The organism is Cellvibrio japonicus Ueda107 (assembly GCF_000019225.1).
GTDB lineage: Bacteria > Pseudomonadota > Gammaproteobacteria > Pseudomonadales > Cellvibrionaceae > Cellvibrio > Cellvibrio japonicus.
On sequence record NC_010995.1, the window covers coordinates 1,062,501 to 1,120,171 of the forward strand.

At 52.9% G+C, this 57,671-nt stretch carries 46 protein-coding genes, 2 rRNA genes and 1 other RNA gene (2 of these 49 cut by a window edge); 24 read left to right on the forward strand and 25 right to left on the reverse strand.

Annotated elements, in window-relative coordinates:
* The 4 genes from CJA_RS04445 to rimI all read left to right on the forward strand — a co-directional run.
* Positions 1–2,430: ribosomal RNA gene (locus tag CJA_RS04445) — 23S ribosomal RNA — on the forward strand; it begins 460 nt to the left of the window's first position.
* A 168-nt stretch (positions 2,431–2,598) separates the two neighbouring features.
* Positions 2,599–2,714 (forward strand): 5S ribosomal RNA (rrf, locus tag CJA_RS04450).
* A 183-nt stretch (positions 2,715–2,897) separates the two neighbouring features.
* Entirely contained in the window at positions 2,898–3,683 is a 786-nt protein-coding gene (locus CJA_RS04455; RefSeq protein WP_012486553.1) for a hypothetical protein, read from the forward strand.
* Positions 3,684–3,693: 10 nt separating this feature from the next.
* Positions 3,694–4,176 (forward strand): ribosomal protein S18-alanine N-acetyltransferase, encoded by a 483-nt coding sequence (gene rimI, locus CJA_RS04460; RefSeq protein ID WP_012486554.1) that lies wholly within the window; start codon positions 3,694–3,696, stop codon positions 4,174–4,176.
* A 2-nt stretch (positions 4,177–4,178) separates the two neighbouring features.
* Here rimI and CJA_RS04465 read toward each other — a convergent pair whose 3' ends face one another.
* Both CJA_RS04465 and CJA_RS04470 read right to left on the reverse strand, forming a co-directional pair.
* Entirely contained in the window at positions 4,179–4,742 is a 564-nt protein-coding gene (locus CJA_RS04465; protein WP_012486555.1) for a response regulator transcription factor, read from the reverse strand.
* Positions 4,735–6,039 carry an ATP-binding protein gene (locus CJA_RS04470; RefSeq protein WP_041551994.1) on the reverse strand — a complete coding sequence of 435 codons (1,305 nt, stop codon included), beginning with the start codon at positions 6,037–6,039 and terminating at the stop codon, positions 4,735–4,737. The genes CJA_RS04465 and CJA_RS04470 overlap by 8 nt, the downstream gene beginning before the upstream one ends.
* A gap of 220 nt (positions 6,040–6,259) precedes the next feature.
* Here CJA_RS04470 and CJA_RS04475 point away from each other — a divergent pair, with 220 nt between their 5' ends.
* The 4 genes from CJA_RS04475 (at position 6,260) to CJA_RS04490 (ending at position 10,293) form a co-directional block, all read left to right on the forward strand.
* The gene (locus tag CJA_RS04475; protein ID WP_049765503.1) at positions 6,260–7,648 is read left to right on the forward strand and encodes an MATE family efflux transporter; all 1,389 of its coding nucleotides are present in this window, start codon (positions 6,260–6,262) and stop codon (positions 7,646–7,648) included.
* Positions 7,649–7,721: 73 nt separating this feature from the next.
* On the forward strand, positions 7,722–9,299 hold the full coding sequence (locus tag CJA_RS04480) for a peptide chain release factor 3 (RefSeq protein WP_012486558.1): 1,578 nt from the start codon (positions 7,722–7,724) through the stop codon (positions 9,297–9,299).
* A 3-nt stretch (positions 9,300–9,302) separates the two neighbouring features.
* Entirely contained in the window at positions 9,303–9,644 is a 342-nt protein-coding gene (locus CJA_RS04485; protein ID WP_012486559.1) for a hypothetical protein, read from the forward strand.
* An 88-nt stretch (positions 9,645–9,732) separates the two neighbouring features.
* Positions 9,733–10,293, forward strand: a complete 561-nt coding sequence (locus tag CJA_RS04490; RefSeq protein WP_012486560.1) for a hypothetical protein — start codon at positions 9,733–9,735, stop codon at positions 10,291–10,293.
* A gap of 56 nt (positions 10,294–10,349) precedes the next feature.
* Here the strand turns inward: CJA_RS04490 and CJA_RS04495 are convergent, their stop codons facing one another.
* Entirely contained in the window at positions 10,350–11,543 is a 1,194-nt protein-coding gene (locus CJA_RS04495) for a TonB family protein (RefSeq protein WP_012486561.1), read from the reverse strand.
* 212 nt (positions 11,544–11,755) lie between these two features.
* Between CJA_RS04495 and CJA_RS04500 the strand changes: the two genes are divergently transcribed.
* The gene (locus tag CJA_RS04500) at positions 11,756–12,457 is read left to right on the forward strand and encodes a cyclic nucleotide-binding domain-containing protein (RefSeq protein ID WP_012486562.1); all 702 of its coding nucleotides are present in this window, start codon (positions 11,756–11,758) and stop codon (positions 12,455–12,457) included.
* A 77-nt stretch (positions 12,458–12,534) separates the two neighbouring features.
* Complete coding sequence (locus CJA_RS04505; RefSeq protein ID WP_012486563.1) at positions 12,535–13,218, forward strand: flagellar brake protein; 684 nt, start codon at positions 12,535–12,537, stop codon at positions 13,216–13,218.
* 98 nt (positions 13,219–13,316) lie between these two features.
* Here CJA_RS04505 and CJA_RS04510 read toward each other — a convergent pair whose 3' ends face one another.
* Together CJA_RS04510 and CJA_RS04515 are read right to left on the reverse strand one after the other, a co-directional pair.
* Entirely contained in the window at positions 13,317–14,159 is an 843-nt protein-coding gene (locus tag CJA_RS04510) for a hypothetical protein (RefSeq protein WP_012486564.1), read from the reverse strand.
* A gap of 85 nt (positions 14,160–14,244) precedes the next feature.
* Positions 14,245–14,526 carry a hypothetical protein gene (locus CJA_RS04515; protein WP_041551082.1) on the reverse strand — a complete coding sequence of 94 codons (282 nt, stop codon included), beginning with the start codon at positions 14,524–14,526 and terminating at the stop codon, positions 14,245–14,247.
* A 1,023-nt stretch (positions 14,527–15,549) separates the two neighbouring features.
* Between CJA_RS04515 and CJA_RS04520 the strand changes: the two genes are divergently transcribed.
* Positions 15,550–15,987 (forward strand): ExbD/TolR family protein, encoded by a 438-nt coding sequence (locus CJA_RS04520; RefSeq protein ID WP_012486567.1) that lies wholly within the window; start codon positions 15,550–15,552, stop codon positions 15,985–15,987.
* Positions 15,988–16,048: 61 nt separating this feature from the next.
* On the opposite strand, the gene CJA_RS04525 is transcribed toward CJA_RS04520, so the two are convergent.
* The 8 genes from CJA_RS04525 to CJA_RS04560 all read right to left on the reverse strand — a co-directional run bounded on the left by CJA_RS04525 (position 16,049) and on the right by CJA_RS04560 (position 24,415).
* A complete protein-coding gene (locus CJA_RS04525) occupies positions 16,049–16,573 on the reverse strand; it encodes an aminoacyl-tRNA deacylase (protein ID WP_012486568.1) in 525 nt (174 codons plus the stop codon).
* A gap of 246 nt (positions 16,574–16,819) precedes the next feature.
* Positions 16,820–18,103 carry an aspartate aminotransferase type Ic gene (locus CJA_RS04530; protein ID WP_012486569.1) on the reverse strand — a complete coding sequence of 428 codons (1,284 nt, stop codon included), beginning with the start codon at positions 18,101–18,103 and terminating at the stop codon, positions 16,820–16,822.
* Positions 18,104–18,168: 65 nt separating this feature from the next.
* Positions 18,169–20,103 carry a M48 family metallopeptidase gene (locus CJA_RS04535; RefSeq protein WP_012486570.1) on the reverse strand — a complete coding sequence of 645 codons (1,935 nt, stop codon included), beginning with the start codon at positions 20,101–20,103 and terminating at the stop codon, positions 18,169–18,171.
* 35 nt (positions 20,104–20,138) lie between these two features.
* On the reverse strand, positions 20,139–20,732 hold the full coding sequence (locus CJA_RS04540; protein WP_012486571.1) for a LemA family protein: 594 nt from the start codon (positions 20,730–20,732) through the stop codon (positions 20,139–20,141).
* A gap of 121 nt (positions 20,733–20,853) precedes the next feature.
* A complete protein-coding gene (locus tag CJA_RS04545) occupies positions 20,854–21,468 on the reverse strand; it encodes a BON domain-containing protein (protein WP_012486572.1) in 615 nt (204 codons plus the stop codon).
* Complete coding sequence (locus CJA_RS04550) at positions 21,468–22,052, reverse strand: SIS domain-containing protein (protein WP_012486573.1); 585 nt, start codon at positions 22,050–22,052, stop codon at positions 21,468–21,470. Before CJA_RS04550 ends, CJA_RS04545 begins: the two co-directional genes overlap by 1 nt.
* Positions 22,053–22,163: 111 nt before the next feature.
* Positions 22,164–22,544, reverse strand: a complete 381-nt coding sequence (locus CJA_RS04555; RefSeq protein WP_012486574.1) for a YraN family protein — start codon at positions 22,542–22,544, stop codon at positions 22,164–22,166.
* 2 nt (positions 22,545–22,546) lie between these two features.
* The gene (locus tag CJA_RS04560; RefSeq protein WP_238526821.1) at positions 22,547–24,415 is read right to left on the reverse strand and encodes a penicillin-binding protein activator; all 1,869 of its coding nucleotides are present in this window, start codon (positions 24,413–24,415) and stop codon (positions 22,547–22,549) included.
* Positions 24,416–24,562: 147 nt separating this feature from the next.
* Between CJA_RS04560 and rsmI the strand changes: the two genes are divergently transcribed.
* Positions 24,563–25,435, forward strand: coding sequence for a 16S rRNA (cytidine(1402)-2'-O)-methyltransferase (rsmI, locus tag CJA_RS04565; protein ID WP_041551084.1), 873 nt, complete (start codon positions 24,563–24,565; stop codon positions 25,433–25,435).
* Between the two features lie 51 nt (positions 25,436–25,486).
* On the opposite strand, the gene CJA_RS04570 is transcribed toward rsmI, so the two are convergent.
* Entirely contained in the window at positions 25,487–27,868 is a 2,382-nt protein-coding gene (locus CJA_RS04570; protein ID WP_012486577.1) for a TonB-dependent receptor, read from the reverse strand.
* 261 nt (positions 27,869–28,129) lie between these two features.
* On the opposite strand from CJA_RS04570, the gene rnpB reads away from it, so the two are divergent.
* Positions 28,130–28,499: RNase P RNA component class A (gene rnpB / locus CJA_RS18900), an RNA gene on the forward strand.
* 61 nt (positions 28,500–28,560) lie between these two features.
* On the opposite strand, the gene CJA_RS04575 is transcribed toward rnpB, so the two are convergent.
* Both CJA_RS04575 and CJA_RS04580 read right to left on the reverse strand, forming a co-directional pair.
* Positions 28,561–29,388 (reverse strand): DUF2145 domain-containing protein, encoded by an 828-nt coding sequence (locus CJA_RS04575; RefSeq protein ID WP_012486579.1) that lies wholly within the window; start codon positions 29,386–29,388, stop codon positions 28,561–28,563.
* 82 nt (positions 29,389–29,470) lie between these two features.
* Entirely contained in the window at positions 29,471–29,812 is a 342-nt protein-coding gene (locus CJA_RS04580; RefSeq protein WP_012486580.1) for a hypothetical protein, read from the reverse strand.
* A 162-nt stretch (positions 29,813–29,974) separates the two neighbouring features.
* On the opposite strand from CJA_RS04580, the gene CJA_RS04585 reads away from it, so the two are divergent.
* From CJA_RS04585 to CJA_RS04605, 5 genes are all read left to right on the forward strand, one after another.
* Entirely contained in the window at positions 29,975–30,706 is a 732-nt protein-coding gene (locus CJA_RS04585; RefSeq protein ID WP_012486582.1) for a helix-turn-helix domain-containing protein, read from the forward strand.
* Positions 30,707–30,842: 136 nt separating this feature from the next.
* Positions 30,843–31,259 (forward strand): SMU1112c/YaeR family gloxylase I-like metalloprotein, encoded by a 417-nt coding sequence (gene gloA2 / locus CJA_RS04590; protein ID WP_012486583.1) that lies wholly within the window; start codon positions 30,843–30,845, stop codon positions 31,257–31,259.
* A gap of 40 nt (positions 31,260–31,299) precedes the next feature.
* Positions 31,300–32,226, forward strand: a complete 927-nt coding sequence (locus tag CJA_RS04595; protein WP_012486584.1) for a polysaccharide deacetylase family protein — start codon at positions 31,300–31,302, stop codon at positions 32,224–32,226.
* A gap of 20 nt (positions 32,227–32,246) precedes the next feature.
* Positions 32,247–33,758: a BAR domain-like protein A BdpA gene (gene bdpA, locus CJA_RS04600; protein WP_041551086.1), complete on the forward strand. Its 1,512-nt coding sequence runs from the start codon at positions 32,247–32,249 to the stop codon at positions 33,756–33,758.
* A 201-nt stretch (positions 33,759–33,959) separates the two neighbouring features.
* Entirely contained in the window at positions 33,960–34,937 is a 978-nt protein-coding gene (locus CJA_RS04605) for an acyltransferase family protein (protein ID WP_012486586.1), read from the forward strand.
* Positions 34,938–35,006: 69 nt separating this feature from the next.
* Here CJA_RS04605 and CJA_RS04610 read toward each other — a convergent pair whose 3' ends face one another.
* On the reverse strand, positions 35,007–35,864 hold the full coding sequence (locus CJA_RS04610; protein WP_012486587.1) for an ABC transporter ATP-binding protein: 858 nt from the start codon (positions 35,862–35,864) through the stop codon (positions 35,007–35,009).
* Positions 35,865–36,294: 430 nt separating this feature from the next.
* On the opposite strand from CJA_RS04610, the gene CJA_RS04620 reads away from it, so the two are divergent.
* From CJA_RS04620 to CJA_RS04645, 6 genes are all read left to right on the forward strand, one after another.
* Entirely contained in the window at positions 36,295–37,446 is a 1,152-nt protein-coding gene (locus CJA_RS04620) for a tetratricopeptide repeat protein (protein ID WP_012486589.1), read from the forward strand.
* A gap of 250 nt (positions 37,447–37,696) precedes the next feature.
* Positions 37,697–38,515 carry a 3-keto-disaccharide hydrolase gene (locus CJA_RS04625; protein WP_012486590.1) on the forward strand — a complete coding sequence of 273 codons (819 nt, stop codon included), beginning with the start codon at positions 37,697–37,699 and terminating at the stop codon, positions 38,513–38,515.
* Positions 38,516–38,566: 51 nt separating this feature from the next.
* Entirely contained in the window at positions 38,567–39,082 is a 516-nt protein-coding gene (locus tag CJA_RS04630) for a glutathione peroxidase (RefSeq protein WP_012486591.1), read from the forward strand.
* Positions 39,083–39,086: 4 nt separating this feature from the next.
* Entirely contained in the window at positions 39,087–40,160 is a 1,074-nt protein-coding gene (locus CJA_RS04635) for a retropepsin-like aspartic protease family protein (RefSeq protein ID WP_148208800.1), read from the forward strand.
* Between the two features lie 123 nt (positions 40,161–40,283).
* Positions 40,284–41,015, forward strand: coding sequence for a phosphatase PAP2 family protein (locus CJA_RS04640; protein ID WP_148208801.1), 732 nt, complete (start codon positions 40,284–40,286; stop codon positions 41,013–41,015).
* Entirely contained in the window at positions 41,002–42,660 is a 1,659-nt protein-coding gene (locus CJA_RS04645) for a phosphoethanolamine transferase (RefSeq protein ID WP_012486594.1), read from the forward strand. The genes CJA_RS04640 and CJA_RS04645 overlap by 14 nt, the downstream gene beginning before the upstream one ends.
* Here CJA_RS04645 and CJA_RS04650 read toward each other — a convergent pair.
* The 8 genes from CJA_RS04650 to CJA_RS04680 all read right to left on the reverse strand — a co-directional run.
* Positions 42,621–42,884 (reverse strand): hypothetical protein, encoded by a 264-nt coding sequence (locus CJA_RS04650; protein WP_041551090.1) that lies wholly within the window; start codon positions 42,882–42,884, stop codon positions 42,621–42,623. The two genes, CJA_RS04645 and CJA_RS04650, sit on opposite strands and share 40 nt — an antisense overlap.
* A gap of 628 nt (positions 42,885–43,512) precedes the next feature.
* The gene (locus CJA_RS04655; RefSeq protein ID WP_012486595.1) at positions 43,513–45,006 is read right to left on the reverse strand and encodes a Ca2+-dependent phosphoinositide-specific phospholipase C; all 1,494 of its coding nucleotides are present in this window, start codon (positions 45,004–45,006) and stop codon (positions 43,513–43,515) included.
* 52 nt (positions 45,007–45,058) lie between these two features.
* Entirely contained in the window at positions 45,059–53,491 is an 8,433-nt protein-coding gene (locus tag CJA_RS04660) for an RHS repeat-associated core domain-containing protein (protein WP_012486596.1), read from the reverse strand.
* An 82-nt stretch (positions 53,492–53,573) separates the two neighbouring features.
* Entirely contained in the window at positions 53,574–54,437 is an 864-nt protein-coding gene (locus CJA_RS04665) for a hypothetical protein (protein ID WP_012486597.1), read from the reverse strand.
* 217 nt (positions 54,438–54,654) lie between these two features.
* On the reverse strand, positions 54,655–54,810 hold the full coding sequence (locus tag CJA_RS19440) for a hypothetical protein (RefSeq protein WP_158304050.1): 156 nt from the start codon (positions 54,808–54,810) through the stop codon (positions 54,655–54,657).
* Positions 54,811–54,855: 45 nt separating this feature from the next.
* The gene (locus CJA_RS04670; protein WP_012486600.1) at positions 54,856–55,755 is read right to left on the reverse strand and encodes an aspartyl/asparaginyl beta-hydroxylase domain-containing protein; all 900 of its coding nucleotides are present in this window, start codon (positions 55,753–55,755) and stop codon (positions 54,856–54,858) included.
* Between the two features lie 91 nt (positions 55,756–55,846).
* Complete coding sequence (locus CJA_RS04675) at positions 55,847–56,785, reverse strand: response regulator transcription factor (protein WP_012486601.1); 939 nt, start codon at positions 56,783–56,785, stop codon at positions 55,847–55,849.
* Positions 56,782–57,671: the 3' end of a hybrid sensor histidine kinase/response regulator gene (locus CJA_RS04680; RefSeq protein ID WP_012486602.1), read on the reverse strand. Its footprint extends 2,542 nt past the window's final position; 890 of the gene's 3,432 nt are visible here — the last part of the coding sequence; its start codon lies beyond the right edge, outside the window — the gene reads right to left on this strand; the stop codon is at positions 56,782–56,784. Before CJA_RS04680 ends, CJA_RS04675 begins: the two co-directional genes overlap by 4 nt.

The window sequence follows — 57,671 nt, forward strand, 5'->3', positions numbered from 1 at the left end:
AAAGGCGAAAAGAACCCCTGTGAGGGGAGTGAAATAGATCCTGAAACCGTGTGCGTACAAGCAGTCGGAGCCCCTTCGTGGGGTGACGGCGTACCTTTTGTATAATGGGTCAGCGACTTATTGTTAGTGGCAAGGTTAACCGAGTAGGGGAGCCGTAGCGAAAGCGAGTCTTAATAGGGCGTTCAGTCGCTAGCAATAGACCCGAAACCCGGCGATCTAGCCATGGGCAGGTTGAAGGTGAGGTAACACTTACTGGAGGACCGAACCCACGTCTGTTGAAAAAGACGGGGATGACCTGTGGTTAGGGGTGAAAGGCTAATCAAGCCGGGAGATATCTGGTTCTCCCCGAAAGCTATTTAGGTAGCGCGTCATGTCTCACCCTCGGGGGTAGAGCACTGTTTGGGCTAGGGGGTCATCCCGACTTACCAAACCCATGCAAACTACGAATACCGAGGAGTGCAATCATGGCAGACAGACAGCGGGTGCTAACGTCCGTTGTCAAGAGGGCAACAACCCAGACCGCCAGCTAAGGTCCCCAATGTTAGTTAAGTGGTAAACGATGTGGGAAGGCTCAGACAGCTAGGAGGTTGGCTTAGAAGCAGCCATCCTTTAAAGAAAGCGTAATAGCTCACTAGTCGAGTCGGCCTGCGCGGAAGATGTAACGGGGCTAAAACTAGCAACCGAAGCTGCGGCTGCATCCTTTGGATGTGGGGTAGGGGAGCGTTCTGTAAGCCGTTGAAGGTGTGTTGAGAAGCATGCTGGAGGTATCAGAAGTGCGAATGCTGACATGAGTAACGATAAAGGGGGTGAAAAACCCCCTCGCCGGAAGACCAAGGGTTCCTGTCCAACGCTAATCGGGACAGGGTTAGTCGGCCCCTAAGGCGAGGCGGAAACGCGTAGTCGATGGGAAACAGGTTAATATTCCTGTACCTCTTTTTACTGCGATGGGGGGACGGAGAAGGCTAGGCCAGCACGGCGTTGGTAGTCCGTGTTTAAGGTGGTAGGCTGAGATCTTAGGCAAATCCGGGATCTTAAGGCCGAGAACTGATGACGAGTTCTCTTCGGAGAACGAAGTGGTTGATGCCCTGCTTCCAAGAAAAGCCTCTAAGCTTCAGGTAAAAAGAGACCGTACTCGAAACCGACACAGGTGGTCAGGTAGAGAATACCAAGGCGCTTGAGAGAACTCGGGTGAAGGAACTAGGCAAAATGGCACCGTAACTTCGGGAGAAGGTGCGCCGGTTGGGGTGTAGGAGTTTGCCTCCGAAGCTCTGGCCGGTCGAAGATACCAGGCCGCTGCAACTGTTTATTAAAAACACAGCACTCTGCAAACACGTAAGTGGACGTATAGGGTGTGACGCCTGCCCGGTGCCGGAAGGTTAATTGATGGGGTTAGCGCAAGCGAAGCTCTTGATCGAAGCCCCGGTAAACGGCGGCCGTAACTATAACGGTCCTAAGGTAGCGAAATTCCTTGTCGGGTAAGTTCCGACCTGCACGAATGGCGTAATGATGGCGGCGCTGTCTCCACCCGAGACTCAGTGAAATTGAAATCGCGGTTAAGATGCCGTGTTCCCGCGGCTAGACGGAAAGACCCCGTGAACCTTTACTGTAGCTTTGCACTGAACTTTGAACCTATCTGTGTAGGATAGGTGGGAGGCTTTGAAGTGAAGACGCTAGTCTTCATGGAGCCGTCCTTGAAATACCACCCTGGTATGTTTGAGGTTCTAACGTCGACCCGTGATCCGGGTTGCGGACAGTGTATGGTGGGCAGTTTGACTGGGGCGGTCTCCTCCCAAAGAGTAACGGAGGAGCACGAAGGTGTGCTAATCATGGTCGGAAATCATGAGGTTAGTGTAAAGGCAAAAGCACGCTTGACTGCGAGACAGACATGTCGAGCAGGTACGAAAGTAGGTCTTAGTGATCCGGTGGTTCTGTATGGAAGGGCCATCGCTCAACGGATAAAAGGTACTCCGGGGATAACAGGCTGATACCGCCCAAGAGTTCACATCGACGGCGGTGTTTGGCACCTCGATGTCGGCTCATCACATCCTGGGGCTGAAGCCGGTCCCAAGGGTATGGCTGTTCGCCATTTAAAGTGGTACGCGAGCTGGGTTTAGAACGTCGTGAGACAGTTCGGTCCCTATCTGCCGTGGGCGTTGGAGATTTGAGAAGAGTTGTTCCTAGTACGAGAGGACCGGAATGAACGCACCTCTGGTGTTCGGGTTGTCGTGCCAACGGCACTGCCCGGTAGCTATGTGCGGACGGGATAACCGCTGAAAGCATCTAAGCGGGAAGCCTCCTTCAAGATGAGATCTCCCTGGGGCCTTGAGCCCCCTGAAGAGCCGTTGAAGACTACGACGTTGATAGGTTGGGTGTGGAAGCGCTGCGAGGCGTTGAGCTAACCAATACTAATTGCTCGTGCGGCTTGACCATATAACAGAATCGATTGTTGGTTCGTCGGTGAGTAAACAACACTCACTGCATCACCGGACTTCATGTAGATACACAATACATCCCAGCACACTTTACCAATCACCACCCTTTATGAGTCAACCTGGCAGCCGAGTAGCGGCGTAGGACCAGAATGCTCAAACCGAATTGCTTGACGACCATAGCGAGTTGGAACCACCTGATCCCATCCCGAACTCAGAAGTGAAACGACTTAGCGCCGATGGTAGTGTGGGGTCTCCCCATGTGAGAGTAGGTCATCGTCAAGCGCCTAATACTGAAACCCCCTGTGGCAGCCGCCCAGGGGGTTTTTATTTTGGGCTCTTTATTTCCTGGGCCCCATAGTAATTAGCGCTGGCTCACGCTTTGTCCCCTCTTTCGTTTATAATCCGTTCAATTTTTTGTGATCCTGGTAAAATTACAATATCTTTTGGCCATTACTGATTATTCCAATGAACGAGCTTCAGCGACAGGCATATCTTTCTTCTCTAGGTATTGAGAACTATATGCCGCGCTGGTGTTTGCCCAAGGCTCCACCTCCTGTTGCATGTGACTGGTCAGACGTTAATGTTAATCACATCGTCAGTGAAGGCTTTTTGTCATCAGATTCTGCTGTAGAGAGCGAAGTGGGAAGAGACGGTAGTGCTTTCTTCAGTAAAGAGCCTGCTGCTTTGCCTTCAGTATCACCTGTGAAGATATCCAGTTTATTGGAGGATGTGGCTGCCCCGAAGAAGCCTGTTGTCTCTTCCACGCCTGTCCAGCCTGAGCGATCTAAAGAGCCTGTTGTTCAGCCTTTTTCATTAAGTTTGTGGCGTCCTACCCCTGGTTTTTTAGTCATAGATACCCGTGATGCGTCCTTGGCATTACCAACGGAACTGTTATTAAGCAACCTTTTGCGTGTTTATTTGGGGCCAGATTGGAGTGGCGGCTTGAGTGAAGAGGTCTTGCGTTGGCCTATGGTGGAAAACCGTTTTGTATCGCAAACTCTGGATGATGCCCGTGTAGAACTACAAACCTGGTTAGCGGTGGAACATGAATTGAGACCGATTACCCGCTTGTGGTTGATGGGAGAGAATGCCGTGCGCTATTTTGCTGCGGAGAATATAAATATTGATGAGTTTCGTTTTCGCTCACTACCTTTAGCGTTAGGTGGATTGGCAGGGGTTTATTTGCCCGGCTTAAACCAATTGTTGCAGCAGCCTCTTTTAAAGGCATCGCTCTGGGCTGCGATTCGTTAGTCTTGGTGTTATGAGTATAAAATTCCCTCTTTCTATTACTACCTATTCAGGTATGGATTTAAGTTTACGCCTTCTTACTGAAGTGGATATCCCGGCTGTAATGCAGCTTGAGCGCAGTGCTCATTCCCATCCCTGGCGACAATCGAGTTTTGAAGATTGCCTGACTGGTCGACAAAAGTGTTGGTTAGCGGAGTACAAGGAAAACCTCGTAGGGTTAGTGGTGATTACTCATGGAGGTGGAGACGCGGAGTTATTAAATATTTCGGTATCTCCGGCATTTCAACGTAAAGGTATTGGGCGCTGTTTGCTACATCATGCGCTGGATTGTGTCAGAGATAAAGCTGATATGTTATTTCTGGAGGTGCGTGTTTCCAACCACAAGGCTATCGATTTGTATGCGAAAGAGGGTTTTTTTGAAGTCGGCCAACGCAAAAATTATTATCCGACATTAAACGGCCACGAAGATGCCTTATTAATGGCAATGCAGTTGTAGTCCTAGTGTTTGACGGGACGCTTTTGTAATTTGCGTTGCAGGGTGCGTCTGTGCATGCCTAATGCTCGAGCAGTAGCAGAGATATTGCCTTGATGATCCTGTAGTATTTTTTGAATATGCTCCCATTCCAAGCGCTCTACGGACAAAGGTGTGTATCCAGTGATATCTTGTATCACTTGTGGGTTTGATTGTTTGAATGCCGCCAGGATTTCATCGGCATCTGCCGGCTTGCATAAATAATTGGTGGCTCCGGACTTAATGGCCTCTACCGCTGTAGAAATGCTGGAGTACCCGGTGAGTATGACAATTTCCATATGAGGTTGGCAGAGCTTTAGTTCGCGGATCAGCTGTAATCCTGAATCGCTACCCAGCTTAAGGTCCACAATCGCTTGATGATAGTGGTATTGCCGCGCTAGTTGTAATGCCGTGTGTGCATCCTGGGCGGTACCTGTGGTGTATCCCCGTTTTGTTAGCACACGATCCAGCACTTGTATGAATGCCTGGTCATCATCAACAACCAGAAAGTCGATAACATTTTGCTGGCTTGTGGTAGATAGGTTAGTCATGGTGTTTATCCTGCACGGCAGTGGCTTCTGAACTTAATGGCAGTATTACCTGGGTGACAGTTCCTGTGGGCGCGCGCTTGTGCAAACTTACTTTGCCACCATAGCGGTTGATGGTTGCCTGGGTGATATAAAATCCTATACCAAGGCCCTGAGTACTGTGAATAAATGACTTGCCCAGTTGTTGGGATAAGTCTTCACTAATCCCTGCTCCTTCATCTTCAATGCGCCATTCCAGCTGTACTTTATTCCAGCGAATATAAATGTTGATATTGTTTGGGTTGGCATTGGCTGCATTGTTTAACAGGTTGATGAGGGCTTGGGCCACACTGGGATGAAAGGCTTGGTACACAGAAGGTAGGTCTTGTTCAATCTCCAGGGTAAATGTGGCATCCGGACGCATGATTTGCCAGCGTTGGATAACGCCTTCACAGAAGGATTGCAGCGCGACTTGTTGAAATTGGCCATCCTTGCTTTGTTCTGCGGTATGTACCAGATTCCGTAATGTGGCAGCACACTGGGTTACTTGTTGTTGCAGGAGTTGCAGGTCATCTTGTAATGCCGTGTGATCGGGATAGTCGCGACGCATCTCATTTAGCAGCAGTTTCATGGTAGAGAGTGGTGTCCCTAATTCATGGGCGGTTCCTGCCGCAAGTGTTGCCACTGCCATGACCTGCTCATCCCGCAGTTCGTCTTCTCGCATCCGATTAAGTTGTATCTCCTGTGCACGTAAATCCCTGGCCATTTTCACCACAAAAATTGTGATGAGACCGGCACTGATAAAAAAATTCAACCACATTCCCAGTACATGTAAATTCCAGGTGCTACCTGAATGATGGTGATCAGGGGAAACTATAGGTAAGGGAATGTGGAAGAAAAGTAGTAGTGAATAACTAATTAGTGAGATACCGGCGATGATAAGTGTATAGCGTCCACTCAGGGTGGCAGCAGAGACGCAAATCGGGACCAGGAAGTAGGAAATAAACGGATTGTTGGCCCCGCCGCTCAAATAGAACACAAGGCTAAGGCAGAGCAAATCGATCAGGAGTTGGATAAAAAATTCCAGCGAGGTGACTGGTAACGGATTGTTCAGGCGGAAATAGGTCAGCAGATTCACCAGGCACATAAATACCAGCAAGATGGTGATCTGCGGCAGAGGTAGCTCCACGCTGCTATCCCAGGCGCAAAGGGCCACCGCTGCGATGAGACAACAGAGGATCAGGGTGCGGATGATCACCCAATAGGCTAATTGCTGGGATTGCGCTGCGAGGGTAAAGGAGTGCTTAAGCATAATTGTCATGGGTTTGATAGTCGCTCGATTATAGCCAAGTTGACCTGGTTCCATGGTGACATGGATACATCCGGCGCCGCGTCATATTGTCGCACGCTTGTTGGTGGTCATAATTTACCTGCATGGGTAACTTTGCGGGTATTTGTATAAAAAGTTAGCAGGCAGACTGGTGTATACTGCGCGCCTTTTTGGTGATTCCACATTTCTTTTCTGCGAAATTCAAGCGGTTATGACTCACGCCTTACCGGCCACCCTGATTGAGGGCAAGGTATCTACCCAGCTCAAAAGCCTGGCCCTGCCGTTGGTGTGGGGGTTGATGGCAACCATGTCGCTCAATGCGGTAGAGGCTCTGTTTATTGCCCATTTGGGGCGAGAAGAGCTGGCTGCATACAGTTTTACCTTCCCGGTGATTTTGGTGCTCACCAGTTTGGCAATTGGCCTGGGGGCGGGTACTTCTTCGGCGGTATCCCGAGCCATCGGTGAGGGGGACCCGGATAAAGCGCGTCGCCTGGCGACCGATGCGATGAGTCTAACCTTGTTGATATCCGTGAGTGTTTGCCTGTTGGGATGGTTGACACTGGAACCCTTGTTCCGTTTGTTGGGGGCGAGTGATGTATTGATTCCCCACATACGTGCCTATATGTCGATCTGGTATTTCAGCGCTCCCTGCTTGATGGTTCCTATGGTCTGCCTTTCCGCACTGCGTGCCATGGGGATGAGCCAGGTACAGGGTTACCTGATGGGGGGCGCTGCGCTCCTGAACGTCATTCTTGATCCGCTGTTAATTTTTGGGCTTTACGGCTTTCCTGCTTTGGGACTGCAAGGAGCGGCCTTGGCAACTCTGATTACTCGCGCACTGATGTTGGTTACCGCGCTTTATATTCTTCATGTACGTGTACAAATGCTGGTTAATCCATTCGCTGGCTGGATAAAGCTGCGCAACTCGTGGGCTGCCATCGTAGAGGTAGGGTTTCCAGCCATGGTGGCTAACGTCATTATTCCCTTTGCCAGCGCCATAGTGCTTGCCATGGTTGCTGCCTATGGGACTGATGCTGTTGCAGCCTTGGGAATTGTCATGCGTATCGAGCCGCTTGCTCTGATTGTGTTTTATGCCTTGTCCGGTGTTGTTGGCCCTTTCTTTGGGCAGAACCTGGGGGCGGGAAAAGTTGAGCGCCTTGAAGAGGCTTTGAAGGTCTTGACGCTTTTTTGTCTGGGATTTGGCTTGGTGGTGGCATTTGTTTTGGCGCTGTTTGGTCAGCATATTGCCGGTTTTTTTGGTGGACATGCCGAGGTGGTGGCTATTACGGTGACTTATCTATGTATCGTTCCTATAAGTTATGGTGCTTATGGGGTGATCATGGCCGTTAATGCGGCTTTTAATGGCATGGGGCGCCCCTGGCCCCCAATGCTGTTATCCGCTGGACGTGTGCTCTATATCTACCTGCCACTGGCATGGTGTGGCCAATATTTCTGGGGTATCCACGGATTATTTATTGCTACAGCTGCTGCCAATCTGATCCTCGGGGCCTGGGCCTGGTGCTGGCTTAAGCGGTATATCCATAAGGGCTTACTACCATCTACTATGGCTGGCGTCGATATCAGTTTACGTGAACATTAGCCAGGATACCCTCCCTGTTTTTTGCAGCTTCTTGCTTACCCTATGCTTATTGATCGTTTGGATTTAAATCATTATGAGTACTCTGCATAACGAGCTGGCAAAGCGTCGTACCTTTGCCATCATCTCTCACCCTGATGCGGGTAAAACAACCATGACTGAAAAGCTGTTACTCTGGGGTAACGCTATTCAAATTGCCGGCTCAGTAAAAGGTAAGCGCGGCCCTCACGCCAAGTCTGACTGGATGACCATGGAGCAGGAGCGCGGTATTTCAGTCACCTCGTCAGTGATGCAATTTCCCTATAAAGATCGGGTTGTTAATTTGCTGGATACTCCTGGTCACGAAGACTTTTCGGAGGATACCTATCGCACGTTAACGGCAGTGGACTCTGTATTAATGATGATTGATGGGGCGAAGGGGGTTGAAGATCGCACCATTAAGTTGATGGAGGTGTGTCGCCTGCGTGACACACCGATCTTGTCTTTTATCAATAAAATGGATCGCGAGAGCCGGGATCCTGTTGAGTTGCTGGATGAAATTGAAAATGTGCTTAAGATAGTTGCCGCTCCGATTAACTGGCCGTTAGGAAGCGGTAAAGAGTTTTTGGGCGTTTATAACTTTTATACTGATACTATCCACGTTTACCAACAGGGTATGGGGCACACGATTCCCGATGATATCCAGATCAAGGGGCTGGAAAGTGATGAGGCAACGCAATTGATGGGCGTTTATGCCAGTGAATACCGGGAGCAGATCGAGTTCGTGCGTGGTGCAACCCATCAATTTGAATTGGATGAGTATCTTGCCGGACGTATGACGCCGGTATTTTTTGGAACGGCACTGGGTAATTTTGGTGTGCGTGAGATGCTGGATGGTTTTGTGGAATGGGCTCCAACACCGCGTCCCCGGGCTACCCATGAACGCATGGTTGAGCCGGCAGAGGAGCAATTTAGTGGCTTCATCTTTAAGATCCAGGCCAATATGGACCCCAAGCACCGCGATCGTATTGCATTTATGAGGGTCTGTTCCGGTCGCTATGAGCAGGGTATGAAAATGAAGCATGTCCGCCTTGGTAAAGATATCAAAATTGCGGATGCGGTAACCTTTATGGCGGGAGACAGGTCTGCTGTTGAAGAGGCGATTGCGGGCGATATTATCGGTTTACATAATCATGGGACTATCCAGATAGGCGATGCCTTTACCCAAGGAGAAAATCTCAAGTTTACCGGGATTCCCCATTTCGCCCCCGAGTTATTTCGCCGTATTCGTTTGAAGGACCCCCTTAAAATGAAACAACTCCAAAAGGGCTTGCAGCAACTGTCGGAGGAGGGATCAACCCAGGTATTTTTTCCTCTGAATAACAATGACATCGTTGTTGGTGCTGTGGGTGTGCTGCAGTTCGAAGTAGTTGCTTATCGCCTGAAAGATGAATACAAGGTTGAAGCCATCTATGAAAACGTCAGTGTTACCACCGCGCGTTGGTGTGAGTGTGACGACTCTAAAAAGCTGGAGGAGTTTAAGCGTAAATGCGCTGAAAACCTGGCCGTGGACGGTGGTGGTCATTTGACCTATCTGGCACCCTCCAGGGTTAACCTTTCCCTTACCCAGGAACGCCACCCTGATGTGGTGTTTCGCGCAACCCGAGAACACTAAGCTATGTGGCTGGTGTTTGTCTTTACACTGGCAATTTTTTTATTGGTGGTATGGGTACTTTTAACTGTTAAAACACCCCGCTACCAGATGCAGAAAACTGACGTTATCAGACTGTTGCAGGCTGTACTCGTGGGGCAGGCGAGTGAGAATGATTGGGCAATCTTTCTCGCGTCGCCTTTTCGTCACCACCCGGGATTAGCGATGATTCAGGGGCGCTGCCTGGAAATTGATGAGAAGGAATATATTGGGCATTCCCCCAGTGGTTATCTCTTTACACAACATGGACTTTGGCTGCTTAGGCAGGTTCTGGAAGATGTGCAGAACTTACCGACAGATGGGGATTAGTGCGTAAAAAGATGGCTAAGCTATAATCAATTTCCGGCAATTTCCATCAGTATGAAGCCGGTCACCCATCATCTGCGAGAAACTAACTGTGTCGCTATCATCCGAAAATAAGGACTTGGTCTGGGAACTGGATACCTTTCAGCAACGACAACGCGCAGTTGACTATGTACTGGGGTTTGAGAACAAGCTGTGTGTCTATTCGGGGACTGTCGGGCAGCTTTACACGAATTACAATATCTTTTTCCCCAAAGAAGAGGATCGAAAACTCGTTATCCTCCCTAATCCATACATGCCCCACGATACCTTTAATGGCATCCCTGCTGAGGCGGTAGTCCCTACCGGTATGGAAATATTGCCCGGAACGGTGAAGGGAAAGACATGCCTGATGCTGCGAATCCCATTTCGCAGTGGTACGGTGAGGCATCGCACGGTACCTTTACAGATGGGCTTGGGGATTATTCGTCAACAGCGGCCACCGGAGCGACCTTTTCTGCCCGTCCTTATGAAAGGTGATCTTCGTGAGCTGGATGCTTCAACCCCCTGCTTACATTTGCATGCATTGCAACTTCACCGACTGGAAGAACTTTCCAGGCTGGAGCTGGGTGGAATTCGCAAGGTGATTGAGCAGCGTCTCCACGCTTTGCGCTGACACGGTGCCGGCCCATAAAAAAAGCCACCATTAGGTGGCTTTTTTTATGGGGGAAATTACTGCTTGGGTAGGGTAAAGCGGATTGGAACTGTAAACTCGAAACGAGCCCCCGGTAAGGCAGCGGGAATTTCCGGGAAGGGCGCCGAACGTTTGATGGCTTCGCGAGCTTCACGGTTTAGCAATTCGTGTCTGCTCTCATCCAGGCTATTCATGCTCAGGATATTACCCTGGCGATCAATAACAACCGCTATGCGCACGCTGCCTTCCTGACCACGCTCCAGGGCTCTGCTGGGATAGCGTGTTTTACTGAATACTTTCTTGAGTATATCGGATACGTAGAATTGTCTGGCCAATAGGCTTTGTGCGGTTAGGGCTGGCCCCTCATCCTCATCGTCCTCATCATCACTGGCAATGGGGGCTGGTGCAGGTTTTGCTGCCGCTACGGCGGGGGCACTTGATGCTGCAGCCGTAGTAACTTGTGTGACGGGGGCTGGTGGTACCGCTGGAAGCTCAATTGTGGGTTTTTCAATGACTGCTGCAGCTAATGCAGGAACTTCGGGTTTTTCAATAGCTGCGACTTCACGTGGTGCACTGGATGCAGCCTTGCTGGAGGAAGATTTAACCTCGGCTACAACTGGGGTTGCCCAATTGTGAATTTCAGCAATACGGGCACTATTGGGCTTGATGGTGTCAAACCGACTACGGAGGGCTCCATCAATGTTACCTACTTTTAGCAGGCTGTCACGGAAGTCAGAAGACAGCGGAACTCGTCCAATCCAGGTCGTTAACAGGACGGAGAAAAACTGGTTGTCTGCAATATTTCCGAGCAGTACCCCGTTGACGGAAATATTGACACCTTTACCTGGGATAGAGTCGAACACGACATGGTCATTGGTCATGAAGCGGCCTTTAAACAGGCCGTCGAACTTAACCATATTATCGGCTTGTGCGGTTAACACATCGGCACGATTATTGATTGCCATCCCCTCAATCCACAGACGACTGAAACGGCGAGTGGTCAATCCCTCGGGAGCAACTATCTTTAGCTCCATGCGCATGGGTTGGTTATTGTTGAGTAAGGAGTCTGCATTGTTGCTCAGTGATTCAGAATAAAGAGCTCCAATAAATACCTCCTGGCCAAGTTCCTGATGAACCGCTATACCGTTAAGCATCGGGGCCGAATGTGCCGCTGTACATAGGAAGAGAATGGATGCAATCAGGAGACAGTTAAACTTATGGATACCACTCATAGGCTAGCTACTCTCATTTTGTAGTTTATTGTCATTTTCGCGATGAAGAAGCTCTGTATCGCAGTCTTGTGTAAACTCAGTGAGTATAATATAGAAAAAGTCGCCCTACGCGTACCCCATGGGAGGGAGGGCAATTGTCATTATTCACACTAACACAAAATGACGGCAAAACATTTGTCTATATCAAAGAAGCATAAATAAACGGGGAATCGATGGATATTAAGTCAATACATAAAGTACCAAGGGAGACTTTGGAGCATTTGTTGGCAGGTATCCCTTTTTTCAAGACGATTAGGCAGGTAGATCCAAGCCAGTTTGAATTGCTGTTACAGGCTTCACGAGTAGCGGTATATGGCCCGGGGGAGGTCGTCTTGCAAAAAGGGGAGGTGGATGCCTGGCTGTACTTTTTGTTGAAAGGTCGCCTGGCGGTGTATGTGGATCAGCCAGGTAAGGGGGATTTGGTTAACTATGTGACTCCCGGTGAGGTGTTCGGCGATCTCGCCCAGCTGGTAGGTGCCACACGTACGGCAACAGTCATTGCTGACGAAAATACACGGGAATCTATGGTACTGGCTTTGGATTTCACTGTCTTTGGTCCGCTAAAGTCAGTGAAGCCTGTCACGTTACAAACCAAACTGGCGTACTATCGCAATATGGCCCATAACCTCCGTTGGAAGCTGGAAGTATACCGCTCCCAGCATTTACAACATCCGTTGGCGAACAAACACCGTCAAATCAAGTTATACCAAGGTGTTAAGGATACGATGGATGAACTCTTATCTCTCTATGAACAGTCACGAGCCTTAGCTCAGCTGTTGGTACAGTGGAATCTGGAGTTCGGCGCTTTGACAGAAGAGCAGATGCAGGCAGACCAAACCTTATCGATCCATACGAATAGTTCCCAGAGTATCTAGCAGGCGGAAATACAGCTGGTCTCCACATGCCTGCTACACTTGCACCATAATCATCAATAACAGATCTGGTAGCGGTAATGAGGTTCGAAGAATTAAAGCTGACCTATGGTTACCCCTTACAGTTACAGACCACGAATCTGGCTGGTCAGCCAGAGCGTTACTCTTGTCGGTTAATTGGTTGCCTGCCCGGCCGAAGCATTTTGGTGTCTGTTCCCAAATCGGCGGGGCGGGTTATCCGCTTTCGCAATGGTCAAAAAATTGTATTGCGCTTCATGATCGACAATGGAATTGGGGTATTTATAAGTCAGGTTGAGGTTCAAACGGCTGACCCCTATCCCATTTTACATATCAGTTACCCTGAAAATGTCAGTTTCAAAGGTATTCGCAGTGCGGTACGTGTATCTGTAGATTTGATTGCAGATGTGTTTTGCAGGGCTATCCCTGATGTTTTACCTCTGACGGTTCGTATTGCGGATATGAGCATTACCGGGGCGCGAATAGATGCGGTTCATCATGAGGGGGATGCCTGGGGGATAGGGACGCTTCTTGAATTGACGGCGTTGGTTAATATCAATGGTATCGAGCGTACGCTAGAGTTGAGCGGCATTATTCGTTCACTCGTGGAGCCTCCGGATGATGAGAGGCATCATGTCGGCTATGGGGTTGAGTTTGTCGATCTTGGTGAAGAGCAGCGTTTGACATTGTACGCTTATGTTTTTGGCCAAATTGTGCTGCAGGATGCGTCCAGTATTGGGGTATGATGCTCCCTGAGAATACAGTCAGCCGAGGGTTTTATTGATGTGGCAGGCAACAAAAAAGGCACCGTAAGGTGCCTTTTTTGTTTGTACACCTGCTCTAATTAAGCAGCAACTGGAGCAGCGGCAGCCTTTGGCTTGCGACCGCGTTTCGCTGGTGCAGTACCCGCTGGCTTCTTGGCAACTACTTTTTTCGCCGCTGGTTTGGCAGTTACTTTCTTAGCCGCTGCTGGTTTAGCCACTACTTTCTTGGCCGCAGCTGGTTTTTTGGCAACTACTTTCTTGACGGCAGTAGTAGCTTTCTTGGCCGTAGCCTTGGCTTTAGCTGCTACTTTCTTGGCAATCAACTTGGCTTTAGCCGCTGCTTTTTTCTCTGCTGCTTTTTTCTTGGCAGCTTCTTTCTTGGCTGCAACACGAGCTTTCAGCGCCGCTTTTTTGGCAGCCAATTTAGCTCTGGCAGCTGCTTTCTTGGCAGCTAACTTAGCTTTGATAGCCGCTTTTTTAGCTGCTGCTTTTTGTTTTACAGCCGCTTTTTTGGCAGCCGCTTTCAGACGCTTGGCGATACCGGCCTGGGCTCTGGCAACTGCTTTCTCGTGAGCAACAGCTTGTTTGTTAGCAGCTTTAATGGCAGCCAGTTCTTTCTTGGCAGTCGCTACAGCGGCTTTGGCAGCGTCAGCCGCTTTCTTGGCATCGGCAACAGTGGCTTTGGCACCAGCGACTTGTTTGGCAGCAGCTGGAGTTTTCTTTTTGGCAACAGCAGCCAACTTACTTTGGGCCGCTTTCAGGGCAGCAGCAGCTTTTGAAGCCTCTTTGGTCAAGCCAACGACAGCTTTAGCAGCATCAGCTGCTTGGGCGTCACGAGCTTTAACCAGTTGCGTTTTCAGTTGAGCTAATTGCTGTTCCAAACTTGCAACAGAGTTAACAGCGGTTTGTTTACGTGCAGCCATGGTGTGCTTCCTTTATAGTTGTCGAAAAGGTCGATTAATGGATTAAAAGTCCAACGTGTATAAATTAAAACTTTATTAAAAAAATTCAAGTTTTTTGCATCAATTTGTCAATAAAAACGGCAATTTTTTTGTTTTTTTTGTCAAAAACAGAGAAATTTTGTCCTGTCAGGGTAATTTCACGTAAATGAATCCCCATTTTTTGTTTGCACGCTCTCATCGCAGAGGTGTCTTCAAGGGTGATAATGTGATGAAAAATGTGAGCTGTTGATGGGGTAAAAACCTTTGAGTTCTCCATCATGTGATCCCATTTCCATTTTTGGAGTTTGCCAAAAATCGTGGCAGTTCGTTTTTTTAATGATTTGCGCATGTCTATTCCGTTGGTTTACCAGGAATCAGCGTTGCTGGTTTTGCTTGGCTCGAATCCTCAATGAACAACACTTGAAGTGCCGAAAGTGAATTCTCTGTGGGTTGTTTTATACAAGCTGGCGTAGGGATTAGGTGATTCACATGAAATCGGTTTGTCAGGGTTGAACGGTTTTTTACGTTGTATCGGTGATTGCTGCGCTATTTTTCATGACGTAAATGTTTCATTGGTCTGGGTTGGGCGTATTTCTACCTTTTGTATAGTGTGTATAGCGTATTGGTACTACTGGGTGTGTTCGCCAGTATGTTTGTGAAGACCAAGATGGGTGATTGGTAAGAAATGCGTACATTAAGAGTGATGAATATCGATTTGTGAACCTACCGTTGGATTTGTACTGATAAAAATTTGGCAAGTTATTGATGGGAGATGAGCTGGAGCTGTGCGCGTTGAAGTCAGATGATCTTTGGCTCGCAGGATGATTGATGTAGCCATCTGATTTCCTGGTGTATGTCAGGACGTGGCCCGTATCAGAACCCTGCTGTGCAGGAAATGCTATGTATGATGGCGAAAGGTTGTAGTGGTAAATAAACACCTGATCACTTGGTAATGTTTGACTTTCCAAAATAGGCATGGGGGAGAGAAACGTGCTTGTTTGTAATTCTTTCCGGTAAAGCGGAACTTGTGACAGTGGGTATCCCGAATCCGGACCTCTCTTTCTATGAGGCAGATTAAGGAGGCAGGAAACTTGTATTGTTCGGTTGCTGTCAGAAGGTTGGCACTGTTCCAAGGGGGAGGAAGTGAGGGAAAAATCAGTCAAATACCTGATACAGGGGGCTCAATTTGTTGATTTGCGGCCTTGCTCTGGTTGAAAAGTGGTCATTTGCAGCCCCGGTATGGCGCTACAAGATGTAAAATCTCCGTATCCGCTACCCAAAGAAATAGTGTTTATGGCTGTAAAACTGTTAGAATCGCAGCCCTTGTATTACCCTTAAGACAATCGCTGAATAACAAGAGGAGTACCCTAGGGTGAGCCGTAGAAAGAAACACCAATCCGGTGATGAAGGTAGCGAAATTGACTTGACCCCCATGCTTGACGTGGTGTTTATCATGTTGATTTTCTTCATTGTGACTGCTTCTTTTGTGAAAGAGACGGGCATTAACCCCAATGTCCCCGAACCGAATGATAATCCACCGCCACCAGATGCCCCTCAGAACATTCTGATTCGTATCTCCGGGGATAATCAGATCTGGTTGCTTGAGAAAGAGGGCGAGCGTCGGGTGGATACACGTGCTGTTCGCTCCAATATTGAGCGTATGCGTGCGGAGTTGCCCAAGGCTTCAGTGATTATTCAGGTTGATTCCAAGACTAATACGGGTACCTATGTGGCTGTGGCAGATGCTGCACGTGAAGCGTTTGGCAATAACCCTAACCCGCCTGTGGTTTTGGTGCCGCCTAAAAAATAGCGCCTCCTTCCATAAAAAAACCGCCCCAGAGGCGGTTTTTTTATGCCTGTGTAAAGGCAGATTAAAGCTCGTACTCCTGGCGGATATATTTTTTGGGCAGCTTACTTTGACGGGCGCGGTCGGCACTGAAGTGATCATGCAGTTTGTCCTGCATTAGTTGCGCAAAATCGATTTGGCGCAGGCGTATCAAGTGGCGATGATCTCCTGCCTCTATATATACCTCTTCTACCTGTAGTAAATCCTCATCCCAAATGACATCCAGGCCATAAGCCTCGCCAAGGGCTGGTACGGCACCTTCCTCACAATCTTTAAAGATGGCTGTCAATTCTTCCTCATCTACCAGTTCCAGGTGGCGATCGAGAATTTCATTCAGGGTTTTGCGTAGTATTTTGTTGCGGGTGGGTAGAACACAGAGTGTGTAATGGAAATCCTCATCGCGCAGCAGGACTGCCTTAGCGAGGCATAGATCATTAATTTGGGCGACTCGTGCTGTGTTGTATGAACCCTCACAATATTCATGTTCGAGCAGCGTGAAATCGACCTGTTTTGCTTTTAGGTAGTTTTCTAAGGTTGCAGCAACACCCATACAAATATCTCCTGTGGCAAAAGCGCAGAGAAAGGGTTAACAGTGTTTGCCTATATCCGTTAGAGGTTGATCTCAAAAGTGTTATGTACCTCAGGTACATTTGGATTATAGGAAGCTTTCGAACAGGTAAACCTAGCGTTTTGGAATTAGTTATTAATTATTAGAACAAGCATTCATTACGATTATTGCGTCTGCGACGCATAAAAAAAGCCACCCTTGGGTGGCTTTTTACATGACCTATACGGATCAGGCTTGTTGGGTAATAGCGTTGCGAACGGATGCCAGTTTCACGCAGGTGACAAACACTTCCATGGCGCCGATGACTTCGGGCACTGTAGGTACGGAAGGTGCGATACGAATGTTGCGGTCTTCCGGGTCTTTGCCATAAGGGTAGGTGGCGCCGGCAGGGGTTAGTTTGACGCCGGCCTCTGCTGCAAGGCGAACCGTTTCTTTCGCACATCCGCGGCGTGTGTCGAATGAGACAAAATAGCCTCCGACCGGTTTCTCCCATGCGCCCAGATCGGTGCCGTCAAAAGCCTTGCTCAGTGCTGATAGTACGGCTTCAAAGCGCGGATTGAGCAGCGCTGCATGCTTGGTCATATGCGCTGTCAGTGCTTCTTTGCTGGGAAGGAAGCGGGTGTGGCGGATTTGGTTGACTTTATCCGGGCCAATGGTGCAGGTGTTAAGGAATTTTTTAATACCTGCCAGGTTGGCGGCGCTGGCGGCAACAAAGGCAACACCGGAACCCGCGTGAGTAATTTTGGAGGTAGAGGCAAACTGCACTACAGAGTCTTCTGTTCCATGGCGGCGGGTGGCTTCCAGGATATTGGCAAGTTTGGGGGCATTATCAATCAAGTCGTGGACTGAGTAGGCGTTATCCCAGAAAACACGGAAGTTAGCACTGGCAAGCAAACCCAGTTTGGCGATGCGCTCAACCGTTTCATCACTGTATACAACACCGGTGGGGTTGGAATATTTGGGAACACACCACATGCCTTTGATCGATGTGTCCGACTTCACCAGGGCTTCAACAGCATCCATATCCGGTCCGGTAGATGTCATGGGAACAGTGATCATTTTAATGCCCAGTTGCTCGCACACTGTGTAGTGGCGATCGTAACCGGGAACCGGGCAAATAAACTTGACTTCACCTTCATGCTTCCAGGCGCTGGCAGCATCCTTCAGACCGAATTGATAGGCGGCAAGCATGACCTGAAACATCAGGGTGAGGCTTGAGTTGCCTCCAACCAGAACATTGCCGGCATCGACGTCCATGATATTGGCGCCCAGCTGCTTGGCTTCGGGCAGACCATCGAGTCCACCGTAGTTGCGGGTATCAGTGCCATCGGCAGCGGTGTAGTTACCGGCGAGTATGCCGTCGAGTGCATCGGACAGGCTGAGTTGTTCGGCGGAAGGTTTACCGCGGGTTAAATCCAGGTTGAGCTTTTGGGCGAGAATGGCTTGGTATTGTGTTGCGAGTTGGCTTTCCCATTCGCGCAGTTGTTCAAGGGATGCGTTATCCAGTTGCAAGGTGAGTACCTCATCTGTGGTTGGCGGGATAAAGTGCGCGGCATTATACCTGTTTGGCACTGTGATTACATGGGGCCAGTGGTTTGTATAAAGGGTGGAACAGGGCAGTCGAGGCTATCGGCAATGGCGCGAAACAATTCTGCCTCGTCGACACTAACACGCTGATCGTGTAATACGCATTCTCCCATCGCTTTTAGCAGGCGGGGTTTTTGCAGGGGCCTTACCAGGTTTAATTGTTCCAGGGCGGTATCCAATGCAGCCAGTTGTACACTGGATTTGGGCAGCAGGGGCATAGGCGCCATGTCCAGATGGGTTACCGCCTGTGTAAAGGCGGCTTGTGCCTGTAATTGCTCCGGCGCTCCGGCATATGCCAGCATGGATAATAGCAGTTGGCATTCCTTATTCAGATCCTGCAGGTCGCGTTGGCGTTGCGGCGAATGTTCGGTTGTGTTGTGTAACACAATGCGGTAGAGCGACCATTCCAGCAGGCTGATTTTGTTATCTGCCTGAATGAGTATTTGCAGTCCTTGCAAAAAATCGTCGCGTTGGGTTTGGGTAAGTTGTTTGAGGGTTGGCAGGCAAAGCTCCAATAACGGCAGGCGCAATGCCGGAGACAGATCCTTTACCTTATCGGCGATGGGCTTCAGTGTATTTAAATGCTCTTCGCTCCATAGCCGGCGAAGCAATTGCCATTGCTGGTCGCGCATGCTGTGATGGCGATCCATGATTAACCCCAGCACCAAACCTCGCGCGGAAAAGCTGTCTGCTGTTGCTTCTTTTATATATTGCGGAATTTGGGTGAGCTGCTGGCGTGCGTAGGCGATGTGTTCCTGGGTCGGTTGTGCAATTTGCTGGATTTGTGCATCTACTGCAGCCAGCATGGCTGTTTGTTGCGCATTGGGGGTGTTAATAAATCCGGTATAACCTGCTGTTTGGCTTGCTGTTGGCTTCAGCGGAGTAACTGCCGTAATAAATTTTCCATCCCAGCGGGGCTGGATGCGGCGAATGCGTGTTTCCAGGGGCGGGTGTGTCGCCATCAGGTTGGTAAAGGATTTGATCCCCTGGCTGAAATACATATGGCTAAACTCAGCGGCATTTTCACGCGTCAATTGCGACCCTCGAATGGCGCCGCCAATTTTTTTTAATGCACCGGCAATACCATCGGGATTGCGGGTGAATTGGACAGCTGAAGCATCAGCGAGGAATTCACGTTGGCGGCTTACAGCGGCTTTGATCAGGTTGCCAAAAAAGATTCCGGTGTAACCGATAATAAAGAGGCCGAGCCCCAGCACCACAATACCGTTACCGGAGTCTTTACTGCTCCTGACCCGGCGGCGACTGCCATGGCGCAGTAGAAATTCGCCAACCAACCCTATGAGTAAAATACCGTGCAGCGTGGCGATGAGGCGCATGTTCAGGCGCATATCACCATGGAAAATATGGCTGAACTCGTGGGCGATTACCCCCTGGAGTTCATCGCGGGTGAGTTGGCGTATACAGCCGCGCGTGATCCCGATCACGGCATCCTGGGGGTGGAAGCCGGCAGCAAAAGCGTTGATGGCATCCTCTTCCATGACGTAAACCGGTGGTACTGCCGTGCCAGAGGCGATCGCCATCTCCTCAACCACATTGAGGATTTTTCGCTCGTCCGGGTCTTGTGTAAGGCCGGAAATCAAGCGCCCCCCCATGGCAGCCGCCACTGCTCGCCCGCCACCGCGCAGTTGTGAATACTTAAATAGGCCACCGAGGATAACGACAAGCGTAATGCCGATCGCAATGGTAAGAATGGTTTGGACGGACAGGCTGTTCCACAGGTTAAGCAACAGGCTATCGCTGTAGCGCTGTTCAACAAGCAGCGGGTTGTTTCCCGCAAAGTAATAAAAGAAGAAGGCAAGAAAGACGCAGGTAATGACAATCAATGATATGACGGCCGATACCAGCAACAACACCAAGCGCAGGGTGTTGCGCTTGGCGAGATCCTGTTGTTCAAAAAAATCCATACGCCATTCCTGTTATCTGTGCTGGCGTATGTAGCTTAAAACTGCACTTTGGGTGCGGCCTGGATTTCGGCACTGTCAGCGAACTCCAGCAAGCTGGCATCTTGAGCATGGCCAAAGGTTGCGGCAAAGACGACGGGGGGAAAGGTTTGCTTATAGGTATTGTAAGCCGTTACGGCATCATTAAAGGCCTGGCGGGCGAACGCAACTTTGTTTTCCGTACTGGTCAGCTCTTCGGATACCTGCATCATATTTTGTGATGCCTTGAGGTCTGGGTAGGCTTCCATCACGACATTCAGGCGTCCCAATGCGCTGCCCAGAAGGCTTTCAGCTCCGGCAAGTTCGTGAATAGCGGCGGGATTGCCCGGGTTAGCTGAGGCAGCCTTGAGCCCATTTAATGCCTGGTTGCGTGCGTTGATAACGGCTTCCAGCGTTTCGCGCTCATGCTTGATATAGCCCTTGGCCGTTTCGACCAGATTGGGAATCAGGTCGTAGCGGCGTTTCAGTTGTACTTCAATTTGGGAAAAGGCATTTTCGAAACGGTTTTTCAGCGTTACCAATTTGTTGTAGATGCCGATGATATAAAACACCAGAACGGCAATGACGGCGATGGTAATGAGGGTGCTGATCATTGTTATATCCTTTGTGGTTATCGAAAAATGGCTGGATCCGGAAAGCATCACCTGTGCGGTGCAATGAGTTGAATAGGTTTGATACTAGCTACCAGGGAGATGAAAAACAACTGTAAGCCGCCTAGTCGATGTATTCAAAGACTTTAACAACCTGGCGCACACCACCGGTGTTGGCTACCAGTTGCGCAATCTTATCTGCTTCATAGCGCGATACCAGTCCCATTAAAAATACGGTTTGGTTTTCCGTGATCACGCGGATACGACTGCCTTCGATATCGCTGTTGGCCATAAATTTGGCTTTGATCTTGGTGGTCAACCAGGTGTCATAGCTGCGTGCTTTAAATTCAGTGTTGGGAGCTACGACTAGCTCATTGTGTACCTGGCGCAAGGTGTTGAGCTTGGTTGCAGTATCACCTGCCAATTGGCGTAGATGCTCGCTGGGCACTTGGCCGGTTAGCAGTAATATGCCATTAAAACAGTCGATATTGATGTGCGCTTCGTCAAAGGCGGCTGATGCTTTTTTAAGGTTAACCCGTGTATAGGTCTCGACCCGATTGTCGTCAACTCGTGCGCCCGGTGTTCGCTTTTTCGGGCTGATCTGAATGGGCTCACTGGTTGTTACATGAATGACTTGGGCGCAGCCCCCCAGGAAAAGCAACAGCAGCAGGGTGATTCCCAATCCTGACCACCGCTTGCCAACCCCTGATGTACTGAGTGAGCCTGGGGCAAAAAGCATTAGTAACCTCCAAATAATTGTTGGTCAATCAGATCACAGAGACAAAAAAGGCTGAGCAGGTGGACTTCGTGAATGCGAGCTTTGACCAGCAGTGGAGCGCGCAGTTCAAGATCATGGCTGTCGAGCAACGCTGCCACATTGCCGCCATCGCGGCCGGTCAGGGCAATAACCGACATGTTTTTATCGTGCGCAGCACTAATGGCTTGTAACAGGTTGCTCGCTGTACCCGTACTGGTAAGCAGCAGCAACAGATCGCCGGCTTGCCCGAGGGCGCGAATTTGCTTGGCGAAAATATCATTGTAACTATAGTCACTGGCAATGGCTGTTTGGCTGGTGAAATCTGCTCCCAGGTTGAGGGCGGGCAAACCGGGGCGCTCTTGCTCGAAGCGATTGATCAGGGATGCCGTAAAAATTTGGGCCTGGGCCGCAGAGATGCCATTGCCACAGGTAAGTATTTTGCGTTCATTCAGCAGGGCATTCACGATCATCTGGCTGGCGGTGGCAATCAGTGGAGCCAGGTGTTCACCGGCATGCATTTTGGCTTCAATACTTTCGTGAAAGAGTGTAATGACCCGTTGGTCCATAAAAAGCGCTCTTGTGCTGGTCACAACTTCAGGCGTTGGATACAGATAATAAATAGAAGAAAGACAAACCATCGCTACCTTGAGTCAGTACACCTCGGGGGTGCGGCTTGCTCAGTAGATACCGAAAGCGTCGCGAATCCATTCCGGCTTTGCATGCTGCCCCTTGGCATCGAGCGCGATAATATCAAAGCGACAGGCGTGTTTGTCCACTAATCCGCGCTCTTGTAAAAAGCGCTGTGCCGTACGAATCATTTTTTGTCGTTTGGCGGGGGTGATACTTTCGACGGCAGAGGAGAAAAATCGATTGGTACGCAGGCGAACCTCTACAAATACCAGGGTATCGCCTTCGCACATGATCAAGTCGATCTCTCCGGTTTTACAGCGGTAGTTTTTCATCCATGTGGTAAGCCCCTGCTGCTCCAGGTAGGCCTGTGCCCGTGCTTCTGCGCGGGCACCATCCACTAAATGCGAGTCATCCCTGATATTGGCCATGATTAATATTCTTCGCTGGCGTTGACGACCATGGGGAGTGGCTGGGCCAGGCCATTGCGGAAACGCGCCCAGATCTGCTCGCGCTCGATACGACCATCGGGCAGCATACGCAGGGTGCCGGTAGCGCCGTAGAGGCGCATCTGCTCAATTTGCGCCAGTTGCGGCAGGCGTGCATAAAGGCGGAATGCATCGGCTCCCAGGGCCTGGAGCCGATCATAAACAGCGGCTGATTGGGTGTATTGCTTGATAGCCTGTTTTTCCGGGCTGGCCGTGTCAAACAGCCAGGGCATGGTATTAAAACGTATGCCATTCAGGTCGCGATCCACTTTGGCATTGGGTTCGCCGGTGTAAACCTGGCTGGTAGCGTAAATGGGGATGCTGCCCGCGTAGTGAAAGGCAAACGTCGGCTTGATTTGCCGGGCCTGGGCGGGATTAGCGATCAGGAAAATCATATCCACATCGCCGCGACTGCGCGGTGTCGTTTCCAGCTTGATGCCCAGCAGGTTTTGCAACTGTGTGGTGCGCTGCTGGCTTTGCTCAATCAATAGCGCATCCTTAACCAAACGCGAGTAATTGCTCCCCGTCTTGAATTGGCTGCGATTAACGACAATCCCCCCTAATTTTTCCCATTCGGCGCTAAAGGCGCGGGCACTGCGCTCACTCCATTCCTGTTCGGGGATGATCACCATCGCCTGGCGATGGCCTTCGCTGTATGCCTGGCGGGCGACCTGGCGGGCTTCGTCTTCCAGGGCCAGGCCAAATTGGTACAGGTTGTCAACGGCTTGTGCCGGTGCGGGTTCCGGGTAGTTGAGGGTCAGTAACGGCACTTTGAAGCCAGGTAACAGGCTCAGTTCGGTGACTTTTTCCTTATCCAGCGGGCCAATGACCAATTGTGCGCCATCAGTGATAGCTTGCTCATAGGCGGCGATAATGTCTCCTGTGCTGTCGTACTGGCGCACCTCGGGTACCTGGCGCCCCTGGGCGAGGGCCTGGTAGTAGGCAGCAAAGAAGCCATCGCGCACGGCCTGGCCTGCTTCAGCCAGGCGGCCCGATTGCGGCAACAACAGGGCTATTTGACGCGGTTGGGATGCGATCAGGCTTTTGAGCAGGCGCAGGTCGTCCGGCAGGTTGCTTTGGGCGGGATGGTTGCGCCATTCACGCTGCCAGCGCTGTAGCAAGGTTTGCTGCTGGTCGAGGTCCAGTTGGTTGTTTTTACCGATGGCGGCAAGCGCATACCAACCGCGCTCGGTGTCACCCGGTGCACTCATCGCGAGCTGCTCAAGGCGCGCAAGGTTGATACTCATCAGGCTGTGCCACAGGCTGTTCAGGTTTGCCTTTTCGGACTGCTTATGGGTGATCAGGCTGGAAAGGAGCACCCGTTCGCTGACACTGCGTTCGGCTTCTCCCATTAAATCAAAGATTTGCGCACGTTTTTCCCGCAGGCTCAACTCTTGTGCCGGCTCCATGGCTGACCATTGTTGTTCCAGGCGCGGCTTGGTTAGAATGCCGAACGCCAAAATATTGGAACCTTCCTGGAGCGCAACATTGGCGAGCAAGTCCGTGTGTTTGACATAGGCGTCGTCGTTGAGTGTGTCGCTTTCCATATCGATTAACAGGCGTCGTGCCTGCTCGTATTTACCGGTTTCGATATAGCGTTCGGCCGCGGCCAGGATGAGCCTTTCCCGCTCCGGGGATACTGCCTGGCCGGCTTGTTCAAGCAGGGCTTTGGCGGAGAGTTTTGCGGGTTGCTGGCTGCCCTTGGTGCTGGCGGGTTTATCCGGGGAGGTTCCGCAACCACCCAGGCCAAGTGCAAGCCCCAGGCTGAGTGCCAGTAATAGCCGGGCGCCCTTTAGCGGCCTGGTTTTGCTCACAGTGGGTATGGATACTGGGAGCCGGGCTTTGGTGCGTGGGTAAAACCGATTAGGCATGAACACCTCAAACTGTGGCAGGATTGCTCTTTCTTTGCGTCTTTTGCACGCCAGGGCGTGTTTCGCATCTCTTTCAACTGTGGATCGATTATGACAGCAAGCGACCAGAACCAGGCTGGCGCCTCCGGTGTGCTTTATGTAGTGGCAACACCCATCGGAAATTTGGCCGATATGGTACCCCGAGCGATAGAGGCTCTACAAACAGTGACGCTCATTGCCGCTGAAGATACGCGGCACAGTTCACGCCTGCTGGCCCATTTCGACATCAAAACCCCCTGTGTGGCCTATCACGATCACAGTGATGAGACACGCACCCGTGCGCTGGTGGATCGTTTGTTGGCGGGCGATTCGATTGCGCTTATCTCGGATGCGGGGACGCCCCTGGTATCTGATCCTGGCTACCGGCTGGTGCGCCAGGCCCGCCTCGACGGTGTGAGAGTTGTACCTATCCCCGGTGCCTGTGCCATGGTCGCTGCGTTAAGTGCAGCGGGGCTGGCATCTGACCGCTTTGCGTTTGAGGGCTTTCTTCCCGCCAAACAGGCGGCCCGTGTGGCACAACTCCAATCCCTGGTAAATGATTCGCGCACCCTGATTTTTTATGAGGCGCCCCATCGTATCCTCGAAACCCTGGAGGACATGTGTGAGGTATTTGGCCCGGAGCGCGAGCTGGTTGTGGCCCGGGAAGTGACTAAGACCTTCGAGACCATCAGGGGCGATAAGCTCCCGGCAATGCGCGACTGGGTTGCCGCGGATAGCAACCAGCAGCGCGGTGAAATTGTTTTGCTCCTGCAGGGGGCTCCCAAACGGGAGCTGGCGGAGATCACGCCTGAGCAGGAACACGTGATGCAGGTATTGCTGGAGGAGTTACCGCTTAAACAGGCGGCTGCTATAGGTGCGCGCCTGACGGGATTAAAGAAAAACTTTCTGTATCAATGGGCGCTGGATAAGACTGGCCGTGAATAAAAAAACAGGGCACTTTAGGTGCCCTGTTTTTGTTGAGTTACGCCAATATGATTAGAAGCGGATTGTGCCTTGTAAGGCAACGCTCCTCGGGCGCTCGTAGAAGGCATAGAAGCCAGAGCTTGCGCCCTGGGTCAGGACGCTGGCTACCGGTAATCCATTGGCGTAGGTGATGACCGATTCATCGGTCAGGTTCTTTCCGATCAACGCCAGTTCCCACATATCATTGTCGCCACTTAAGGCAATACGCGCATTGAGTTTGGTAAATGCATCCTGGACAAGGCGTGGATCAAGCGACGGGGTGGTGAGGTAGGAATCGCTATAGATGACATCCAATGTATTCACCAGCTTCAAACCATTACTGAAATTGATGGTGTAATCAATGCCGGCATTGCCCTGCCATTCCGGTGTAAATTCGCGGCGTTTTCCTGTGGCATCACAAATGCCATCGCCCAATGGAGCAATGTTATCCACTTGTCCGAAGTAGCATTGTGAATTGGGAAATTTGGTGTACTCAAAATCGATATAGGCAAATCCACCGCGCAATAGCACGCTATCTGTCAGTGCCCAGCGGCCATCGACCTCCAGCCCCTGGACTACGGCTTCACCCGCGTTGGTCACAATAAAGCTGAGGCTGCCATCAAACTGGCTGGTTTGCATGTTGGTAAATTCGGAGCGGAACAGCGCAGCATTGATTTCTGCTGCGCCCTCGGCCAGTACAAACTTGCCACCTATCTCTATATTGGTGACCTCTTCATCCTCGAATTCCCAAGTGCCATCAAGCTCTGGATATAGGCCATCCAGTGCATTAGGTGCGGCGTTTGCGCGCACATCAAACCCGCCGGATTTGAAACCTGTGGTATAGCTGATATACACCATATCGGTATCGTTGAGGTCGTATTGGATGGTTACGAGTGGCGTAAATGCAGACTCGTTGCGATCACCTTTTATGTTGTGGGGATCGATACGGAAAATTCGCCACAGGCTGTTGTAGGGATCTGATGCTGAGCCTTGGGGCAGTGCCTGGCCATCTGATGTGACATAGTAAAGATGGCGATTGGCTGATTTATCCTCATAGGTGTAGCGGGCACCGAGGATGGTTCGAAATTGATCCGTGATATTCCAGGTAGCCTGGGCAAAGATGGCGTATATATCCGTGGTTTGTGCAAAGTTGCGTTGAGTCGATGCGCCGCGCAACAGGTTTGCGGCTGAGCCTACACTGGATACCAGCGCCGTGGGGATAACACTATTGGTGGGAACCCGGATTTCATCGTGGAAGTCCAGATCGGCCGTTTGGAAAAATGCACCACCCAGATAGCTGAACGTTTGGTCTTCCGGGGATGCGATACGGAATTCCTGGCTGAACTGGCTGTAATCTTCCATAGAGAGGATGTTAAAGCCGGGGGCACCGGTAAAGTCGCAATCACACAGTTCTTCAAAATCATAAGCGTTATAGCCGGTCACTGACGTAAACCGGTGTTCACCTAAAGTCCGCTCGATAGTCAGCGTAATATTCTCGGTGTTGTTGTAACTGTAATCGCCATTGGATTGACGTTTAAAATCGTGGGTTGTGTCCAGCAAATAATTCCCCTGGGTCAGGAGCGCAAGCATGTTGGCATAAGGAATAGCTCCTGGGGGAGGATTGCCATTGCTATCCAGGATTTGCTCGTTGTAAACGGGTTTAATAACTTCAATATTCCGCCCGTTACTATCAAAACTCCCTGTTTCCATTTTGAGTGTGATATCCCACAGCTCATCAGGTTTCCATACCAGGGTGCCGCGTACCACGCGGTTGGTATCATGGGATTCATCGCGGTTAAGGGTGGTGTTTTCCATGTAGCCATCGAGTTCGCTATCCAGGATGGCGACACGCAGGCCGAGGGTATCGCTGAGTGGACTGGACACTACCAGGCGAAGATCCCGCTCGCCGTGTTCAGGCTCATAGAGTGCGCTGAGTTTTGCTTCAAATTCGTTGCCGGGTTTTGCGGTGGTAATGCTGATCGCGCCGGCGGTGGAGTTTTTACCGAAGAGAATACTTTGTGGGCCGCGCAAGACTTCAACGCGCTCCAGATCCAAAAAGGGCGCGCGTGAAAGTTGAGAGCGGCCAAAGTGAATACTATCAACAAATTGTGCTGCCGATTGTTCAAAGCCCTGGTTGACGCCGGAGCTGATACCACGGATGGCAATATTGGTACCTATGCCGGTTTGGGTCATATTAAAACTGGGTATGTAATCACCCAGCTTCTCGATATTGGTGATGCCGGCATTTTCGATTTTTTCACCGGAAACGGCGTTCACGGAAATGGGAACATCACGCAAGCTCTGCACACGTTTTTGTGCGGTAACCAGCACTTCTTCGAGCGCCTGGCCAAAAGAAGGGGCTGAAAAGCTGGCGGCAATAGCGAGGGCGAGCAACTTGGGGGCGTGAGCTCTCACGGGGACTCTCCTAATCTTTTATTTTTAAAGGGTTTATGGATGATTCGCACAGTGATTGAGGCAACCGAAATTACCATCAAGTAATAGCGTAAAGTCGTGAAAATACCAGCTTATGGGAATAAATGGTGATGCTTATTTCCATTTCTGTGGCATTTCGTGACAAAAGTTTTGTATGTCGTCGGGGTTGTTGTTTTTTTAATCGATAGACTTCTTTGTGGGTATGACTTGCACTTTTGTAGCCGTCTGGGTAGTGTGCGCGCCGGAGTTGGCCAGGCAATCGCTCCGCGCATACCTTCCATTGCTGGATAAGGTGCGCCGGGGAGGAAAGTCCGGGCTCCATAGGGCAGAGTGCCAGGTAACACCTGGGAGGCGTGAGCCTACGGAAAGTGCAACAGAGAGTAGACCGCCCAAGCACGCAAGTGCCGGTAAGGGTGAAAGGGTGCGGTAAGAGCGCACCGCGCAACTGGTAACAGGCTGCGGCTAGGTAAACCCCACTCGGAGCAAGACCAAATAGGGGTCCATTGGTGTGGCCCGCACTGGACCCGGGTAGGTTGCTTGAGGCCTGTGGTGACACAGGTCCCAGATGAATGATTGCCCACGACAGAACCCGGCTTATCGGCCGACTCCTTTAATAACGCAAAACCCGGATCAGGCTGACCTGATCCGGGTTTTTTGTTGCTGGATATCGAGTTTTAGCGTTGTGCTAACCAGGGTTGTACATCGCGTAGCGGATTCTGGCTGCCATCTTGTTCAAGAATAATTGCCTCGCGCAATAAGTGGTTTTGGGCAAGGTAGGCGCCTATGCTGCCAAATGTGGCCGTGAGTACCTTGCCTTTGTGGTCGCGTGTGGTGACATCCTTCATCAAGGCACTACCGAGCGCCAATTTCACACCACTGATATGGATTCGCTGGGCCTTGAAATGCGCCTGGGTATTGGCTTTTAACTGGGCGTAATCGGTTGTGTCATAGATGGCCGCGTTAATGACATCCAGGGTGTGCTCGGTGCAGTTTTGGTATTCCTCGTTGAATGGATTGGCGATCACTGAATAGGCGGGTCGGTGTACCTGCTGGTGCACACCGTTTGCATAGGCATTGATCAACCGCTGCTGGAGTCCGGGGGAGGGAATAATAATCCCCGCGCGCAAGGCGTAGGCACTCCAGAAAAAATCGACCGGATAATCGGTAACCAGTTCACTGCGGTCGATTTGTTGTTCCTGTTGATAGAGGTTGTGAATGGCATAGCCTTTTACGACGTCACCCGATGACAGGGTGATGGATGAATAAATCGCAACGGCAGTGTGGGTAAACTCTATACCCTCGGGCAACTCCTCCGCAGGGCGTCCCATGCGACCAATAATAAACGCACGCGCTCCCTTAGCGGCTGCATATTTCTCTACGGATTTGGCAAACAGGGTAATCTCCTCGGTAGCAAATTGCGGTGATGTTTTGGCAGTGCTGCCGGCGACAGAGGGATTGCTCAGTAAGCACAACAAACCGATGAGTGGTAACAGGTTTTTCATGGTCATTTCCTCAAAGTGATATCCGTTTTGTATTGCGGGGCAGGGGCGCTATCTCCTAGCGCCCGTAGAGTTAAAGAGGTGTTTAACGCAATTGTTCGTCAGCCGTGCGTGTACCCATAACCTCTGCAGGGGATGGTGCGGCAGTTAAGGCGGTCTCGCTGACTTCCAGTGGTGGTGCATCAGTGGCGATATCCAGCAGGGCTTTACCGGCCTTTCCGCTTAACTCACCGACTTCACCGGCGATCACCAGGGGAACAGCGACTACGCCACTGGCCAGTTGGCCGGAGGCAATGGCCCCGTGTTTAACCGCCTGGCCAGAATGTTTGAGTGCAGTGCTTGCATTGCCGACGCTATCAGCGGCCAGGGCCGAGTGACCAATGCTCATGAACAGGCCCAGGGTAAATACGGTGTGCAGGTTTTTCATAAAAAATTCCTTTGGTGGATGAGAGAAAAACCGCGCGGTGGCTGTTTCAATATCGCTGTGCCGCCGTGCGATAGAGGCACTATGGCGCTGTGTTCGGGGGGGTGTAAATTTTCCTGGTTGAGGTAGACTGGCGCGAAACCGCCGGTATAGGAATCCAATACCTTGAGCCAGATCAGTACCCTCTGCGATACCCTCAAGCAACTGCTCAAATCACGCAAACTTACCTATAAAGACCTGGCTACCGGCTTATCGCTCAGTGAGGCGAATATCAAACGCATCTTTTCCAGCCAGAGTTTCACCCTGGAGCGCTTGGAGCAGATCTGCCATGTGTTGGAGATCAGCCTTTCGGATTTATTTATGCTGAATGCCCAGCGCGAACACCGCATTTCGCAATTGACGGAAGAGCAGGAAGAGGAGTTGATCCGCGATCCCAAATTGCTGCTGGTAGCAGTTCGGGTGCGCGATGGCTGGACCTTTCAGGAAATCATTGACCAATACCAGGTGAGCGAACATGAATGTATTCGCCTGATGGCACGCCTGGATAAGTTGAAGATGTTGCAACTACTGCCCGGTAACAAATACAAATTGCTGATTGCCCAGGATTTTCGCTGGATTCCCGGCGGCCCCCTGGAGCGGTTTATCAACCGGGAGGTGATCGCTGAATTTATGGGGGGTAACTTTAACCAGGAACAGGCCTTTCGCTTTTACCTGCGCGGCAGTTATTCCGATGCCTCTATTGCTATCCTCAAGCATCGCCTTAACCAATTCACCCAGGAGGCTGCCCAGCTCAACCAGCAGGATGCCAGGTTGCCCCTGGATAAACGCCACTCCCTGGGATTATTACTCGCCATGCGGCCCTGGGAACTGCGCCTGTTTGCATCCATGCGGCGCTAATAGTGAGAACCGGTTAACCCGTTTGGGGTGTTGATTCATTCATCCCGTATACAGTCCTGCTTGATGAAGATGGCCGCCAGATGGGGATGGACTATGGCTCAGGTATACTGGCACCGCTAATCTCCCGGAGGCGATGATGAGTGATACCAATCCCCTGTTAGCGCGGGTACACCATGTGGCAATCATTGCCAGCGATTATGGGCGCTCGCGCGATTTTTACACCCGGGTTCTGGGGTTGACGGTACTGGCTGAACACTATCGCGAGGCGCGCCAATCCTACAAGCTTGACCTGGCCCTGGCCGATGGTACCCAAGTGGAGTTGTTTTCTTTCCCCTGCCCACCGCCGCGCCCTTCGCGCCCGGAGGCTTGCGGGCTGCGTCACCTGGCTTTTGCGGTAGGCGATATGGATGTGGTAGTGGAGCGACTCCTGGGTGAAGGGGTGGCGGTAGAGCCGGTAAGGCTTGATGAGTACACCGGCCAGCGCTACACCTTTTTCCAGGACCCTGATGGCCTGCCGCTGGAGTTGTACGAAGCCCCCCGTGAGGGCGTTTAGGTATACGTTATTTCTGGTGCAAACGATTAAGGAGCCATGCGTGTTCAAACGACTGATCCTGTGTCTTGGTTGCTGTCTGCTGGTAGGCGTGGTCCAGGCTCGCGACCTGGTGATAGCTTTTGAAAATACCCTGCAGGCATCCACCAGCCTGGATGGCGTTGCCCGCTCGCAAATGCTGGTGCGCAACCTGGCCAATGCCGGTGCACCCCAGGCGATGTTTTTGGTTAAAACCTATGGCCTGGACGACAAGGGGCGCAAGCGCCTGGCGCTCTACAGCGATAAGGGGCATCTATTGGTAAATGCCGGCCATGGCCATAGCCTGGTTACCAAAAGTGATCTTTACGCCTATGAAATTGGCATCCTCAAAGCCAACCGCCAGTTGAAACGATACCCCGGCTATCACAAGCATGTGCATTTTTCCTATTTGCATGAGCGGGGAGACAAGGTACTCCAGGCTGGACTCGCTGAATTTTTGCGCGATCGGGGATATCAACCCGCCTTTACCAATCCCAATCCCCTGCGTGGAACGGATGCCTACCTCAATCAGTTGTACCAGCAAAAGGTTCGCAATAACCGTCGCGTTGATATGGACGCGTTGGAAAACCTCTACGTAGACCTGGTCGAAAAAATGATGGTTGCGCAGGATACGCCGGTATTTTTAATGCTGGGCTATAGGCCGCCGCAAGTGCTGGTCCTGCAGGAGACGGATTTGAGTGCTTATTTCATCGTGCCGGTTATTGAGCGCCTGCAGGCCCGAGGCTATCGCCTGATTGCCGCAGAGCGCGCATTTTCTGACCCTGTTGCCAATCCGCTGATGACTGGCGGCTTTGGCAGTAACACCTACTGGCCGGTTATCACCGGAATGCCGGATGAGCGCACTGCCTATCCGCGCGTACTGGGTGCGCGCAAAGCCTGGCTGGATTCGTTAATCCAGCAATACATCCCTGAATTATTGCAACAACCTTGACGTTCTTGAGATACACATTTATGAGAGCCATGATCTCTGCATTGAGTTTAATTAGCCTGCTGGGGGTGAATGTAGCCCTTGCCCAGGAAAAATCGAGCATTTTTAAAAGCGGTTTTGATGGCAAGCCCGAAACCGATAAGTGGGTCATTATGTACGGTGCCGGTTTTGCCAAAGAAGCTGCGCGTACTGGTGAGGGCTCGCTTAAAGTGCTTGAAGGCGAAGCCTCGGTGCGCACGCGCCAGGCATTGAGTGAGCAGGGTACCCTGGAGCTGTGGGTTAAATCGGAAAGTGCAGCGACCGAGTACACCATTAGTATCCTGGTCTCGCCCGTGCAAAACAGTGACAGTGCCTGGGTGCAAGTTGGACAAATCAAAGGCTCACAGGAAACCGGTGAGTATTATGCCAAGCGTATTTCCATCGACGATCCGGGTAAGAAGTTTTTGCGCCTGGATATCAAGACTGCCAATGGCCATATTTGGATTGATGACCTGCGCGTGGAAAAAATCCTGCTGGATACAGCATTACAAAAAAACCAGCAAAAGGTTATCAGTGAAGTCCTGGATAAATTGCGTGCGGACAAAGACTACCAGGTTCAGGCGGAGGCATTGCGCACCCTTGGGAAAAACTATGCGGCGCAAATTGATATCCAGCGCCAATACCTCGAATATGCCAATGGTATCTATTCCAGTGTAACCCTGGTGCTGGCGACATCCGAGCGCAGCAAAATGGCCAACCCGCTGGCCTACCAAACCTTCAAAACGGTGGTTGATGATGTCCGCACCGTTTCTTCTCCCATACAAAAAGCGCGTACCGATTCACTGTTGAAACCCTTGGGGGATATAGCGACCACATCGCTAAACATCATGACCAATGGCACCTATGCCGCCTTTGCAGAACCCTTTAAGACCATCGTGGCGACTGTCTTTGATCGCAGCTCCTATGAGAATGCAGGATTGAGCCGCAAGGAGCGTAAATTTGCCGAGAAAAATGGCTTGCCAACCTTTGCCAAAACAGAAAGCTTTTTAAGCGAGATAGAAAAGGAGTTGAATACCGTTACGGCCCTGGATAAAGACCTGCTGGATATCCAGCGCGAACTGGATAAGTATCGCAAGGATCTCGATAAGCATCTGAAGGAGTCGCTGATTGCCGGAGGAATGGGGCGCGGGCAGGAAAACTATAACCGTGTATTGAGCAAGGATGAGGCGACGCGCAATGCGGCCCTGGAAGAAATTAACAATTACTTCATGTTGCAGGCAGAGAGTTACCAAAACCACTCCAGCTCCAATACCCAATTCCTGCAGTTTATGATGAAGGCGACCAGTACCATGGAGGAATCCCAGGTATTCAAGGAGCGTTTTAACCAGATCGCTTCTTCGGTGATCACTTTCTACGATAAGTTTGATCGCTCTATTGCGGCGGATCAAAACCCCTTTACCGATGACAAGGACCGCAAAGTATGGGAGGCGCGCGCTGTTAAGGTGCGTGCCTACATTAAAGAGTCCAAAGAGGCTTTTACCAAAGCCTATATGTAATTTCTCTCCGCTGATTGATCCCCGGTTGTTTTTGCCTGTGCCGGCCGCGTTGTTGAGGGCTGGCGCCAGGCATCTCCCCCCCTCCTTTTTTTGCAGCAACACCCATTGCTATCAGGTTCATGTCTTGCCAGGATTCTGCTGGTGCATTATTTGCACAGTTTCATGAAGGCGTTTGTGCCTTGATTCCATGGAGGTATTGTCATGCAGCGAAATCTGGCGCTGGATTGGTTAAAGTTGGTCTTGGCCTTGATGGTGGTGGGATTGCACAGTGTGTTTTTGCGCGAAACCAGTCCCCAGGTCAGTTATTGGCTGAGCAATAGTGTCTTTCGCATGGCGGTTCCCATTTTTTTAGTGATTAACGGTTATTATTTTTTTTCGGTAGTGCATCAATCACCCCAGGCCTGGTTTAAGCGTGTGCTATTGCTCTACGTATTCTGGATGCTGGTGTACAGCTATTTTTGGTTGGGGGATTGGCAATGGTCGGTTGTTGGCCTGGCTAAACAGGTAAAGGACGTTGTACTGGGGTACGATCACCTCTGGTACTTGCCGGCAATGCTGGGCGCTGCCGCCATCCTCTATGGGGTGCGCGGCTGGTCGACAGGCAAATTGTTATTCAGCGCCCTTGTGTTGTATACCCTTGGTTTGGTGTTGCAATACGCGGGTAATTATCACCTGGCCGGCGAGGGATTGCTGGACCGACTATTAAATACCTTTTGGGTATATCGCAATTTCCTGTTTTTCGGATTTCCGTTTTTTACCCTTGGCTATGTGTTGCGTAAATTACACTTACAGCATGAATGTGGTGAATCAGTCGCACTGTTTCAAATGCCCTTGGCTGCCCTGTCAATGCTGACATCGGTTGCCTGGCTGTGCCTGTTGGGTGAGGTGGTGGTGAACTGGTATGCCCTGCCTAAGGCGGAAGGGTTTGATATGCTGGCCAGTTTGTTATGGGTTTGTCCTTTGGTGTTTGTGCTGGTGTGTCGCTGCAATGTGCCAGGTGACAGCAGGCAGATCGCCAATTGTGCAACAGCTATTTATTTTATCCACCCTTTGTGGATTGCTTTTTTTACCCAGTTTATTCCCTTGGGAAGCCTCATGACCCTGTGGGTGACGCTTGGCTCACTGGTATCTGCTTATGTGTTGATCCAGTTACAGCGTTACTGGCGCTTTATATTGTAGGTTTGTTATTGCCCCAACAGAAAAAGCCCCTTGCGGGGCAGCAGAGGAATTGGGTGTGGAAAATCTTTTTCAGGCCACACTTTTTTGATGGTGTGGTTCAGCCTCCATTTTCTTTTCGGCGCGTTTTGTTGCAATGGGTTCAACTTTTTTTTGCTTTTCATACAGGAAACGTAACACTGCCGAGCGATAGTGGTTGTATTGCGGATCATCTGCCAGTTCAAGGCGATTGCGTGGTCGCTCCAGCTTAACATCTAAAAGCTCACCAACAGTTGCTGCCGGGCCATTGGTCATCATCACAATGCGATCGGAGAGCAATACGGCTTCGTCTACATCATGGGTGATCATGATGACGGTATTGCCCAGGGCATTCTGGATCTCCATCAATGAGTCCTGCAGATGCGCGCGAGTCAGTGCATCAAGGGCGCCAAAGGGTTCGTCCATTAACAGGACCTGCGGTTCCATGGCCAGGGCACGGGCGATTCCAACGCGCTGTTTCATACCGCCGGAAATTTCATCGGGGCGCTTGTGCATAGCGTGTGTCATATGCACCAGTTCGAGATTGTGTTCTATCCAGTCGCGCATTTCGACTTTGTTTTTTTTGCCTTTAAACACCCGCTTTACACCCAGCTCGACATTTTCGTAGGCCGTTAACCAGGGAAGTAGTGAGTGGTTTTGAAAAACAACGGCGCGCTCGGGGCCGGGAGAATTTACTTCTTTGCCATTCAGCAATACGCCGCCGGTAGTTGCTTTATATAAACCTGCAACAATATTGAGTACGGTGGATTTGCCGCAGCCGGAATGGCCAATCAGTGAAACAAACTCTCCCTTGCTGATTTTCAAACTGACATTTTGCAGCGCGCAAAAAGGCCCTTTGGGAGTGGGGAATTCAATTCCTACCTGGCTGAGTTCGAGATGTGGCTGGCTCATGGCATTTTCCTCTGGCGGTCACATAAATAGGGGAAGCGGTGTTTGGAAAGGTTTATTCAAACACTATGCCAATTACATCAATGCACTTTTGCTGCGCATGGATATACGGATTTCTTATGGCGCCTGATTGTTTTTTTAGATGTTTGCACGCTGCTGGTTCGTGAAAAAAGTGGCGTGCGCTTTTTTGAGGCCATAAAAGAGGAGGTGTACGTGCGTGATAGGGACAACTATCGGTGCGCGCTTGCTCTGTTATTGCACACTATGGTTTTTGCGCGATGTCGTGCACTGGCCAAGCGTGTATTTGCTGTTAGGGATGTTTACAAAAATTTTCATAAATTTTAGTGGGTTAGATATCAGGAAGCCTTAGGCAATCCGTGCGTTTTAGCTCTATACTCTGCAAAGCATGTGACTTCACCCTACTGAGTTACCCATGAAAATAATCAATAAATATGTCTTTTTAAGTTGGTTTCTATTGAGCGGCTGTTCCTCTGTGGTGCACGACGCGCGCGTTTCTCCCAATGACGCTGTACTTGCGCAGGCGTTGAGTGGAACCCCGATATTGGGACGCGACTACCAAACCCGTGAATTGCCTGATGAAGATCTGTTTACCCTGACACCGGAAATGCAACGCTTTGCCGATGAGGCAGTGGCAGGTAAGCGTGGACAGGATAATAAAGCCGAGGCGCTTCATGTGGGTTTGATGGGCGCGCCGGAATCCGGTGGGCGGGGAATTTCTTACAGCGCTTACAGTACCAATACCGCACGCGATGCATTTTATAATCGCGAGGCTAACTGCCTGAGTTACACCCTGTTGTACGTCAGTATGGCCAAGTACATTGGCCTTAATGCGCACTATAACGAAGTCCTCCTGCCGCCGACCTGGGACATGCGCGGCGATAACACCTATTTATTCATGCGCCATGTCAACGCCAAGGTGGTTCTGCCCAAATTATTTCGCAACCTGGTACGTGTTGCCGATGTAGGCTCGGGGGACGATATAGTCGTGGATCTGGAATTGCGCCTGTTCAGGGCCAATTACAAGCAGCGCGAAATCAGTAAGGATCAAATTGCTGCCCAGTTTTACAGCAACCGAGGTATGGAACTGGCGGCAAATGGCGAGTTTAGTGCAGCGTTTTTAAACCTGCGCAAAGCCTTGTTGCTTGAGCCCAAGGCCAGTTATATCTGGAGCAACTTCGGCAGCCTGTATCGCCGCCAGGGGTTATTGCCTGAAGCGGAGGCGATTTATTTACGCGGCTTGAACGTTAACCCCAGCGATTACACAATCATGCACAACCTGGCTGGCTTGTATCGTGAAATGGGCGACGATGCCAAACAAAAAGAATACATGAGCAGGGTGCGTCGCCATCGCTCGGCCAATCCTTATTATCAATACAAGGTTGCCCAGGAAAAGCTGGATGCCAAAGAGTATGGCCAGGCGCGCCTTTATATTGAAAAAGCTATCAAGCAGGAGAAAAAGGAGCCGCGCTTTTACCGCCTGGCGATAGAAATTTACGAGGCGATGGGCGATCAGAAGGCTGCTGATAGAGCGCGTGAACTCTTGGATAAAAGCTATGAGGGGTAAACCGTAATGAAAGTTAAGACTGCTTAAGGATTCTTAAGGTGGTTCCTTGCGCCGGGCTGGTAAGGGCATAGGTGCGAACTCACCGCCGTGTCGGGAATGTGTATGCAAGCGTATGTGATCGGGGCCAGTTCGCCTGTTTGCGTAAAAGACTGTAATGGTCGGCGTGGATATATAGACGCCTATGCCGGTGGCTTTTAGGCTGGCGGGCTTTATTCTCTATCCCTTTTACTGATCCCGAGGAGTGTTCCCAATGGATTCTGTGCGTCACCTGATTGGCGGAGCCTGGCTGCTGGCCCTGAGCAGTGGAGTTATGGCGGGGGAATGGCAATCCCTGTTCAATGGCCGGGACCTGCAAGGCTGGGAGGCTTATATCAGCTATCAACCGGAAACCAATGCCCATGACCTCAAGTCCAAACACAAACCGCGTGGTGTCGGGCAGGATCCCAAACAGGTATTCAGTGTGGTGGATGGCCTGTTGCGTGTGTCCGGGGAGGAGTGGGGCGGTTTGACGACCGACGCCGAGTTTGAAAATTTCCACCTGAGCATGGACATGAAATGGGGTGAGAAAAAATGGCCGCCACGGCTGGATGCCAAACGCGATAGCGGCATCCTGTACTTTGCCGCAGGGCCCCATGGCGCACAAAGCGATCACTGGATGCGCAGCCATGAGTTTCAAATCCAGGAGGGCGATTGTGGCGATTACCACAGCCTGGATGGGGTGAGCGTCGATGCGTCCGTCGGCCCGGCCAATGAAGGCAATTGGCATTTTTACCGCTATGATCCCTCGCTGCCGCTCACGCGCGATATAGCGGCACGGATCCTCAAGCGCGGTGATTACGAAAAACCGAGCGGCGAGTGGAATACCCTGGAGGTCATCGCCGATGGCCATACCCTGATCCATAAGGTCAATGGCCACGAGGTCTTGCGTGCCCACAACTCCTGGCAGTTAAGCGGCGGTCGCAAGCTGCCCCTGGTGCGTGGCAAAATCCAGATCCAGTCTGAAGGTGCGGAAGTTTTTTATCGCCATATCCGTATCCGCTCCCTGGATAAACCGGCGGCAGAATATTAACCAATCCGTGTAACGTGATTGATTCGAGCCCAGTCGTTCACGAGGTGCTTTATGACCAGTCCCTTCTTCCAGTTTACGGCCGATAGCCTGGCCGGCCAGCCGGTATCCCTGGCGGATTACAGCGGACGGTGGGTGCTGGTTGTAAACACGGCCAGCCAATGCGGTTTTACCCCGCAATATGCCGGCCTGGAACAGCTCTACCAGAAATACAGGGATAAGGGGTTGGTGATCCTGGGGTTCCCTTGTAACCAGTTTGGCGGGCAGGAGCCGGGCGATGCCAGTGATATTGCCCAAACCTGCCAGGTTAACTACGGGGTGACCTTTCCCATGTTTGCCAAGATTGATGTGAATGGTGCTGATGCCCACCCGCTGTTTCATTGGCTCAAGGCGGCGTTGCCCGGTTTACTGGGGCAATCGATTAAATGGAATTTCACCAAGTTCCTGCTTGATCCCGAGGGAAAACCGGTCAAACGTTTTGCGACAGTGACCAAACCTGAAGCCATCGATCGTTATCTTCAGGCGAAAATTCGCAGTCAACACAGCTCGACAGCCCGGGCGGGGGAATAGCCGGGTGAAGCGTACAACAACCGGTGTACTGATGGTGGTTGCTTTTGCGGCAGGTGTGCTGGTGACGGAATATCGCTACCGACTGCAAGTCCCTCCGGCAGCGCACACCGTTGTCCCGCCGGAAGTAATTGAGCCTGCTATCTCACCCGCTCCCACACAGTCCCAACCACCCGCTGCCCTGCCTGGGGCAGAAGCCCCGCTGTGGGATGAGATCCAGCGTTTGCTGGCCGGTGGTGACCAGGTACAGGCGGCCCAGTCCCTGAGGCGTTATTTGCAACAGCATCCACAATCGGCGCCCGCCTGGTTACTGCTGGCGCAAGTGCAGCAACAACTGGGCAGGCAACGCGAATCAGTCGATGCCTGGTTCCAATATTTGCGCTACGAATTGGATGCCGCAAAAGTGGAAGGCGCTATCCAGCACCTTAAGCAGTACCTGCTCAAATTGGCACAGAGCCCGAGCCTGTTTGGTGAAGAGCGTTTATGGTTGATCGAGCAGATTAACAACCTGATCAAACTCACCGCCGATGACGGTGAGCTGCATTTGGCCCTGGCAAACCTGCACCTGAATAATGAGGATCGCGATCAGGCACAATACCATGCCCTGATGGCGGTTAATCATCCGCAATCCCAACCTCAGGCAGAAGCGATCCTGGCAAAGCTCAATGGCGATCAAATTGATGCCGCCCTGGGTGAAACGCTGGAAATTCCCCTGACTCGCTATGGCAATCAATTCCTGGTGGAGGTCAGTATCGAAGGCAATAGCGCCCGGTTATTACTGGATACCGGCGCATCGCTCAGCGGTGTGACCAGCCGCTACCTGGAACAGCATCCCTATCTGGTAAAAAACCGTAAACCCATCCAACTCAATACGGCCAGTGGTAGTGTCGATTCCTATTTATTTACGGTAGAGCAACTCAACCTGGCCAGTATCCCTTTCCACAAACACCTGCTTGCCCATTTGCCCATGGGCGATACCCGTGAGTTTGATGGATTGCTCGGCGTCGATATCCTGGGGCGCTTTGATTTTGTGATCGACCAGAGTGCGGCGCGCTTGCGTTTAAGTAAACGTGCAGAATAATTCCAAGGCTTAAGATTCGTTTAAGCAACCCCCTATATGATCCGCAAATAGTTGAACTGCTGTGTTGGCAGCACCTCACTTTTTTCCTCTGCATTTTTTCTGATACCAAGACATTTCACACTGATGAAATTAACGCTGACATTAATTTTTCCCCGCTATTGGATGGGCGTCGCTTGGGGGGCAATACTACTGTTATTGGCGACGGCACTATTGGAAATCTTTCAAATAGACAGCCAGTTGGCTGATTATTTATATCGCAGCCAGGGTGGCGGGTGGATATTCAGGCGTGAATGGATAACCGCCGTATTGGTGCATAAAGGGGGTAAATATCTTTCTCTTGCACTCTTGGCCTGCCTCTCACTGTTATGGGCATTTTCTTATCGCCTGGATGTATTAAAAAATCTCCGTATTCACTGTCGCTATTTAGTGGTAACAGCCCTATCAAGCTGTACGCTTGTCAGTTTGTTAAAAGCAACAACCCATATTTCCTGTCCCTGGGATTTTGCACGTTATGGCGGTGACCTTGAATATATATCCCTGGCCCAACAGCTATGGCTGGGGACGGGTGACGGCTGTTTTCCGGCGGGGCATGCCAGTGCCGGTTATGCCTGGATGGGACTGTATTTTGTGGGGCTTTTTTATCGCTCAGTATGGCGCTGGCTTGGATTCGGTATTCCCCTCTTATCGGGCGTTGTTTTTGGGGTTTCCCAACAGCTTCGCGGCGCCCATTTTTTATCGCATGATCTCTGGTCTCTGGGAGTTTGCTGGATAATCGCTTTCATCCTGTATCAACAGTTGTTGCAGCCTTATATACCCACTAGCCAACAGGGAGTAGCACGCCGTGAGCGGGGATAAAGTCTTACCGGGGTATCATTCCCTGAGGGCTCAGGAGCAGCAGCGTGAGCCGGACATTACCCGTCGTCAATTTGCCATTGTGTTGGCACTGGTGTTTACCCTGCTCTTGAATAAGTCATTTTTCGAATCGGCCTGGGCCACGATTGGTTTTGATACTGTCAAGGATTGGCTGTTTGCCGCCAGTCTGGTAGGTGTTGTGTTATTGGTTAACCTGTTTTTCTTTAGCCTTGTCAGCCTTCCATTCCTGCTAAAGCCCTTGGGTATTGCACTGCTATTGGGCGGCGCATTATCAGCGTATTTTATGGACATCTATGGTGTAGTCATCGATAAGGAGATGCTGCGCAATGTGATGGAAACTGACATCAACGAATCCATGGATCTTATTAGCCCCCGATTGTTGGCTTATATCCTGGTACTGGGAATATTGCCATCGCTCTTGATCCTCAGGCTTAACATTGTGTCTGGCCCTGTTGGGGATGAACTGTTAAAGCACGTGTTATTGAGTGTGGGAGCCCTGGTCGTGGCACTGCTGTTAATACTGGCCTTGCCCGATTATTACTCTTCGTTTTTTCGTAACCATAAATATGTGCGTATGATGCAAAACCCCCTGGGGTTTATTAACGCAAGTGTTTCGTTGGTTCAGGATGGGATGCGCAAGCCTATCCTGGTTGAACCGATTAGCGAGGGGGCCTTTTTAGGTAGGGGTGTCTCGGCGCAAACCAAGCCGGTGTTGGCGGTCTTTGTGGTTGGCGAGACAGCCCGCGCAGCCAATTTCGGGCTTGGCGGCTATGCCCGCGATACAACCCCGCTGCTAAAACAACAGGATATTATTTACTTCAATGACTTTTGGTCCTGCGGTACTTCAACGGCTGTGTCTGTACCCTGCATGTTTTCGCTGTTGACTCGCAAGGAATACACGCATACCAAGGCCAGGTCACTCCATGGGTTGCTGGATTTTGTCAAGGCGGCAGGTGTTGGAGTCCTGTGGCGTGACAATAATTCCGGCTGTAAAGGTGTTTGTGATCGCGTTGACTATGAAGTGCTTGACCCCACCCATCATACGGATTTGTGCCATGGCGAGGATTGCTACGATGAAATTTTGTTGCGCAACCTGGCTGCAAAAGTCACTCGGGGCCACCACTTTATTGTCCTGCATCAAAAAGGGAGCCATGGCCCTGCCTACAATCGCCGCTACCCTGACGCGATGCAGGTTTTTAGTCCGGTATGCGCAACCAACCAGCTGCACCACTGCTCAAGCGAAGCCCTGGTCAATGCCTACGACAATACCATCCGATACACGGATTATTTCCTGGATCAGTTAATTAACTGGCTAACGGCGATGGAGCAAACGCACAACACCCTGATGGTGTATGTATCGGATCATGGTGAATCCCTGGGCGAGGGCAATATGTACCTCCATGGTATGCCCTATGCAATTGCTCCCCAATACCAGATCCATGTGCCTTTTATTTTCTGGGCTTCACCCGGGTTTTACACGGATAGGGGAATGGAGCAGTCCTGTGTGCGACAACAAAAGGATAAAACCTTTAGCCACGACAACATTTTCCATTCCGTGTTGGGGTTGTTGGATATCAACACGCCATATTACAAAGGGGCGCTGGACATGTTTCGTCCGTGCCTGTAACGAAAGGGGCTAACCCCCTGGGTAAGCTTTATTAAAAACCCCGGTGTCTTTTGGCAGAGCCTGACAGCGCCTTTCTCATCCATGACTGTGGTCAAACCACCCATCATCTTGGCTACAGTGATGGAGTTTTCGTCCAGTTTGTATTGGGCTTCGGCAATGGTGAATGCCATCTGCCGGATCATATCGCCCATGGGAGCAGTCAGTAATTCCTGACCAATTGCCATTGTCTTTCTCTTGGGGGATTCCTGGCTCAATTCACAATAAAAAGAGTGTTGGTTACCTTGCTTGCTGCAGGGGCAAACTCAGGTATATGCACAACAAGTCTCCGTCTTATAACAAGTGCTAAATGCCTTACAACTTTCCTATCTTTTTTACGTGCGTATTTTGTTGCTTCGTGCGCTTTTTTTGTGTTTTTCTGGTGTGGATTTTTTGTTTTTTTGCGTTGCTGCGCTGTATGGGAAATGAATTTTTTAAGGGCAGTCTTGTGCGCCTGTGCGGCGTGTATATCCGCTCCAAGGATAAGTGACTGCTTATGTGTCGAAAAAATCTAGCAGAGAGTGTTTCAGCCGTAAAGCGGTGAAAATGCGCCACCCTGCGGTGATGTATTTTTTACGCGCGATGCAATTCTTGATGAAATCGTTCAAAGGCGAGTGGGAGCCCGTTGATCGTGTTACTAAAATTTTTTTTGCCAGGATTTTGAGTTGACGCTGAAATTTTTATTTGCGGTGAGAGCTTTATGGAGTTGGGTGCCATAATTTTTTTGTGCGGTGGAATTTTACCGGTGCTGTTAACGCAAACTGGATGAAGCCTGTAAACAGGACATCCAGTTTGCAGAGTCTGGCGTGTAAAGCGCTAGCTGCAGTTTGCCGAGCCTGGTTTGGGGCCCAGGCTGGCAGCGTCTGCCGGGCTGCTGGTGAACTGGCCGGACGCCTTGGCGCCAATGGCAATGCCATTAGCGGGAGGCGTCGCGCCACCGAACAGCCATTTGACCGATCCGGCACTGTGGGAACTGGCAACCCAGCCTGGCAGTTGCAGGGCGTTATCAACCGACGCACTGCCCACGGCGAGCCAGGTTGAGCCGTCGATGGAGAAAAATGCCGTAGCTGACTTGCCATCCATGGCCACATCGAGCCGAATCCAGATTGGCGTGTTGCTGCCGACCAGTGGATTGCCATTGCCCCCCAGGGGAATCTGCGCGTCGATAGCCTGGGTTTTTTGGTCAGTGTCGCGGCGGTATTGGATGCGCAACCCATTGCTGCCTGTGCGCAGTATGGCGATGTAAGCTGCATTGTCTGCATTGGAGGCGCGCACCATGACGCCGGCCTTGATCCAGCCGTTGACATGGGATGTCGGGTTACCGATAAACGCAACCTGCGATTTACCGGCTGGGGCAGTGTCGTCGTAGCGGAAATAACAACTGTCGTTTTTATCCCAGATATCACCCGAGTTCACGGTGATCGCACAAAGCGCCCCTGGCTCTGTCAGCGGCGCGCTTGTCTGGGCATCAATCGGGGTAAAGGGATAACCGGTTTCCGGCAGGTCGGTGCGGGCCCACGCATCGACCAGGGCATTGACCATGTTGGTGGTCAGGTGGTTAATCTTGGCTTTCCAGGCGTTGCACCAGGATTTCTGGCTATCCAAACCGTAGGCACGGCTGATAAACCCCGCGCTGGCAATATCGCTGCCGAGGCTGGTGTGGCTCGAATCCAGATTGAAGAAAACCGCATAGTTGAATTGACTGATCTGATTGCTGGAACTGATTTCCGGGGCGACAAACGCCAAGCGCTGGTTGGCGGTCTTGCCATTGTCCACATACTGGTTCAGGTGGGATGTCGGTGATGACAGGTCGCCAGTCGTGCATGCAATCATGAACTTGCCGCGCAACTGGTCGAGCGGAGGCCAGCCGTAGCTGGCCACGGCTGCCTGCAGGTTGGTCTCGGTGCCGATCAAATCCGGTGGCCCCCAAATCGCGTCGCGTCCCAGTTTGCTCACCAGCAGTCGGTCGAGTGCCTCCGGGGTGTGGTTACCGGTGGTATTAAAACTGTCCTTAAGATCCAGCCAGAGGGTGACCACCTCATGGTCGGGTACGGCCAGATGGAATGCACAGAGCACATCCAGGGCGTCGGAGAGGCGATTGACGCTGCTGGCCTGGTCGACGACCGAGACATGATAGACGTACCAATCCCCCTCCAGCGGCGGCCAATTGGCGTTGTCATTGCCGTTGTGGATATCAATCTCAAGGGAGCGGATACGCCAGTAGAGCGCCTGGTCAGGGTAGCCCTCCAGGCGCTGGTAACTGTTGTGCGATCCTTTCTGGCGCACCTGGTTATAGCAAAGCGATGTCATGGTAATCAGTTCCTTTTATGCGGTTTGGGTTGATCAGTGTTGAGCCCTTGGCTTAGGTCTTAAAGTTTGTCGCAGCGCCCCAGACCAGGTAGCCGGCAGGCAGGAAAAAGCCTGCGAGTATGTAGCCGGCAATGGCGACATCGCTGCTGGCGGCAGACTTGGCAAGCTGCGGCAGGGTGGCGACTTTCTGCACGGTCTGGTCAGAGATAAGCCCCTTGCTTGCCGCCTTGGCGGCGATGGCTTCGCGGCTGGCCCAGGCGGATTTGCCCAAGGAGCCCAAAGCGCCTGTTGTAGCGCCTGACGCTGCGCCCTGGAGGGTGCTTTTGAGCAGCCCCTGGTACCAGGGCTGGTGCTGGGCCACATTGGTCAACACGGTTTTTACATCGGCGCTGAGGACACTGGAGATGGCGCTTGTCGTCGCACCAGCCGCCGCGCGTGCCAGCACTCCCGAGGTGCCGGTCAACCCGTCGGTCAGGGCGGAGGACACCGGGCTGAGCGCGCCGCCCACGGCACCGCTGACGAAGCCGGAGGCGGCGCCTATGCCCATGGCCTCAAAAAAGCCCTTGGCGGTAAAGTCGCGGCCGTGCTGGATGTCGTAACTCAGACCGCTGGTTCCCGCGCCGTTGAGTGTGGAACCGAGTACATTGACCCCAAAGGTGCTCCAGGAGAACGAGGAGGCAGACGTGCTTTCTGCCGCGGTCACACCGGTTGCCACTTCGGCGGAGGCGCTGGCACCCGCAGCGGCAGTTCCCTCGGCGCCAGCCGCGCCGGCGGCAGCGCCGGCATCTGCCGCTGCTTCAGCACCGATTGCGCCTGCAGCAGCACCGGTTTCAGCTGCTGCGGTTGCACCTTCCGCAGCGCCGGCGGCGCCCAGGAGGGCCGCATCGGCCGACGCGGCGGCCGCATCGGAAGCGCCACCGGTAAACAGGGTTAAGCCCAGCCCGATGGCGGTGATGGCCACCAGGGCGATCCCAATACCCACCTGGGCCCAGACCGAGATTTCCCCGGTGGGGTCCACAATGATCAGCGGGCTGTTGTTGGCAAACACATAGGGGCTGGCAAACTGGCGCTGCGGATCGGGGGTCAGGAAGCGCACCAGAGCCGGGTCGTACAGGCGGGTGCGGAAGTCATAAAGCCCGACCTCGGCATCCCATGTCTGGCCCTGGAAGGCATAGGGAACCGTATCCTGTCCATAAGCCTGGCTCAGGGTGCCGAAGGGCAGGTAGGTGCGCGCGCTGACCAGGTCGGCATCGGCAACCACTCCCCACACCGATTGGGTGGTATCGGTGAGCAGGTAGTAGGTGCGATCGGTTACCCAGGCGAGCAGCCCGGTGGGGCCATGTACCGTGATACCCCAGCGGCCATCGATCAGGCTCGCAACGGCCACCTGGCCGGCACCGGTAAAGTCAACACGGATCGAGCCTGCTGATTGCTGCTTGACCACCCGCTGCTGGCTGCTGCCGTAGGCCAAGCGAATGCTGGTCTGGCCTGTGGCAATTGCTGTGGTCATCCCGGTCACATCGTCGTAGTTGAGCTGACGCCCCAAACCAGCGGTCATCTGGCCCCGCGCGCTGTAGGTGAGGCTGCTGGCACTGCCGCCATTGACCTGCACCTGCGTTAGCTGATTGTTACCGGACTGGTAGCCAAAGTCGGTCTGCTCGCCGGCCTGGGTCATGCTCCACAGATTGCCGTCAGGGTCATAGAGGCTATAGCGACTATCGGAGGCGCCGGTTGCGCTGCTCAGGCGTCGCTGGCTGTCGTAACCGAAGGCGTCGTTATAGTCCAGGCTGAAGCCGGTGAAGGCGAAATGGACAGCCCGACTCGATATGACACCATCGGCGTCGTAGCCCAGGGTAAAGTCGAGGTTCTGGTTATTGCCATCGGTTGAGCGGGTACCGAGCGAGGCAACCCAGCCGGGCGAGTTGTAGTGGGTGGTGCGCGTCCAGTCTCCCATGGTTTGGGTGGTGGGCTGGTTATCGGCCGAATAGCCAAAGCGGGCGAGCTCGGCGCCGCCGGGGTTGGTGCCAATGGCAGTGATATTGCCCTGGTCGTCGTATTGGTAATACAACTGGCTGAGCGGCGCCCCGGCAGGTAAGCGGACCTGGATAACATCGCCGAGCTGGTTGTAGGCATAACCCAGGGTGCCACTGGCTGTGACGGCGCCCGAGATATCCTGGCTTACCGAGACGATATTACCGGCAAGGTCATAGGCGAAGCGCTCGACAACCTTAATGTCATTCGCAGAAGGGAGCAGTGCAGGCGCGCTATTTAGGGTCGTACTGGTCCACTTCATACCGATCAGGCTTGGGTCGCTACCGGGGCCATCATAGGTGGTCACCACAACCGTTTCAGCGCCATCGTGCCCGGCGACTGGCCAGTCCGGGGTGTCGGCCTTGGCCTCCAGCAGCTCTGGGTCCCAGGCACCCTCTACTTTCCCTTCTTCCAGCATGCGGCCAATCGGGTCATAGCGGTAATAGATATACCATTGCTCATGGGCTCCCATGGCGGGCTGGACAAAGCGCAGGTTGCCGACAGAATCGAGGATAAAGTTGGTACTCCCGGTATCGGGATCGCCCAGGGCGGTGGTTTCCTGGAGGGCGTTTGCCAGGGTTTGGCGCACAAAACTGCTGTTGCCGGATTGCGGGCCGCTTGTCAGTGCATTCGGCAACTGTTGTGCCAGGGTGGCGATAGGCCCGGTAGTGGGGGCGGCATAGGTGCGCACGCCGGCACTCTGGTTGACCAAGGCACCTTCGGCATCAAAAAACGTCGTAGCGACCTGCTGCCCCAGCTTGTCGTTGATCTGGGCAGAAATGGTTTTAACGGCGCTGGTGACCCGGGTTTGGCTGTATTCACCGGCGGGCAGGCTGGGGTCGCTGCCGGTGTTGGCTGCATAGGCAAATTGGGTAGTGTTACGCTGCGCCGCCGGGACCTGGAGGTTGATGGCATAGGCCTTGCCGGGCAGGCTGGTCTCCAGTTTTACCGAGCGCGGGGAGGCTTCATAGCGTGCACCCCAATAGGGATACCCCTGGTCATCGGGACGCACGACACCATCGCTGTCGGTCTGGCCGGCATAGTAGTCGGTGACATCGCCGCTCATCACCCAATCCCCGTCCATTGCCGAGAGGAACGCGGCCACATCCACGAAGTGGCTGCGGTATTGCAGTGTGGGCAGGCTGGCGCCGGCGCCAAAGGAGCCGGGAGCACTCTTGGTCGTTGCTACCTGGCGATTGAGCGCATCGAATACCAGCTCGCACAGCAGGCTGGTATTCCCGTGCAGTTGATGGATTTGGCGCTGGCGCCCACCGGCGTCGTTGTAGGAGAGGCCCAACCGGACATCGGTAACACCTGTGAGGTTACGCAGTTGGACCGGTGCCCCCGCCACACGGATCGATACTCTCGCCGCGCTGGGACTGACACGTTCGCTGAACAGCAGTTGGCCATCCCCCAGGAGCAGCACCACACCATCCCCCACCACCAGGAGCCACTTGGTGGCGATGGCCGGGGGATGGGCGAGGGCGATCCAGGATGTAGCCGCCTGGGACGCGGTCCAACTGCTTCCCGTCCAGCCCAGGGTAATATCGCCCACATTCACACTCAGCAGGCTGGCATTGGAGGCCTGGGCCTCAAAGTAAACAGCATAGGTGCCGGTTGGCGATTGCGACCAGGTCAGCGTATCGGCTGCCGGCCCGGCGTGAAGCAGGGCGCCATCGGTAACCTGCCAGGCCTCGGGATTGGCGGGTTGCCAGCGTCTGGCCCACAGGCCGCCATCGCGGAAGCTCTCCAGAATACCGCCCCCGGCGGGGTGCAGTGTCAGCTCGGCATTGGGCGAGGCGCTATCAAAGGTGCCATCGGTGGAGCCCTGCCGCGAGAGGAAGCTGGTTGAGATCTCCCGTACCAGGCCTGAGCTGCCTACCGATACCGAGGCGCGGTAGCTGCGGTCATAGTAGGTGCGGCTGGTGCGTCCGCTGGCGTCCATGGCCGACAGGATCTGCTGCGAGTCGGGATCAAAGGTGCGGATGGTTGCCCCGGTTACCAGGGGCGTCACCAGCATGGAGTCCAGATGGATATCGCTCGCGGTCGTGTTGGTTGCACTCAGGATCAAGGTCAGCGGGCCGGAGGCCTCGCCGGTGAGCGTGATTGGCAGGGTGACATAGCGCCACCCGGCGTTGGTGGCGACCCAGGCCAGGGTAAAGGTTTGTGAGTTACCGCCCTGGATGCGTGCGCTCAAACCGCTGCCGTCCGCCACAAAACCCTGTGGGGTGCGATAGCGGCACCCCAGCACATAGGTTTGCTGCTGGTCAGTTTTGACACTTACGCTGATCGACGCCGCCTTGCCCCCTGGCAGCACCGCCGCGCGCACCCCGGTGTAGGCATCGTCGTCGTCATAGGTGACGCCGGATAAGCTCCATCCCGCAGTGCTTTCATAGGGCTGGAAGCCCAGGTAGGCACAGCCATCCGGCGTGGCATTGGCGATACGTGCAATCGCCAGCTCGTCGCGGATGTCATAGAGGGTGGCACTGGGGTTACCCAGTGCATCCAGGTTGCCGGTTTCCTGGCCATAACCCGTGCGCGATGTGGTGCGGGCGCTGAGTTGCCATCCTGCAGGCGTGCTCCCGGGGGCATAACTGGAAAAGGGAAACTCAGGGTTATTGGAGGAGACCAGGCCAAACCCGGCCTCGGGGGCTGGTGTCAGCACATCCTCACCGGCATTGGATGGCCAGGTGGTGTAGGTCGTGGCATTGGCGGCCACCGGCAGGGCCTGCCCTGCCGCCGAATGCCAGCTTGAGACCTGCACACTGTCTGCCAGGGCGTGGATCGCCACCAGTGCCGGGTAGCATGCCAATTCAACGCCATAGCGGGTTGTGCTCTGGAAGGTTTCCTGGGTGCCATTGCCGGAGTAGTTGGTGCGCGTCTGTGTCACCGGTTGCCCGGTGTAGGGCAGGCTGAGCCCCTGGCTGACATAGGTGGTGAGGGTACTGCTGGAGACGCCATCACTCATATCGGTTTGTTGGCTGGCGGTGACCCAGCCGCCGCGCAGGTAAATAGGCGGCGCAGCCGGGTCTACAGGGCTGCTGGCCAGGGTTTCGACAACCGTCCAACCAGTGGTGCTGGAAGCCACCAGCGTATTGTCTGCGGTATAGGTCTCGGTGCTGACCAGCAGGCCATCGAGCATGTCGTAGTAATTGTCGCCGGTCTGGTCCTGGATACCATTCAGGTAGCGACTGACCACATACCCATTGGCCGCACTGGCAGGCGTCTCGGCACCGGGATACACCGTGTTCTGGTAGTACTTGATGATGTTGCCGCTGGCGTCGGCACTGGCCGAACCGGCATCGGGCAGGAAGGCGGTGGGAACCGGATCGCCAAAGCCATCATCCATTTCCACGGCCACCACCGCATAGTGTTCGAGCGGGCCGTCAACGGCATAGCCGGCATAGCGGTGCAGGTTCAGGCGCTGTGCCTGATCGAGGGAAGCATACTGGGAGGGAAACGACACGAAGAGTCCAGGGCCCTGGGGCGAGGTTCCCGCACCACCCACGCCACCGTCGCTGGCTTCTGCCAGTTTTTCCCCGGCAAACGGTACAGGTGCACCATCCACGCCACCGTTTGCCAGTATCAGCGCCTGGACCGACTGGCTATCGCCATTATCCACCGTGTAGGCCAGGAATAGTGGGGCCTCGTCGACCAGGGACTCCGAATCATAACTATCTCCCGGTTTCACACCGGCCGCGAGACTGGCGAGGTTGGCAACGGCATCAGTCGACACCACCGCGCCCCAGTTGGTCGCTGTGCCCCGGTAGTACAGGTATGGGCCGATGGCCGCCCAGTCGTCGCCGCTGGCCGACGGCCAGTTGTCCGAGGCACTGGTTTGGCCGGGCAGTGATTGTGCCTGTGCCGTGGGGCCAACCCAGGGATTGGCCTGGGTCGGATCAAAAGCCATGACTTGCGCCTCCGCCGATCCCACCCCGGTGGTAGGTACCAGGACACGGATTGCGTAGCTGGCACCATAGGCAAAGCGAACCGATCTGTTGGCGGGCGGATTGCCGCCCAGATTCAGCGACGTATTCTCACTCCAGGTAGAACCATTGCGACGCAGCAGGTTTCCATTCGTGCCAATCAGGGCTCCCTGGACAAGGGTCGGCGTCCAGCCAAGCCGCGGGTTGCCGCTACCAAACCAATCGGTATACGGGCCATGGCTGCTCAAGGCGATGCTGTATCCGGCGTCCCATTCGGCAATCCACTGTTGATAGGTGTTCTGCTGTGCATTGGCGGAGGTCAGGTTCGTCACCACCAGCAGCCCGGCGCCGGGGGAGAGGGCAATTGCATCCAGGGAATCGGTGACCAGGCCGTTAACCTGGATGGGGGTTCCGGACTGCCACTGCAGCAGACCGTCAAGGTGTACCAGTTGTAGCTGGCCGCGCCTATCGAGCACGGCGTAGTATTCAGGGCCTGCGGTCAGCCAGGAGAACTGCGACACCGCCGTGGTTGCGCGTGTCCAGGTGCGTGTTGTCCAGCGCCAGGTAACCACATCATAGCTGCCGGTAAGGCTTGAACTGTCCATTTGGCTGGCCACAAAGAAGGTGTTGCCGCCAAAAAACTGGGGCACGCCCTGGGTGTTGGCGTAGGTCAGTGTCGGCTGATCGGGGGCCGTGGTGTGGCCATCAATGGTGGCCGCCTGCCATTGGCCCGGGCGCGCGGTATCGCGCTCAAACGCATAGACAGCCAGGTCGCCGGAGGTGCGGTTGAAGCGCAATGTCAAAAAGTCAGATGCGGCCTGTACATTCAGGCTCGCCAGTGAAAGCCCGGCTGAATCGATCAGCGCGGAGGTGGGCTGTAATTGCCAGCATAACCAGGAGCCTGTCCAGGTATAGACCTGGAGCGATAGCTGCAAACTGTTCTGGTTGTAAAAACACACGACCGCATAATCATCGCCAAAAAATACCCGTGGGGTTGCCCCATCCGGCACGGCACCGGGGCGTTCGGCCAGGGTGGTGCGCTCGGCCATCACCAATTGCCGGTCACTGCTGTAGGTGTAGCGCGCCACACCGCCCTGGGAATAGGTGACGGCGAGCAGGGCGCCCGGCTGGCCGCCGGCGGTATCCATGGCGAGGTCGTAGTCGAACAGCAAACCGGGCAGGGCAACACCATCCTGGTTGTATTGCACGATACTGGTCAGGAAGCGCTTGTAGGTGTCGCCCTGCAGGCTGCCGGTATTGTGGGTGACATTGGCTACCGGGCTGTTGGGCAGCGGCTCATACACGAAGCCAATACTGAACATCAGCGCCTTGGAGGGATCATTGACATCGACGCTGTCCAGGTAGCGAGTTTCATAGCGATCCTGGTAAGGGCTTGGGTTATTGCTGGGGACGGGGTTGTGCGGATCATAGTATTCGCGTGCTGATCCGGGCTCTGCTGACCAACGCTTATCGCCGTAGTTGAAGGTGATCACCCGGCCAAAACTGTCCACCACCTGATCGATGTAAACCGCCTTGGTGTAGGGTTTGCCGCCGGTGCCAACCTGCTGTTCAACAACCGGGATGATTCCCGACGCGTTGCGTGTCCCCGCGTTATAGCTAAAACTCACCTGGCTGCCGAAACGGTCGCTCAATGCCGTAAGATACCAGGCGCGCGCCACCTGGACCTGGTTGCTTGTGTCCTGGCTGGCGCCTGTCCAGGCCGCCGCGTTGCCGCCATCGGTCCACCAGACTGACCAGGCAATGCTGTTGCCCTGGGCGGTGGCAAAACCTTTGTCGGTGTCGGCGGTGCGCCCACCAAAGCTGCGCCTGACTGCCTGGTCACTCACAATGAGCCAGCGCTCATACTGCGGGTAGTAAATGATTTTCCAAAATTGATAGTTCTGTAACTGGTAGGTTTCCCCGCCATCGTAAGCGAGCAGGGTGCCGGACGTGTTATCCAGGCGAAATTGTTGCTGTAACCGGGCATCCTCGATGGTCCAGGGGCTGGTGCCAAAAACCTGGGCATCTGCTGACAGCGCCAGGCCGTTGGCCAAAAAAGCGCTGCGCACCGCCGCCGGCACAGTGGTGTTGTTGTGCAGGCTGGCCGCCAGTTGGCTGTCCAATGCAAACAGCGAGGGCACGACCGGTTGTTGGTACAGGTTATTGGGCGTGCCGTTATCAAACAGGGTGTATTGGTGCGCGGCCGGTGCGGGTGAGCCCTTGTCGGCGGCTTCGATCCAGGTCAGGGGCAGGGTCCAGCCCAGGCCCAACACGCCGGTCGGGGCATCGGCATTCCAGGTAGTTGCTGCGCGAAATACATTACTTTGGTATTGCACCACCAATGACACATCCAGTGCATTGGACTGGGAGCGCCCCGGCAGGGTAAAGAGGGTTTGTGCCAGGTTGACGTCACCGCGAAACAGGTTGACGGAACTGGCAAGATTGCCCTGGGTACTGCCATCCATTTGAAACGTTCTTACAGCAGGTGTTTGGGTAGAATCAGAACTGGTGGGCGCTGAGCTGGTCATGGGGTCTCCGGATAAAATTCAGTAAGGGCACCACCGCGAGCCTTGCATGGCTATCAAGGCTCGGGCGCTATGGGGCAGGGGGTTATGCCGGGATAGCAAATACCACCAGTGACACACTGGAGTCGCTGTTACTTTGTGAGTTGCCGCTGTCATCGGTGATAAACGCTTGCGCATTATTCAGCGTGACTTTTTGGCCATTCACTTTCCAACCGCTGCAGCCCCCACCAATACTTTTTATGTGGTGGTCTTTACTGCCGAAGGTAGCCGTCAGGCTTTGCAGCATGACGCTTGCATCCTTAAGGTTCACATTGAAATTCACATCCTGGCTTGAACCGGTTTGCTGGTTGACGAGCGCCTTTGACAAAATTCCCCGCTCGGCTGTCGAGGCGGCAACAAGTCCGCCATTGATGGCGCCATTGGCAAAATTACCGCTGGAATCGATCATTTGTGCCTGGCTGGTAATTTGGCCCAGATTGCCACTTTGTTTAAAGCCTGCGGTTGTTTGGAAGGTTTTTACATGGTGGTCTGCCGATTGTGAGAGCGACCAGCCGGACAGGAAGGCAGCACCGATGGAGAGTGTATTGGATGGCAGTGAAATCTCTGTGCTGCTGGATCCGGAGGAAATGCCATTAGCGTTAGCCAGCGTGATATTGCTATCCGCTGCCGTCACGACGGCGATGCAGGATACATTGATGAGTGAATCGCCATTGTTAATGCCATGCCCGGTATCGTCATCGAGTCTGGCCGTGATGGTGGCTGTGACCTGGGTTGAATTGGGCTGATTGGTTTCGAGCGATAATAAGAGGGTTTTTACGTGATGATCGTCACTGCCAAACGAAAATTTCCAGTAGGTTATGCCCACTACATAGGCAAGCACTTTATCGGAAAAATCGAAGGCAACGGTTTTGTTCGGTGAGGATGACGCATTTTTTATTTCAATGGGCATGGAAAGACTCCTATCTTTACTTGGATGGTGTCGGGCCGGCAAATAATCGCAAGGCTAGTTGACGCGACACACAGTTTTTATTGCCCTCCTTGCGTTGATGATTTGCTGGTGCAAAATTGATTCATGCCTGTAAAAAAATCTATTACAGAATATTTCACCGAAAATTTGTCGTTTAAAGTTTTATTTTTTGTCGTGCTATTAGTTTTTTTGTCGCGCGTTAGTTCATTTTCAAGGTCGCGTCATTTTTTATGGGATAGGTTGAGGCGAACACAAACAAGGCGGCCAAACGGCTTGGCATGATGATGGGGGCAGCGATGATGGATGTGTCCGATGGATCTGTGTGTATCAGCACACTGAGGGGCGAGTTGGGCATGGATGTCCTTATCCACCAAGGCTTGCGCGCTGGCGCGCAACGGGCTTAAAAGAAAATCCAGTAAATCAATGCGATATACAGTGAGTATTGCAAAATATAGTAGAGCGTTTTGTTGTAGCTTTTGATTTTTTTACCGAGCAGGCGGATTTGGTACAGGTAGCCGAACGCGCGGTTGAGCCAGCCGACTTTATCGCCGGGCATGTTTTTGGTGGCCGATGCCGCAACCACAATGCGGGAGAAGAGTTCGTTAAACCAATCCACCAAAAAGAAATTCACCGGGCGTTTGACATCAAGGAACAGAATGATGCGGTTTTGGTCGGTTTGGTTGTGGGCGTAGTGGATGTAGGTTTCATCGAACATCACGGCTTCGCCATCGCGCCAGGCGTATTTCTGGCCATCGACCGAGATATAGCAGGCATCGGAATTGGGCGTGACCAGGCCCAGGTGATAGCGCAGGGAGCCGGCATAGGGGTCGCGGTGCTTTTGCAGGCGCGCACCGGGCGGCAGCATGGTGAACATGGCGCCTTTGACATTGGGAAGCTGGTTGAGCAGTGCCAGTGTCTTGGGACAGAGCTGCTCGGCGGATGTCAGGTTGGCGCCATACCACTTGAGGTAAAAGCGCTTCCAGCCCGTGCGGAAGAAAGAGTTGAAGCCCAGGTCATCCAGGTCTGCCGAGGCTTTGATCTGGGCGGCCTGGTTGAGGTTGATCGCCTCGTCGCGGATAGTCTCCCAGTGTTCCTGCAGGATTTTCAGCTCCGGGAATTGCCCGGGGTCCACAAAGGGAGTGTTTTTCTGCGTGGAGAAGGCATAGAACAGGCAGTTTACCGGGGCCAGGAAGTTGGAGTGGTCGGTTAATTTGCGTGTAAAACGCTCGTGTTGCACCTGGCCGCGGAACTGGACGTAGAGGGCACAAGCGATAAACAAGGCAAGAATGGCTAATCCCATCAGACGATCTCACTGTGATGGTTAAGAGGGCGCGCCATTTTGCCAAACTTTGGCTAGGGCGCCTATGCGCTTTTGTCATCTTCCCATGGCTTTACGGTTTACTCAGACACTTGATGGCAGCGGCGGCGGCCGAAGTTCGGTTTTCTACGCCAAGTTTCTTGAAGATCTGCTCCAGGTGCTTGTTGACGGTGCGTGGGCTCATATCGAGGATCTGGCCAATTTCGCGGTTGGTCTTGCCATTGGCAATCCAGCGCAGCACATCAGCCTCGCGCCCGGTGACGGCAAATTGCTGGCGCAGGCTTTGGGTTTCATCCTCCGGTTGGGCGCGCTGGTGCAGGCGCAGCAGGTATTCCCGTTTGTCCACCAGGTTGAGCATTTCGATGCCCAGGCCCTGGCTGTTGAGGTTTAGCGGTAGCTGGCGCCCGCTCTCCGGCTTGTGGCTGAGCCATTCGCGCAGCTGCTGGTGGATAGGGTCGGCCAGGGTCAGTTCCGGTGTCGTGATCTCGGCATCGGCCAGCAGTTCGTATACCTGGGGCGTGGCCCAGAGTAATTGCCCCTCCAGGTCGATGGTAAACAGGAATTGCCCGGCGGAATCCAGCGCGCGGCGCGCCTGTTGGGCAATGCGCGCATTGGCCAGGTGCACACGCATGCGCGCAATCAGTTCGTGGGTGTTGATAGGTTTGGTGATGTAATCCACGCCCCCGGCGCCCAGTCCCATGACCACGTGTTCGGTATCGCTTAAACCGGTCATAAACAGGATGGGCACATCGGTGAGCGGTGGCTGGCGCTTGAGTTGCTTGCAGGTTTCAAAGCCATCCATGTGCGGCATGATCGCATCGAGCAGGATGATATCCGGGCGAATATTTTTGGTAATGGTGAGCGCCTGGGCACCCTCCAGGGCGACCAGCACAGTAAAACCGGCGGCCTCCAGGGTGTCGTTCAGCATATGGATGCTGTCCAGGTTATCGTCTACCACCAGGGCGATGGCGTGATGGGATTTGGCAGTGGCAATTCCGGTGTTCAGGTTCATGGCTCTTGCTCCGCATCTTCCAGGCTATCGGTGTTAACCAATTCGAGGATTTTGTCGAATTGGAAGTGGTTGGTGAGTTTTTGCAGGCTATCGATAAAGTCATCGCTGGCGGCTTGAGTGCTGCGCAGTTGGTGGATTTTGTCGAGCAGTCCTTTCTTGTGGCCGATACTGGCCAGCCGCGCTATGTCATCCAGGTGTTCTTCGGCAGGTAAATGAATCAGCACGGGATCGGTTGCCGGTGTGGATGCGGCGCTGAGTACGGCTTTTTCGTAGCGCCATTCGAGTTGCAAGAGTTTGCCAATGTGATCGAGCAGCAAATTCAGGCGCACCGGTTTGATGATATAGGCCTGGTGCAGCAAGGTATTTTCCTTGCTGTTGTTCCAATGGAGGTTTTTACCTTCGCTGGCATCGGCAGACACCATAATGATGGGCTGTTTAAAACCGGCGTCGCGCACTTGCTGCGCCAGCTCCCAGCCACTCAGTCCGGGCATGGAAACATCGAGCATTAATAAATCCGGTGCGCTGCCGGCAGTCTGGCTGGTGTGCAGTTGCTCGATGGCGAGTAGCGGATTGCGCAGATCGATAATGTCAAAACCCAGGGGCAATAGCATGGCGCGGATCAATTGGCGATGTGAATCTTCGTCATCGACCAACAGCAGGCGACGCACAGGGCCCTGGTAACCGTAAATGGTTTGCACGGGAGGAATGTCCAGGGCGGGAATGCGATGATCGATGCGCGCCAGCATCAGCGTCGCTTTAAAGGTACTGCCTTTGCCGGGGGTACTGGTGACGGCAATATCGCCCCCCATAATATCGCTCAGCAAACGCGTGATGGTTAAGCCGAGGCCGGTACCGGTAGTGGTGGAATTAGGGTGGCGCACCCGTT

Bases quoted from the DNA above. Each gene is read 5' to 3' on its own strand.
- gloA2 (WP_012486583.1), top strand. From the start codon at position 30,843: ATGAGTGATACCAATCCCCTGTTAGCGCGGGTACACCATGTGGCAATC.
- CJA_RS04525 (WP_012486568.1), bottom strand. From the start codon at position 16,573: ATGGGTGTTGCTGCAACCTTAGAAAACTACCTAAAAGCAAAACAGGTC.
- bdpA (WP_041551086.1), top strand. From the start codon at position 32,247: ATGAGAGCCATGATCTCTGCATTGAGTTTAATTAGCCTGCTGGGGGTG.
- CJA_RS04505 (WP_012486563.1), top strand. From the start codon at position 12,535: ATGAGGTTCGAAGAATTAAAGCTGACCTATGGTTACCCCTTACAGTTA.
- CJA_RS04580 (WP_012486580.1), bottom strand. From the start codon at position 29,812: ATGAAAAACCTGCACACCGTATTTACCCTGGGCCTGTTCATGAGCATT.
- CJA_RS04535 (WP_012486570.1), bottom strand. From the start codon at position 20,103: ATGGATTTTTTTGAACAACAGGATCTCGCCAAGCGCAACACCCTGCGC.
- CJA_RS04610 (WP_012486587.1), bottom strand. From the start codon at position 35,864: ATGAGCCAGCCACATCTCGAACTCAGCCAGGTAGGAATTGAATTCCCC.
- CJA_RS04475 (WP_049765503.1), top strand. From the start codon at position 6,260: ATGACTCACGCCTTACCGGCCACCCTGATTGAGGGCAAGGTATCTACC.
- CJA_RS04500 (WP_012486562.1), top strand. From the start codon at position 11,756: ATGGATATTAAGTCAATACATAAAGTACCAAGGGAGACTTTGGAGCAT.
- rsmI (WP_041551084.1), top strand. From the start codon at position 24,563: ATGACAGCAAGCGACCAGAACCAGGCTGGCGCCTCCGGTGTGCTTTAT.
- CJA_RS04555 (WP_012486574.1), bottom strand. From the start codon at position 22,544: ATGGCCAATATCAGGGATGACTCGCATTTAGTGGATGGTGCCCGCGCA.
- CJA_RS04660 (WP_012486596.1), bottom strand. From the start codon at position 53,491: ATGACCAGCTCAGCGCCCACCAGTTCTGATTCTACCCAAACACCTGCT.
- CJA_RS04620 (WP_012486589.1), top strand. From the start codon at position 36,295: ATGAAAATAATCAATAAATATGTCTTTTTAAGTTGGTTTCTATTGAGC.
- CJA_RS04495 (WP_012486561.1), bottom strand. From the start codon at position 11,543: ATGAGTGGTATCCATAAGTTTAACTGTCTCCTGATTGCATCCATTCTC.
- CJA_RS04675 (WP_012486601.1), bottom strand. From the start codon at position 56,785: ATGAACCTGAACACCGGAATTGCCACTGCCAAATCCCATCACGCCATC.
- CJA_RS04640 (WP_148208801.1), top strand. From the start codon at position 40,284: ATGAAATTAACGCTGACATTAATTTTTCCCCGCTATTGGATGGGCGTC.
- CJA_RS04605 (WP_012486586.1), top strand. From the start codon at position 33,960: ATGCAGCGAAATCTGGCGCTGGATTGGTTAAAGTTGGTCTTGGCCTTG.
- CJA_RS04650 (WP_041551090.1), bottom strand. From the start codon at position 42,884: ATGGCAATTGGTCAGGAATTACTGACTGCTCCCATGGGCGATATGATC.
- CJA_RS04470 (WP_041551994.1), bottom strand. From the start codon at position 6,039: ATGACAATTATGCTTAAGCACTCCTTTACCCTCGCAGCGCAATCCCAG.
- CJA_RS04455 (WP_012486553.1), top strand. From the start codon at position 2,898: ATGAACGAGCTTCAGCGACAGGCATATCTTTCTTCTCTAGGTATTGAG.
- CJA_RS04655 (WP_012486595.1), bottom strand. From the start codon at position 45,006: ATGACATCGCTTTGCTATAACCAGGTGCGCCAGAAAGGATCGCACAAC.
- CJA_RS04575 (WP_012486579.1), bottom strand. From the start codon at position 29,388: ATGAAAAACCTGTTACCACTCATCGGTTTGTTGTGCTTACTGAGCAAT.
- CJA_RS04550 (WP_012486573.1), bottom strand. From the start codon at position 22,052: ATGGACCAACGGGTCATTACACTCTTTCACGAAAGTATTGAAGCCAAA.
- CJA_RS04545 (WP_012486572.1), bottom strand. From the start codon at position 21,468: ATGCTTTTTGCCCCAGGCTCACTCAGTACATCAGGGGTTGGCAAGCGG.
- CJA_RS04485 (WP_012486559.1), top strand. From the start codon at position 9,303: ATGTGGCTGGTGTTTGTCTTTACACTGGCAATTTTTTTATTGGTGGTA.
- CJA_RS04510 (WP_012486564.1), bottom strand. From the start codon at position 14,159: ATGGCTGCACGTAAACAAACCGCTGTTAACTCTGTTGCAAGTTTGGAA.
- CJA_RS04465 (WP_012486555.1), bottom strand. From the start codon at position 4,742: ATGACTAACCTATCTACCACAAGCCAGCAAAATGTTATCGACTTTCTG.
- CJA_RS04480 (WP_012486558.1), top strand. From the start codon at position 7,722: ATGAGTACTCTGCATAACGAGCTGGCAAAGCGTCGTACCTTTGCCATC.
- CJA_RS04515 (WP_041551082.1), bottom strand. From the start codon at position 14,526: ATGCGCAAATCATTAAAAAAACGAACTGCCACGATTTTTGGCAAACTC.
- CJA_RS04670 (WP_012486600.1), bottom strand. From the start codon at position 55,755: ATGGGATTAGCCATTCTTGCCTTGTTTATCGCTTGTGCCCTCTACGTC.
- rimI (WP_012486554.1), top strand. From the start codon at position 3,694: ATGAGTATAAAATTCCCTCTTTCTATTACTACCTATTCAGGTATGGAT.
- CJA_RS04665 (WP_012486597.1), bottom strand. From the start codon at position 54,437: ATGCCCATTGAAATAAAAAATGCGTCATCCTCACCGAACAAAACCGTT.
- CJA_RS04630 (WP_012486591.1), top strand. From the start codon at position 38,567: ATGACCAGTCCCTTCTTCCAGTTTACGGCCGATAGCCTGGCCGGCCAG.
- CJA_RS04540 (WP_012486571.1), bottom strand. From the start codon at position 20,732: ATGATCAGCACCCTCATTACCATCGCCGTCATTGCCGTTCTGGTGTTT.
- CJA_RS04625 (WP_012486590.1), top strand. From the start codon at position 37,697: ATGGATTCTGTGCGTCACCTGATTGGCGGAGCCTGGCTGCTGGCCCTG.
- CJA_RS19440 (WP_158304050.1), bottom strand. From the start codon at position 54,810: ATGCCCAACTCGCCCCTCAGTGTGCTGATACACACAGATCCATCGGAC.